52 protein-coding genes and 1 riboswitch (2 of these 53 only partly in view) are annotated in these 55322 nt (G+C 70.3%); of the genes, 27 read left to right on the forward strand and 25 right to left on the reverse strand.

Annotated elements, in window-relative coordinates:
• On the reverse strand, positions 1-513 hold the 5' end (the start) of the coding sequence (locus AB1046_RS16790; protein ID WP_369370436.1) for an NYN domain-containing protein. It extends 753 nt beyond the left edge of the window; the window shows 513 of its 1266 coding nt (coding positions 1-513); the start codon lies at positions 511-513; the stop codon falls past the left edge of the window.
• Between the two features lie 149 nt (positions 514-662).
• On the opposite strand from AB1046_RS16790, the gene AB1046_RS16795 reads away from it, so the two are divergent.
• Positions 663-1262: a TetR family transcriptional regulator gene (locus tag AB1046_RS16795; protein ID WP_369370437.1), complete on the forward strand. Its 600-nt coding sequence runs from the start codon at positions 663-665 to the stop codon at positions 1260-1262.
• Positions 1263-1292: 30 nt separating this feature from the next.
• Positions 1293-2165, forward strand: a complete 873-nt coding sequence (locus AB1046_RS16800) for an LLM class F420-dependent oxidoreductase (protein WP_369370438.1) — start codon at positions 1293-1295, stop codon at positions 2163-2165.
• Positions 2166-2168: 3 nt separating this feature from the next.
• On the opposite strand, the gene AB1046_RS16805 is transcribed toward AB1046_RS16800, so the two are convergent.
• Positions 2169-2774: a DNA-3-methyladenine glycosylase I gene (locus AB1046_RS16805; RefSeq protein ID WP_369375747.1), complete on the reverse strand. Its 606-nt coding sequence runs from the start codon at positions 2772-2774 to the stop codon at positions 2169-2171.
• Positions 2775-2927: 153 nt separating this feature from the next.
• On the reverse strand, positions 2928-3794 hold the full coding sequence (locus AB1046_RS16810; protein ID WP_369370439.1) for a TetR/AcrR family transcriptional regulator: 867 nt from the start codon (positions 3792-3794) through the stop codon (positions 2928-2930).
• Positions 3795-3916: 122 nt separating this feature from the next.
• Here AB1046_RS16810 and AB1046_RS16815 point away from each other — a divergent pair, with 122 nt between their 5' ends.
• The 6 genes from AB1046_RS16815 to rlmC all read left to right on the forward strand — a co-directional run bounded on the left by AB1046_RS16815 (position 3917) and on the right by rlmC (position 9747).
• Positions 3917-4894 (forward strand): ATP-binding cassette domain-containing protein, encoded by a 978-nt coding sequence (locus AB1046_RS16815; RefSeq protein WP_369370440.1) that lies wholly within the window; start codon positions 3917-3919, stop codon positions 4892-4894.
• Entirely contained in the window at positions 4891-5658 is a 768-nt protein-coding gene (locus tag AB1046_RS16820; RefSeq protein ID WP_369370441.1) for an ABC transporter permease, read from the forward strand. Before AB1046_RS16815 ends, AB1046_RS16820 begins: the two co-directional genes overlap by 4 nt.
• 46 nt (positions 5659-5704) lie before the next feature.
• Positions 5705-6451, forward strand: coding sequence for a DUF2306 domain-containing protein (locus AB1046_RS16825; protein ID WP_369370442.1), 747 nt, complete (start codon positions 5705-5707; stop codon positions 6449-6451).
• 41 nt (positions 6452-6492) lie between these two features.
• Positions 6493-7116 carry a DinB family protein gene (locus AB1046_RS16830; protein ID WP_369370443.1) on the forward strand — a complete coding sequence of 208 codons (624 nt, stop codon included), beginning with the start codon at positions 6493-6495 and terminating at the stop codon, positions 7114-7116.
• Between the two features lie 33 nt (positions 7117-7149).
• Positions 7150-8496 carry a M15 family metallopeptidase gene (locus AB1046_RS16835; RefSeq protein WP_369370444.1) on the forward strand — a complete coding sequence of 449 codons (1347 nt, stop codon included), beginning with the start codon at positions 7150-7152 and terminating at the stop codon, positions 8494-8496.
• A 69-nt stretch (positions 8497-8565) separates the two neighbouring features.
• On the forward strand, positions 8566-9747 hold the full coding sequence (rlmC, locus tag AB1046_RS16840; protein WP_369370445.1) for a 23S rRNA (uracil(747)-C(5))-methyltransferase RlmC: 1182 nt from the start codon (positions 8566-8568) through the stop codon (positions 9745-9747).
• 17 nt (positions 9748-9764) lie between these two features.
• On the opposite strand, the gene AB1046_RS16845 is transcribed toward rlmC, so the two are convergent.
• From AB1046_RS16845 to AB1046_RS16855, 3 genes are all read right to left on the reverse strand, one after another.
• Complete coding sequence (locus AB1046_RS16845; protein WP_369370446.1) at positions 9765-11165, reverse strand: hypothetical protein; 1401 nt, start codon at positions 11163-11165, stop codon at positions 9765-9767.
• 106 nt (positions 11166-11271) lie between these two features.
• A complete protein-coding gene (locus AB1046_RS16850) occupies positions 11272-12816 on the reverse strand; it encodes an RNA polymerase sigma factor (protein WP_369370447.1) in 1545 nt (514 codons plus the stop codon).
• Between the two features lie 6 nt (positions 12817-12822).
• The gene (locus AB1046_RS16855; RefSeq protein ID WP_274992041.1) at positions 12823-13044 is read right to left on the reverse strand and encodes a hypothetical protein; all 222 of its coding nucleotides are present in this window, start codon (positions 13042-13044) and stop codon (positions 12823-12825) included.
• 571 nt (positions 13045-13615) lie between these two features.
• Between AB1046_RS16855 and AB1046_RS16860 the strand changes: the two genes are divergently transcribed.
• A complete protein-coding gene (locus AB1046_RS16860; RefSeq protein WP_369370448.1) occupies positions 13616-15508 on the forward strand; it encodes a class I tRNA ligase family protein in 1893 nt (630 codons plus the stop codon).
• On the opposite strand, the gene AB1046_RS16865 is transcribed toward AB1046_RS16860, so the two are convergent.
• The gene (locus AB1046_RS16865; RefSeq protein WP_369370449.1) at positions 15505-16353 is read right to left on the reverse strand and encodes an ion transporter; all 849 of its coding nucleotides are present in this window, start codon (positions 16351-16353) and stop codon (positions 15505-15507) included. The genes AB1046_RS16860 and AB1046_RS16865 overlap by 4 nt on opposite strands.
• A gap of 227 nt (positions 16354-16580) precedes the next feature.
• Here AB1046_RS16865 and AB1046_RS16870 point away from each other — a divergent pair, with 227 nt between their 5' ends.
• Positions 16581-16847, forward strand: coding sequence for a GlsB/YeaQ/YmgE family stress response membrane protein (locus AB1046_RS16870; RefSeq protein ID WP_369370450.1), 267 nt, complete (start codon positions 16581-16583; stop codon positions 16845-16847).
• A complete protein-coding gene (locus AB1046_RS16875; protein WP_369370451.1) occupies positions 16844-17788 on the forward strand; it encodes a hypothetical protein in 945 nt (314 codons plus the stop codon). Before AB1046_RS16870 ends, AB1046_RS16875 begins: the two co-directional genes overlap by 4 nt.
• A gap of 102 nt (positions 17789-17890) precedes the next feature.
• Here the strand turns inward: AB1046_RS16875 and AB1046_RS16880 are convergent, their stop codons facing one another.
• Complete coding sequence (locus tag AB1046_RS16880) at positions 17891-18598, reverse strand: C40 family peptidase (RefSeq protein WP_369370452.1); 708 nt, start codon at positions 18596-18598, stop codon at positions 17891-17893.
• A 47-nt stretch (positions 18599-18645) separates the two neighbouring features.
• A riboswitch (cyclic di-AMP (ydaO/yuaA leader) is annotated at positions 18646-18842 on the reverse strand.
• A gap of 163 nt (positions 18843-19005) precedes the next feature.
• Here AB1046_RS16880 and AB1046_RS16885 point away from each other — a divergent pair.
• Both AB1046_RS16885 and AB1046_RS16890 read left to right on the forward strand, forming a co-directional pair.
• Positions 19006-19899 (forward strand): hypothetical protein, encoded by an 894-nt coding sequence (locus AB1046_RS16885; RefSeq protein ID WP_369370453.1) that lies wholly within the window; start codon positions 19006-19008, stop codon positions 19897-19899.
• Positions 19900-20047: 148 nt separating this feature from the next.
• Positions 20048-21109, forward strand: coding sequence for a S8 family serine peptidase (locus AB1046_RS16890; RefSeq protein WP_369370454.1), 1062 nt, complete (start codon positions 20048-20050; stop codon positions 21107-21109).
• 64 nt (positions 21110-21173) lie between these two features.
• Here AB1046_RS16890 and AB1046_RS16895 read toward each other — a convergent pair whose 3' ends face one another.
• Entirely contained in the window at positions 21174-21845 is a 672-nt protein-coding gene (locus AB1046_RS16895; RefSeq protein ID WP_369370455.1) for a C40 family peptidase, read from the reverse strand.
• A gap of 366 nt (positions 21846-22211) precedes the next feature.
• Here AB1046_RS16895 and AB1046_RS16900 point away from each other — a divergent pair, with 366 nt between their 5' ends.
• Positions 22212-23321, forward strand: coding sequence for a crosslink repair DNA glycosylase YcaQ family protein (locus tag AB1046_RS16900; RefSeq protein WP_369370456.1), 1110 nt, complete (start codon positions 22212-22214; stop codon positions 23319-23321).
• A gap of 12 nt (positions 23322-23333) precedes the next feature.
• On the opposite strand, the gene AB1046_RS16905 is transcribed toward AB1046_RS16900, so the two are convergent.
• Complete coding sequence (locus tag AB1046_RS16905; RefSeq protein ID WP_369370457.1) at positions 23334-24101, reverse strand: GH25 family lysozyme; 768 nt, start codon at positions 24099-24101, stop codon at positions 23334-23336.
• Positions 24102-24188: 87 nt separating this feature from the next.
• Here AB1046_RS16905 and AB1046_RS16910 point away from each other — a divergent pair, with 87 nt between their 5' ends.
• Positions 24189-24446, forward strand: a complete 258-nt coding sequence (locus tag AB1046_RS16910) for a hypothetical protein (RefSeq protein ID WP_369370458.1) — start codon at positions 24189-24191, stop codon at positions 24444-24446.
• A gap of 87 nt (positions 24447-24533) precedes the next feature.
• On the opposite strand, the gene AB1046_RS16915 is transcribed toward AB1046_RS16910, so the two are convergent.
• The 4 genes from AB1046_RS16915 to AB1046_RS16930 all read right to left on the reverse strand — a co-directional run bounded on the left by AB1046_RS16915 (position 24534) and on the right by AB1046_RS16930 (position 27201).
• The gene (locus tag AB1046_RS16915) at positions 24534-25040 is read right to left on the reverse strand and encodes an FBP domain-containing protein (protein WP_369370459.1); all 507 of its coding nucleotides are present in this window, start codon (positions 25038-25040) and stop codon (positions 24534-24536) included.
• Positions 25041-25470: 430 nt separating this feature from the next.
• Positions 25471-26289, reverse strand: coding sequence for a MerR family transcriptional regulator (locus AB1046_RS16920; protein WP_369370460.1), 819 nt, complete (start codon positions 26287-26289; stop codon positions 25471-25473).
• Between the two features lie 40 nt (positions 26290-26329).
• Complete coding sequence (locus tag AB1046_RS16925; protein WP_369370461.1) at positions 26330-26842, reverse strand: VOC family protein; 513 nt, start codon at positions 26840-26842, stop codon at positions 26330-26332.
• A gap of 56 nt (positions 26843-26898) precedes the next feature.
• The gene (locus AB1046_RS16930; RefSeq protein WP_369370462.1) at positions 26899-27201 is read right to left on the reverse strand and encodes a helix-turn-helix transcriptional regulator; all 303 of its coding nucleotides are present in this window, start codon (positions 27199-27201) and stop codon (positions 26899-26901) included.
• A gap of 66 nt (positions 27202-27267) precedes the next feature.
• On the opposite strand from AB1046_RS16930, the gene map reads away from it, so the two are divergent.
• The gene (gene map / locus AB1046_RS16935) at positions 27268-28050 is read left to right on the forward strand and encodes a type I methionyl aminopeptidase (protein WP_369370463.1); all 783 of its coding nucleotides are present in this window, start codon (positions 27268-27270) and stop codon (positions 28048-28050) included.
• A 22-nt stretch (positions 28051-28072) separates the two neighbouring features.
• On the opposite strand, the gene AB1046_RS16940 is transcribed toward map, so the two are convergent.
• Positions 28073-28999 (reverse strand): DMT family transporter, encoded by a 927-nt coding sequence (locus tag AB1046_RS16940; RefSeq protein ID WP_369370464.1) that lies wholly within the window; start codon positions 28997-28999, stop codon positions 28073-28075.
• Between AB1046_RS16940 and AB1046_RS16945 the strand changes: the two genes are divergently transcribed.
• On the forward strand, positions 28998-30410 hold the full coding sequence (locus AB1046_RS16945; RefSeq protein ID WP_369370465.1) for a PLP-dependent aminotransferase family protein: 1413 nt from the start codon (positions 28998-29000) through the stop codon (positions 30408-30410). The two genes, AB1046_RS16940 and AB1046_RS16945, sit on opposite strands and share 2 nt — an antisense overlap.
• A 25-nt stretch (positions 30411-30435) precedes the next feature.
• Here AB1046_RS16945 and AB1046_RS16950 read toward each other — a convergent pair whose 3' ends face one another.
• Positions 30436-30774: a TfoX/Sxy family protein gene (locus tag AB1046_RS16950; RefSeq protein WP_369370466.1), complete on the reverse strand. Its 339-nt coding sequence runs from the start codon at positions 30772-30774 to the stop codon at positions 30436-30438.
• 24 nt (positions 30775-30798) lie between these two features.
• Complete coding sequence (locus AB1046_RS16955; protein ID WP_369370467.1) at positions 30799-31317, reverse strand: nitroreductase family deazaflavin-dependent oxidoreductase; 519 nt, start codon at positions 31315-31317, stop codon at positions 30799-30801.
• Between the two features lie 107 nt (positions 31318-31424).
• Between AB1046_RS16955 and AB1046_RS16960 the strand changes: the two genes are divergently transcribed.
• The 4 genes from AB1046_RS16960 (at position 31425) to AB1046_RS16975 (ending at position 37344) form a co-directional block, all read left to right on the forward strand.
• Positions 31425-34403 carry a glycoside hydrolase family 2 TIM barrel-domain containing protein gene (locus AB1046_RS16960; protein WP_369370468.1) on the forward strand — a complete coding sequence of 993 codons (2979 nt, stop codon included), beginning with the start codon at positions 31425-31427 and terminating at the stop codon, positions 34401-34403.
• 45 nt (positions 34404-34448) lie between these two features.
• On the forward strand, positions 34449-35585 hold the full coding sequence (gene uxuA, locus AB1046_RS16965) for a mannonate dehydratase (RefSeq protein WP_369370469.1): 1137 nt from the start codon (positions 34449-34451) through the stop codon (positions 35583-35585).
• Positions 35586-35640: 55 nt separating this feature from the next.
• Positions 35641-36801: an RDD family protein gene (locus tag AB1046_RS16970; protein ID WP_369370470.1), complete on the forward strand. Its 1161-nt coding sequence runs from the start codon at positions 35641-35643 to the stop codon at positions 36799-36801.
• A gap of 138 nt (positions 36802-36939) precedes the next feature.
• Entirely contained in the window at positions 36940-37344 is a 405-nt protein-coding gene (locus AB1046_RS16975) for a VOC family protein (RefSeq protein ID WP_369370471.1), read from the forward strand.
• A gap of 67 nt (positions 37345-37411) precedes the next feature.
• Here AB1046_RS16975 and AB1046_RS16980 read toward each other — a convergent pair whose 3' ends face one another.
• Positions 37412-38185 carry an SDR family oxidoreductase gene (locus tag AB1046_RS16980; protein ID WP_369370472.1) on the reverse strand — a complete coding sequence of 258 codons (774 nt, stop codon included), beginning with the start codon at positions 38183-38185 and terminating at the stop codon, positions 37412-37414.
• Positions 38182-38781: a TetR/AcrR family transcriptional regulator gene (locus AB1046_RS16985; RefSeq protein ID WP_369370473.1), complete on the reverse strand. Its 600-nt coding sequence runs from the start codon at positions 38779-38781 to the stop codon at positions 38182-38184. Before AB1046_RS16985 ends, AB1046_RS16980 begins: the two co-directional genes overlap by 4 nt.
• A 178-nt stretch (positions 38782-38959) precedes the next feature.
• On the opposite strand from AB1046_RS16985, the gene AB1046_RS16990 reads away from it, so the two are divergent.
• Positions 38960-39775, forward strand: a complete 816-nt coding sequence (locus tag AB1046_RS16990) for a DUF1206 domain-containing protein (protein WP_369370474.1) — start codon at positions 38960-38962, stop codon at positions 39773-39775.
• A gap of 19 nt (positions 39776-39794) precedes the next feature.
• On the opposite strand, the gene AB1046_RS16995 is transcribed toward AB1046_RS16990, so the two are convergent.
• Both AB1046_RS16995 and AB1046_RS17000 read right to left on the reverse strand, forming a co-directional pair.
• Positions 39795-40397 (reverse strand): hypothetical protein, encoded by a 603-nt coding sequence (locus tag AB1046_RS16995; protein WP_369370475.1) that lies wholly within the window; start codon positions 40395-40397, stop codon positions 39795-39797.
• 31 nt (positions 40398-40428) lie between these two features.
• Positions 40429-41604, reverse strand: a complete 1176-nt coding sequence (locus tag AB1046_RS17000) for an AI-2E family transporter (RefSeq protein ID WP_369370476.1) — start codon at positions 41602-41604, stop codon at positions 40429-40431.
• A gap of 162 nt (positions 41605-41766) precedes the next feature.
• On the opposite strand from AB1046_RS17000, the gene AB1046_RS17005 reads away from it, so the two are divergent.
• A complete protein-coding gene (locus AB1046_RS17005) occupies positions 41767-42303 on the forward strand; it encodes a SigE family RNA polymerase sigma factor (protein ID WP_369370477.1) in 537 nt (178 codons plus the stop codon).
• A complete protein-coding gene (locus tag AB1046_RS17010) occupies positions 42300-43073 on the forward strand; it encodes a hypothetical protein (protein WP_369370478.1) in 774 nt (257 codons plus the stop codon). Before AB1046_RS17005 ends, AB1046_RS17010 begins: the two co-directional genes overlap by 4 nt.
• A 66-nt stretch (positions 43074-43139) precedes the next feature.
• Here AB1046_RS17010 and dnaB read toward each other — a convergent pair whose 3' ends face one another.
• On the reverse strand, positions 43140-45728 hold the full coding sequence (gene dnaB / locus AB1046_RS17015) for a replicative DNA helicase (RefSeq protein WP_369370479.1): 2589 nt from the start codon (positions 45726-45728) through the stop codon (positions 43140-43142).
• A gap of 372 nt (positions 45729-46100) precedes the next feature.
• Here dnaB and AB1046_RS17020 point away from each other — a divergent pair, with 372 nt between their 5' ends.
• Positions 46101-47444: an MATE family efflux transporter gene (locus tag AB1046_RS17020; protein ID WP_369370480.1), complete on the forward strand. Its 1344-nt coding sequence runs from the start codon at positions 46101-46103 to the stop codon at positions 47442-47444.
• Positions 47445-47460: 16 nt separating this feature from the next.
• Here AB1046_RS17020 and AB1046_RS17025 read toward each other — a convergent pair whose 3' ends face one another.
• Entirely contained in the window at positions 47461-48420 is a 960-nt protein-coding gene (locus AB1046_RS17025) for a winged helix-turn-helix domain-containing protein (protein WP_369370481.1), read from the reverse strand.
• A gap of 393 nt (positions 48421-48813) precedes the next feature.
• On the opposite strand from AB1046_RS17025, the gene AB1046_RS17030 reads away from it, so the two are divergent.
• Positions 48814-52935, forward strand: coding sequence for a carboxypeptidase regulatory-like domain-containing protein (locus AB1046_RS17030; protein ID WP_369370482.1), 4122 nt, complete (start codon positions 48814-48816; stop codon positions 52933-52935).
• 61 nt (positions 52936-52996) lie between these two features.
• On the opposite strand, the gene AB1046_RS17035 is transcribed toward AB1046_RS17030, so the two are convergent.
• A complete protein-coding gene (locus AB1046_RS17035) occupies positions 52997-54088 on the reverse strand; it encodes an inositol-3-phosphate synthase (RefSeq protein ID WP_369370483.1) in 1092 nt (363 codons plus the stop codon).
• Entirely contained in the window at positions 54085-54729 is a 645-nt protein-coding gene (locus AB1046_RS17040) for a PadR family transcriptional regulator (protein WP_369370484.1), read from the reverse strand. Before AB1046_RS17040 ends, AB1046_RS17035 begins: the two co-directional genes overlap by 4 nt.
• A 334-nt stretch (positions 54730-55063) precedes the next feature.
• Between AB1046_RS17040 and AB1046_RS17045 the strand changes: the two genes are divergently transcribed.
• A protein-coding gene (locus AB1046_RS17045; protein ID WP_369370485.1) for a transglycosylase domain-containing protein crosses the window boundary here: on the forward strand, positions 55064-55322 show its beginning. Its footprint extends 2306 nt past the window's final position; 259 of the gene's 2565 nt are visible here — the first part of the coding sequence; the start codon lies at positions 55064-55066; its stop codon lies beyond the right edge, outside the window.

Here is a 55322-nt window from a genome sequence, read left to right on the forward strand (position 1 = left end):
CTTCGGGGCGGGGGCACCCTGGTCCTCGTCGGGCACCTCGACGCCCTCGAGGCGGTCGTAGAAGAGGAACTCGTCGCAGGCGGCGGGCAGCAGGCGCGACGTCGACTTCTCGACGCCGACGCCGATCACGCGCTTGTTCAGCTCGCGCAGCTTGTGGACGAGCGGGGAGAAGTCGCTGTCGCCCGTGCACATGACGAACGTGGAGATGTAGTCGCGCTCGAAGGCCATCTCGATGGCGTCGACCACCATCTTGATGTCGGCGGCGTTCTTGCGGGAGGCGCCCATCCGCTGGGTCATCTCGATCAGCTCGACCTGGTGCCGGGTGAGCATGCGCCGGTCCTCGTCGAAGTACGACCAGTCCGCGTAGGCGCGGCGTGCGACGACGCGGCCGCGCACTGCGAGGGCATCGGCGATCGGGCCGAAGTCGAACTGCATCCCGCCCAGGTGTTCCCGGGCGCCGAGCGCCAGGTTCTCGTAGTCGATGAATACAGCAAGACGTTCTTCTTGGTCCATGCTCGCCACTCTATGGGGTTTCCAGGTGGTGGGGGTTCGAGGGCGCTCCGAGGCGACACTCCGCACAGGGGAATATCAAAAGGGTGAAATGTGTGATGCCGGGCCGTGCCGGACCCCGCAAAAGTTCACCCATTGCCTAGAATCGCTAGATGGCCGAGGCGACCTCCGGGTACGACGATCCGATCTCCAGCCGGAATCGGATCATCGCTGCTGCCGCGCGCCTGACCTGTGCCGATGGCTGGTCGAAGGTGACGATGGGTCGCCTGGCGACCGAGGCGGGCGTGAGCCGGCAGACCGTCTACAACGCGGTCGGCAGTCGCGAGGCGCTCGCCGAGGCGATGGTGCTCACGGAGTCGGCCAAGTTCATCTTCAAGATCGTCGAGGGCTTCGACAGCCACCCCGACGACCTGCTGTCCGGTGTGCACGCCGCCGTCGAGAACACGCTGGAGTTCGCCCAGGGCAACGCGCTGCTGCGCGCCATCATCTCCGCCACGCACGGTGCGGACACCGAGCTGCTTCCCCTGCTCACCACCCACTCGGAGTCCCTGCTGGGAACCGTCAAGGTGGTGGTGCAGGACCGCGCGGACCAGTACGAGATCGACCTGACGCCGGAGCAGATCACGGCGGTCATCGACATCGTGGTGCGCACCTCGATGAGCCACGTCATGCAGCCATCGGCGACCCCGTGCGAGACCGCTTGCTCGATCACCTGGCTCGTCTCCTGCGTCATCGGGCGCCCTCGCGGTTGACGCCGCGGCCCGGCGGAGGAGGATCGAGGCATGCGAATCGGCACCCACCTCATGCGTTTCGACTCGATGGAACCCGTCCGGATGCGGACCGAGCTGGCGGACGCCGCCCGGTACGCGGATGACGGCGGTGTCTCGTGGGTCTCCGTGATGGACCACTACTTCCAGATGGAGCACCAGGGTTTCCCGGCGTCCGACCCGATGCTGGAGGCCTACACGACCCTGGGCTACCTCGCCGGCGTGACCGAGAAGGTCCAGCTCGGTGCGCTGGTCACCGGTGTGACCTACCGCTACCCCGGGCTGCTGGCGAAGATCGTGGCTTCGCTCGACGTGCTCTCGGGCGGGCGTGCGACCTATGGCATCGGGGCTGCCTGGTACGACAAGGAGCATGCGGCGCTCGGGGTGCCGTTCCCAAGCGTCAAGGAGCGCTTCGAGATGCTGGAGGAGACGGTCCGGATCGCGCGCCAGATGTACGACCCGGACAACAACGGCCCGTTCGAGGGCACGCACTACCAGCTCGCCGAGACGCTGTGCTCGCCGCTCCCGCTGTCCCGGCCGGAGATCATGATCGGCGGGTCCGGGGAGAAGAAGACCCTCCGGCTCGTGGCGCAGTACGCGGACGCGTGCAACCTGTTCGCCGAGACCCCCGAGCGGCTCCGCCACCTCCTGGACGTGCTGCACCGGCACTGCGACGACGTCGGCCGCGACCCCGCCGAGATCCGCGTGACGATGCTGCACCGGGGGACACCGATCGGGCCGGGTGACACCGCGAGCTTCGTCCAGGAGATGCGCGGGTTCGCGCAGCACGGGGTGGACACGGTGATCCTGCGGCCGCCGGCCACATCGCTCGCCGAGTGGGTGCGCGACGCCGTCGTCCCGGCGGTGGAGCCCTGCGCCGAGCTGTGACGCTCAGGTGGTCGCACCCGGACCGCCCGCCCGCTCGCGCCGGAGCACCACCGGGCAGGTGGCGAGGTGGTCGTCCACCAGGCCGCACGCCTGCATGGCCGCGTAGGCCGTGGTGGGGCCGATGAACCGGAACCCCAGCTTTTTCATCGCCTTGCTCATGGCCTTCGACTCGGCGGTCCAGCCCGGCACGTCCGCGAAGGTAGCCGGCCGCTCGCGGGTGGTGGGGGCGGGGGCGAAGGACCAGAACAGCTCGTCGAGCGTGCGCCCGGAGTCATGCAGCGCCACCACTGCCCGCGCGTTGTCGATGGTGGCCTCGATCTTCATGCGGTTACGGATGATCCGGGAGTCGGTGAGCAGCCGCTCGACGTCGTCGGACCCGAAGGCCGCGACGCTCTCCGGGTCGAAGCCGGCGAAGACCTCGCGGAACGCCGGGCGCTTGCGCAGCACGGTGATCCAGGACAGCCCGGACTGGAAGCCCTCCAGGGCGATGCGTTCCAGCAGGGCCTGCTCACCGTGCACGGGCACGCCCCACTCGTCGTCGTGGTACGCCTCGTAGAGCGGGTCGCCGTCGCCGAAGCAGCGCGGGCCCGCGCCCGCTTCCGTCGTCATCGCCGTGCTGTCTGTCCTGGGATCACTGGTCACGGCACCACTCTGACGTACACCACTGACACACGGCGCGCTCCCGCCAGCCCCCTGTGTACAACGTCCGAAGACCGCTGCCTGTGGTTACGCCAGAACCGCTGCGCCGCGGTCCCGAGGGGCTCAAGACCCGGTGTCGGGGATCGCGCCGCGGCGCTTGAGGTAGGCCTCGATACCGTCGAGCACAACAGTGATCCCGAAGGCGATCTCGTCCTCGACAGGGGTGCTCTCCATCGGGCCCGACCACGTCGCGAACGCCCCGAACAGGTGCGGGTAGGACGTCGGGTCGGAGTACTGGGTGAGGACCGTCTCGAAGTCGGCCCAAGGGTTGGCCGCCTCGATCGCGGCGGGGTCAAGCTCCGACTCGGGCGTGCTGTCGGGCAGCCCGGCGGTGCGCCGCACCGTCTGTGCCGCCGCGCGCCGGGTCTCGGCCTGCACGCGGGCCTCGCCCAGGACGTGCTGCGCCAGCAGGCCGACGATGGCGAGCTTCTCGTCGGCAGGTAGATCGACCTGGCTCAGGACCCCGAACGCCTGGTCCATCCAGCGCACCCGGTTCGGCCCCGGCGCCACGGCGGACAGCGGCAGTTCCAGGATCCACGGCCGGGCAAGGACCCAGTCGATCTGGAGCCGCGTCCAGGCCTCGAGGCCGGCGCGCCAGCCGATGTCGGCGGGCAGGTCGGGCAGGAAGCGCGCCACGGCGTCCGACATCAGGACCAGGAGCTCCTCCTTGCCGGACACGTGCCGGTACAGGGCCATCGGGGTGTATCCGACGGCCTCCGCGATTCGGGCCATCGAGACGGCGGCGATGCCTTCGGCGTCGGCCAGGTCGGTCGCCGCCTGCACGATCTGCGCGGTGGAGAGGGCCGGTTTGGGCCCGCGTCGCCGCGGCGCCTCGGCCCCCCACATGCGCAGCACGGCGGCGGGCAGCTCACCCGCCGCGGGTGGGCTCTGCGGTGACTCGGCGTGGTCACGCGTGCTGTCGGTGCTCATCAGCTCCATCCTCCCCCGATTCGTGACAGGTTCCGATCCGAAACTCTCTTGACCCCATACTGTTTACGCCCCACACTAAAACGAGTACGACATACACAGTAAGCGATCAGGAGAGGGAGATCATGACTGCGATCGTCACGGCAGAAGGCCTGCACAAGTCCTTCGCAAGGCGCGGCTCGGCGAGCCCGCCGGTGCTGGACGGGCTCGACCTGGAGCTCGAAGAGGGAGCGGTGCTCGCACTGCTCGGTCCCAACGGTGCGGGCAAGACCACCACGGTCCGCATCCTGTCCACGCTGCTGCGGCCCGATGCGGGCCGCGCCACGGTGGCCGGCTTCGACGTCGTCCGTGAGGCGCGCCAGGTCCGCGAGGTCATCAGCCTCACCGGCCAGCAGGTCGCCGTCGACGACAAGCAGACGGGGGCCGAGAACCTCACCATGATGGGCCGCCTCGCCCACCTCCCGCGCCGCGTGGTGCGGGACCGTGTGGCGGAGCTGCTCGACGCGTTCGACCTGGCCGACGCCGCGAGCAAGCGCGTCGCGGCGTACTCGGGTGGCATGCGACGGCGGCTCGACCTCGCCGCCGGCCTGCTGACCCGGCCCCGGGTCATGTTCCTCGACGAGCCCACCACGGGCCTCGACCCCCGGTCGCGACAGGCGCTGTGGGACGTCGTCCGAGAGGTGGTCTCCGACGGCACCAGCGTCCTGCTGACCACCCAGTACCTGGAGGAGGCCGACCGGCTCGCGGACCGGGTCGCGCTCGTCGACGGCGGCCGTATCGTCGCCGACGACACACCCGCCCGGCTCAAGCGCGAGGTGGGTGAGGCAGGCGTCGAGCTCACCTTCTCCTCCGGGTCCGCCGCCGCCCGGGTCGCCCTGGCGCTCGTGTCCGCCACCACCGACGGCGCGCGGGTCCGGGTACCCACCGACGGCTCGGTCGCGCACGTGCGCACCGTCCTCGCGACGGTCGAGGCAGCGGGAGCGGAACCAGAGCACTGGGAGGTCAAGGCGCCCAGCCTCGACGACGTCTTCCTCACCCTGACCGGGCACGCCGGGCACGTCGGGCACGACCGTCCGGCTCGACCGACGGAGGTGGCGGCATGACCCACCTGCTGAGCGACGTGTCGACCATGACCACTCGCGGCCTGCGCCTCGTCTCGCGCGACGTGGACTCGATGATCACCGCGGTGGTCCTACCCGTAGTGATCCTGCTGATGTTTGTGCTCGTGTTCGGCGGGGCCGTCGACATCGGCACCGAGTACATCAACTACGTGACCCCGGGAGTGATCCTGCTGGCGGCCGGCTTCGGCGCCGCGAACACGGCGCTCGCGGTGGAGCACGACATGTCGAGCGGCATGGTCGAGCGGCTGCGGTCGATGCCGATGAACGCCCAGGCCGTGCTGTCCGGGCACGTGGTGGCGAGCCTGGTGAAGAACCTGGCCACCACGGCGATCGTGTTCGGAGTGTCGATCCTGCTCGGGTTCCGGCCCCAGGCCTCCCCTTTGGAGTGGCTCGCTGCCGTGGGGATGATCCTGCTCTTCGTCGGGTGGATCACGTGGCTCGCCGCCTTCGTTGGCGTGCTGGTCCGTTCGCCCGACGCCGCCGGCGGGTTCTCCTTCTTCGTGATGTTCCTGCCCTACATCTCGAGCGCCTTTGTACCCGTCGAGACGCTGCCGAGCTGGCTGCGCGGGTTCGCGGAGCACCAGCCGGTGACGCCGGTGATCGAGACCGTGCGCGGGCTCCTCGCGGGTGGCGGCTCGACGGTCGCGGACCCGGCCGGTGTCGCGATGCTCGCGATCACCTGGTGCCTGGGGCTCGGGCTGCTCTTCGCGGTGGCCGCCGGCCTGGCCTTCCGTGCCCGGCGCTGACCCGTCCCCAAACCCTCCCGTCCGGCCCGGCGAAAGCAGGTAAGACATGGCTACCGACACGACAACCACCACTGAGACGCCCGCGCGCTCGCCCAAGAAGGTCAGGTGGTGGCGCCGCCCCTGGATCGCGCCGCTCGCGATCATCACGGCGATCTTCCTGGCGACGGCTTTGCCCCACTACGTCGGGCTGGACCCGTCCCAGGCGCAGATCCCCGCGGGGGACATCAGTGGCCGCCCGCCCGCCTACTACCCCGCCCTGGTCACGCACATCTTCACCGGTTCGGTGATGCTGTGCGCGGCGGTGCTCCAGCTCTGGCCGTGGCTGCGGGCCAACCACCTGCGGGTCCACCGGTGGAGCGGCCGGGTGTTTGTTGCGGCGGCGATCCCGACCGGGCTCGCCGCCCTGGTCACCGCACAGTTCCCGAGCGAGGGGCCGAGCCAGCGAATCGCGAACTCGCTCCTCGCGGTGCTGCTGGTGGTCTTCACGGTGCTCGGGTATCGCGCCGTGCGGCAACGCCGCTTCGTGGACCACCGCCAGTGGATGCTCCGGAGCGTCGCCCTGGCCTTCTCGATCGTGGCCAACCGGTTCTGGGGGGTGCTGCTGGTACTGACCTTCGTGCCGTCGTTCGACGGGGACATGGCGTCGTCCCCCGATGCGATGTCGGCTGCCGCCGCGTCGGCCTGGGTGTCCTGGGTGGTGAACCTGCTGATCGCCGAGTGGTGGATCCACAAGTACCCGAGGCCGAGGGACGGGGCCGCCAGGACCAGGAAGGTCCGTGCCGCGACTGCGTGAACCCGGCGGTGTGTGTCAGTAGCGGGGGACAGACTGTCCCCATGGCACAGACGACCGACGGCGTGATCGGCAATCCGGCAGAGATCGAGCAGAAGCAGATCCTGAAGAAGTACCTGACCGAGACGCGTGAGGCCCTCGTGTGGAAGCTCGAGGGCCTCACGGAGAAGCAGGCGCGCTGGCCCCTGGTGCCCTCGGGCAACAACCTGCTGGGCATCGTCAAGCACTGTGCCAACGTCGAGATCGGCTACCTCGGGCGGTGCTTCGGTCGGGAGTGGCCCAACCCGGAGGAGCTCGTCTCCGACGAGCGCCTGGACGAGGACCCGCAGGCGGACTGGTACGCGACTGCCGACGAGTCCGTCGCCTCCGTCGTGGACCTCTACCGGCGGGCCTGGGCGTTCTGCGACGAGACCATCGACTCGCTGCCTCTGGACACGGTGGGGCAGGTCCCGTGGTGGGAGTCCCGCGACGTCACACTGTTCCGGCTCCTCGTGCACGTGACCGACGAGGTCGCCCGGCACGCAGGCCACGCCGACATCCTGCGCGAGCTCACCGACCAGTCCGTCGGCCTCAGCGGGGACAACACCAACATCCCCGACTGGCAGGCGGGCGAAGCGGCTGCGTACCTCGACAAGCTCAAGAATCTCGCCGAAGGAGCGGACGACTAGCGTCGACGTCCGAGATTCGCCAAACTGCGGGCCATGCCCCTCAACGTGGAGCCGTCCACATCCTCCGGGTCGCCGCACGAGCCGCCCTCGGCGGACGCGCCGGCTCCGGCGCAGCCCGAAGCGTCCCTGGCGGAAGGCCGGTCAGACCCCGGGTTGACGCGGGACCGCGGTTCCATGCGCCCGCTGGTCGTGTTCCTGATCGCGGCGGCGGTGGCGCTGGTCGGCACCATCGTGTTCGCGCTTGTCATCGTCGGCAACGAGCGCGAGCAAGAGCAACTGACGGACGCCCGGGCCGACGTCGTGCGGGCAGTTGATGAGGGACGCGCGGACCAGGAGGGCCTGGCCGAGCAGATCGCTGCAGCGGAGCAGGCCCTTGCGGACTCGGAGGGCAAGGTGGCCGATGACGCCGTCCGCGCCGAGCTGGCCGGACACGTCGCCGCGGCGCAGGAGCTCGGTGACCTGCAACCGCCGCCGGTCCCTGAGGCCGGTGCCGACGGGCTGGAGGCTCCCGAGGACTTCGATGGCCTGGAGGCCGAGGCGACCGAGTGGGCGAGCACCATGCGCACTACCTCGACGACGCTCGCGACGGCGACCGAGGACGTCCTGACCTCGTACCGGCAGTGGACCGAGGAACGCGAGGCCGCGCAGGCCAGGGCGGCCGCCGAGGCCGAGGAGGCGAGGAGGGCGGCCGCCCAGCTGCAGACGGCACGGGCGACCCTGATCGCGGTCACGGCGCAGCTCGAGATCTCCGTGCGCGACTCGCAGTACACCCTCGACTGGTCCGCCGACGCCGGTGCTCCTGCCGCCGTCCGCGAGACCCTCTCGACGCATCGCGCCACGGGCCAGGCCGAGCTCGCGGTCGGTGTGAACAGGAGCAACCTGAACTCCGTGAAGGCGCTCGGCCAGCGGCGCGAGGCGGCCCGCGCAGCGATCGAGGCGGCTGCCTGGGAAGTCCGCGCGACCGTCGCGGACGGCTCCAACGGCCGGCTCGTACAGGACGACCTGTGCGACGTCGGCGTCGGGCCGGAAGGGCAGGACCAGTACCTGCGGTGCGATGCGGCCGAGGCCTGGGGCGAGCTCGGCACGCGGTTCGAGGCGGAGTTCGGCAAGCCGTTGCGCATCGATTACGGCTACCGGCCCTACGACTGGCAGCTCCAGGCGCTCGACGAGTTCGGCAGCGGCCAGGCCGCCGCGCCCGGTACCTCGAACCACGGCCTGGCGGTGGCGGTGGACGTGCCGGTGGACGACGGCTTCCGCTTCGGTCAGCCCGAGTTCGAGTGGCTGGCGGCCAACGGGCCGGAGTTCGGCTGGGAGCATCCGGAATGGGCGCGGCAAGGCGGCGGCCGAGAGGAGTCGTGGCACTTCGAGTACACGAGGTGATCCGGCGGTCCCCGCTGCTGCGCACCGCTCCTGGACCGGGCGGTTGCGCGCGGGCCGGATAATGGGAGCGTGCAGTGCCCCCACTACGACGCCGGCCGCTGCCGCTCCTGCACCCTCCTGGAGATCGACTACCCCACCCAGGTGCTCGACAAGGAGCGGCATGTCGCCGCGCTCCTCGCCTCGAGCTCGACCACCGGCGCCGGCCTGAGCTGGCTTCCCGCGGTCAGCAGCGTCGAGTCCGGCTTCCGGAACAAGGCGAAGATGGTGGTCAGCGGCACGGTCGCCGAGCCCGTGCTGGGCATCCTGGACCGGGTCGGTCAGGGGGTAGACCTCACGGACTGCGGCCTGTACCCGGACGTCCTGCAGGCATCGTTCGAGCCCCTGGCCGCGTTCGTCACCCGGGCGAACCTGGAGCCCTACGAGGTCTCCGGCCGGGGCAAGCGCGCGCAGCAGCGCGGCGAGCTCAAGTACCTCTTGGTCACCCTGTCGCCCGACGGCGAGCTGATGGTCCGGTTCGTGCTGCGCTCCCAGGAGGCGATAGCGCGGATCCGCAAGCACCTTCCCGCGCTGCAGGCCGAGCTCCCGGCCCTCGCGGTCGCGTCGGCGAACATCCAGCCCGCGCACGCCGCGGTGCTCGAGGGGGATTTGGAGATCCCGCTCACCGAGCGCACCACGCTCCCGATGCGGATCGCCGACATCACGCTGGACCTACGCCCCCAGAGCTTCTTCCAGACCAACACGGCCGTCGCGACCGAGCTGTACCGCCAGGCCCGCACCTGGGTCGACGAGGTGGGCCCGGGCAGCCTCTGGGACCTGTACTGCGGCGTGGGCGGTTTCGCGCTGCACTGTGCCGCACCGGGCCGCGCCGTCACGGGCATCGAGATCAGCGCGGAGGCAGTCACGGCGGCGTCGGGCACGGTGGCCAGGCTGCGCGACGGCGGCCAGGCCGAGCGTTTTCGTGACGTCACGTTCGCCGCGGGCGACGCCACAGCGTTCGCGATCGGGCCGGACGCACCCGAGCTGCCCGAGATGGTCATAGTGAATCCGCCTCGGCGGGGCATCGGCGCGGACCTTGCGCAGTGGCTGGAGACCTCGGGGATCGACCACGTCCTGTACTCGAGCTGCAACGCGACGACCCTCGCTACGGATCTCGCCGCCATGCCGTCGCTGCGCCCGGTGCGGGCACGCCTGCTCGACATGTTCCCGCAGACCTCGCACTACGAGGTGTTGGTGCTCCTCGAGCGGGTCTGACCCGACGAGCCCGGCGCCTACTTGCCGCCGGTGTCTTTCTTTGCTTGGCCTGGCGGCGCAGCGTCCTTCTTTGCCTGGCCGGGTGGGACGTCGTCCTTCTTCGCTTGGCCGGGCGGGACGGCGTCCTTCTTTGCCTGGCCGGGCGGGACGGTGTCCTTCTTTGCTTGGCCGGGTGGGACGGCGTCCTTCTTCGCTTGGCCCGGCGGGACGGCGTCCTTCTTTGCCTGGCCTGGCGGCGCAGCATCCTTCTTCGCCTGGCCGGGCGGGACGGTGTCCTTCTTTGCCTGGCCCGGCGGGACGGCGTCCTTCTTCGCTTGGCCCGGCGGGACGGCGTCCTTCTTTGCCTGGCCTGGCGGCGCAGCATCCTTCTTCGCCTGGCCGGGCGGGACGAGTCCCGCGGGGTCGGGAATGTTCGCCGGGACCTCAGTCGGAGACTTCGGCGCGGCCCTTCGAGCAGCGGTCTCTGCGCCGTCCGAGGTGGAGATGGTGGAGACGGAGACGGTGCCCGTCTCGACGAACGGCGACGCGGCACGCGCGTCGCCGGCAACGCCGGTGGTGACGGCGGTCGTCATGAACAGCCCTCCGGCGACCGTCGCCACCAGGCCGGATGGGTCCGTCAGTGCGCTGCGAGCGGCCAGGACCGCGCGGGCCCCCAGGGCTGCGAGTCCGCTCCCGACCCCCGTGCCCGTGGCGGCGACGGCTACGCCGGCGGCGCTGCCCGCCACGCCCACTTTTGCCGCGGCAAGGGCCGGCAGGAGGACCGGCATACCGGCCCGCAGCATCCAGTACGACTCGCGGACGTCGACGAACGCCCGCGTGCAAGCGGCGCACTGAACCAGATGGTCCTCGACCTCCTGCCGCCGGTGCGGCAGGAGACGGTTGCGTACGAAGTCGTGCATCGAGGCCTGGGAGAACCTGCACTCGGGCTTGTCTGCCGAGTCGGTGGGTGTTTCGACAAAACTGCTCGCGAGCCGGTTCTCGGCCCGCCGCAGCCGCCGCTTAGCGGCATAGGGCAGCACACCGATCTCGTCGGCGATCGCGGCAAGCGGACGCGACGCGATGTGGTGATCCCAGAGCAGTTGCTGCTCACCGGTAGGCAGCCGATCCAGTGCGCTGTTCAGCACCTCGTGGTCGCGGGAACCTCGGACCGGGGCCCCGTCGGCGTCGGGGCGTGCGGCCTCGTCGGCGGTCAGCGGCTCCGCACGCGCCATCTCCAACGCCGCCTCCACCGATGCGGCGCACCAGAACGCGGCGGGGTCGGCGACGTCCTTCAGATCGAGGAGCTCGGCGCGGAGCACCTCGAGGCCGCGGCTCACCGCGAGCTCGGGGTTGATGCCGGGAACCCGCCTGGAGACCGTGAAAACGATGGCGCGGCGGTGTACCGCCCACTGGCTGGGGTCGGCGCCGGTGACTGTCACGCGGCCCTCCCGTGATCGATCGGCGATCTTGGGCTCTTGCCCAGAAGGGCTGTGCGTCCGCACAGCAACGCGGAGGTGCGGGTCCGGTGCGGAGCCCGCACCACCATCAGTCCGCGTCGTCGACGGTGCCCGAGAACGTGCCGAAGAGCAGGTTCCAGAGCTGGTCGAGGGTCATGGTCGCGAGATCGACACCGGGCAGGTCGGAGAGGCCCAGGCTGGCGAGCAGCTGCTCCAACGACGTGCCGAGGCCCGGCGTGGTGGGCGGCTCGGTCGGTGGGTCGACCGGATCCACCGGGTCGACCGGATCAACCGGATCGACGGGGTCCACCGGATCCACGGGCTCGGTCGGCGGGTCAGGCCGGTCCGGTCCACCACCGGGGTTGGGTCCGGAGTCCACTGGGGGCGGCTCCGGCGATTCGGGCAGGGGTGCCGGTTCGGCCACGACCGGCGGTCCCTCGGCGGGCGCGGCGTCCTCCCGAGGTGTCGTCGCGGGGCGCGGCTGTGGATCGGTGGGCGGGATCGACGGCGGCGGGTCCTGAGGCGGCGTCTGAGTGCTGGGCGGAGCCTCCGCACCAGAACCCGCGCCTCCACCGCCTCCGCCTCCGCCTCCGCCGCCTCCGCCACCGGAACCGCCGGCGGCCTCCTCGACGGCCTGGATGGGCGGCTGATCCGGCTGATTGGCGATCAGTGCGGCAGCGCCGCCCCCGATGGCGAGCGCAGCGAGCACGCCCGCCGCGACGGCGGTCTCCTTCTTGCCGAAGGACCGCGGCTTCGCGCCACTGGCAAGACCCGCGGCACCGGCTGCGGTGCCGATCGCGCCGGTGGCCATCGCACCGCCGAGGATGTGCTGTCCCAGGTCACGCAGCATCCAGGAGACTTCACGGACGTCGACGAACGCGCGGGTGCACTCGCCGCACCCATCCATGTGGACTTCCAGGCGACGCTGGCGGCGGGGGAGGAGTCGGCCTTTGAGGTAGTCGTGCATGGCGGCGCGGGTGGTGCGGCATTCGGGTTCGTTGACTTCGCGGGCGTGGGCGGCGGCGAAGGCGCCGGCGAGGCGTTCTTCGGCGCGGCGTAGGCGCATGGTGACGGCGTGGGGGCGTACGCCGAGGTGGGTGGCGATGTCGGTGACGGCGCGGTCGTGGACGTGGCGGTCCAGGAGGATTTCGCGGTCTTCGGGGCCGAGGTCGGACAGGGCGGTGCGGAGCATGGCGACGTCGGCTTGGCGTTCGGCGTCGAGTTCTGCTCCGGCGACGGGGGGTGTGAGTCCGGCGAGGGTGTCGTCTTCGACGGGGTGGGCTCGGCCGGCTTCGCGGGTCATGCTGATGGCTTCGTTGACCGCTGCGCGTCGCCAGTAGGGTGCGGGGTCGTCGATGGTGGTGCCGGTGGCGACCAGGCGGACCATTTTTTCTAGGGCGCGGCTGGTGGCTTCTTCGGCGTCGATGCCGGGTACGCGGGCTGCGACGGAGCGCACGACGTTGGCGCGGTGCACGACCCAGTCGTCTATCCGCAGGTCACCAGTGGTGGTCACGCGGCCTTGCCCCTCTCTGCGCATAGTGTCCGGTTTTGACTCGCTGGCCAATGATCGCACCAGAACTCTCTTTCTGCGCAAGTCTCCGGGATCTTCAGATTCGGGCCGGGCTGTGCTCATCGGTGCTCACCTCCGGTTCGTAGCGAACGTGGTCGATACTGCGTCGAGGCCCTGCGGTCCAGACGTCGCGTGGATGACCGCCAGTGCGACCTCGCAGGTGGCGGCGATCAGATCGCTCGCCCCCCACGCGTCGGCGAGGCGGTAGAGGTTGACGGCGTCACCCTCCGCGTACGCGCGCAAGTACTGGGCGCCCAGACGAACAAGTTCGGGGTGCTCGGTGTGTTCCATGCAGCCCAGACGCGCGAAGCGCCCGGATGTCACAGCACTTACGGAAATTTCTTCGGATTCTCCTGCGGAATCCGTTTTGGGCTCTTTCTAGTGCGCGTCGGCGCCTGGGACGGTCGCTCGCTGCGCGTCGCGCCGTCGTCCGACAGGAGTGTGACCCAGGCCACATGTGAGCGCAGCCAAGTGCTGTGACCTTCGGGACTTGCCGGCGTCTTAGGTGTGACGCGGACGAAGTTCGGACCACGCTGGGGGCGGGCCGAGCTCCGACGCGTCGGACAGGGACCCGTGGTCCGGTACGCGCCGGATCACGGGCTCCCGCCCTACGGCGCGAGCGCCGGTTCGGACCTCGCTGGCGGCGGACCGAGCCGGCGCTCGCCCCTGGTGTGGGGCCGGAACGCTTCCTTTACCAGGCTCGACCGACCCGGTTATCGTGGGATACATGCACATCGCACGCTCGCTGCTTAGCTAGCCGCACCGGTTCCGCCCCCGATCGGGCACACCCGGTGCGGCCGCCCCTCCTTGCGAGGGGCTTTTTTGTGCCCGGAACCGATCGAAGTACCGGAGAGCGAGAACGATGAGCGACCAGCACCCCACGCCAGACCCCCCAGGCGAAGACACGATCGAGGACGCAACCGAGGACCGCCTGTTCGAGGCGTCCGACGACGACGCCCGCCCCCGCCGCTATCTGCTGACGATGTTCCCGTACCCCTCGGGGGACCTGCACATGGGTCACGCCGAGGTGTTCGCGATCACCGATGTCGTGGCGCGGCACTGGCGAGCCAAGGGCTTTGACATGCTCAACCCGGTCGGCTGGGACTCGTTCGGGCTGCCGGCCGAGAACGCGGCGATCCGCCGGGGCGAGCATCCCGCCGCGTACACGTCAGTGAACATCGCAACCCAGGCGGCGTCGATCCGGCGTTACGGCGTCTCGTTCGACTGGTCGCGGCGGCTGCACACGCACGAGCCGGGGTACTACCGCTGGACGCAGTGGCTGTTCGCCCGCCTGCACGAGCGGGGTCTGGCCTACCGGGCGGCGGCGGAGGTGAACTGGTGCCCGAAGGACCGCACGGTGCTGGCGAACGAGCAGGTGGTCGAGGGCACGTGCGAGCGCTGCGGCACCGCCGTCGTGGCCCGCAGCCTGACGCAGTGGTTCTTCCGGATCACCGACTACGCAGACCGCCTGCTGGACGACATGGCGCTGCTGGAGCCGGGCTGGCCCGCGCACGTGCTGACGATGCAGCGCAACTGGATCGGCCGGCAGGCGGGGCCCGAGGGCACCACCTACCGCCTGCACGACTGGCTGATCTCCCGGCAGCGTTACTGGGGCGCGCCGATCCCCGTGGTGCACTGCCCGGCGTGCGGGGAGGTGGTGGTGCCGGACGAGCAGCTGCCCGTCGAGCTGCCCTACCTGGCGGGCGACCAGCTGGTCCCCGGCGACGTCTCGCCCCTGGCCGGGGCTCGGGACTGGGTGGCCACTACGTGCCCGCGGTGCGGCGGCCCGGCCGAGCGCGACACGGACACGATGGACACGTTCGTGGACTCGTCCTGGTACTTCCTGCGCTACCTGTCGCCCGGGTACGACGCCGGGCCGTTCCGCCCCGAGGACGCCGCCCGGTGGATGCCCGCCGCTCTGTACGTCGGCGGAGTGGAACACGCGACCATGCACCTGCTGTACGCGCGGTTCATCACCAAGGTGCTCTACGACATGGGCCTGGTGCCCTCACCCGAGCCGTACGCCCGACTGCTGAACCAGGGCCAGGTGATCAACCACGGCAAGTCGATGAGCAAGTCCCTGGGCAACGGCGTGGACCTGGCGGCCGAGCTGGACCGCTACGGGGTCGACGCCGTCCGGCTGGCGATCCTGTTCTCGGGTCCGCCGGAGGACGACGTCGACTGGGCGGACGTCTCGCCCGAGGCGATGCAGAAGTTCCTGGGCCGTGTGCTGCGGCTGGCGCCGCCCGCCGGGCGGAGCGTGCCGAGCCCGGAATCCCTGCGCCGGGCGGTACACCGCACCGTGCACGACGTCGACGCTCTGGTCGACGCCGGCCGGTTCAACGTCGCGATCGCGCGGCTGATGGAGCTGGTAGGCGAGGTGCGGCGGGCGTCGTCGGGCAGCGGGAACGGCGAAACGTATCGCGAGGCCATCGAGGCCGTAGCGGTGCTGCTGAGCCTGTTCGCCCCGCACACCGCCCAGGACCTGTGGGAGCGGCTGGGGCGGACGACACCGGTCGCGGCGCAGCCGTGGCCCGAGGTGGACCCGGCGCTCCTGGTGACGACCGAGGTCGAGGCGGTGGTGCAGGTGGACGGCAAGGTGCGGGACCGGCTGCCGGTGCCCGCCGACGTCACTGCGGCGGACCTGGAGCGGGCCGCCCTGGCCCGCCCCGCCGTGACGCGCGCCGTGGGCGACCGGGAGGTGCGGCGGGTGGTGGTGCGGCCGCCGCACCTGGTCAACGTGGTGCTGGGTTAGGCGGCAGCGCCGTCGTCCCCGTCGAGCTTCGCGCGCAGGGCGCGGAGCTCGACGAGGATCTCGCCGTTCTGCGCGGCCAGGTGGTCGAGCCGCTCGTCCTTCTGCTCGTCGTCCTTGCGCTCCTCCTCGGAGATCTCCTCCATGCCGTTGACGATGACGGCAATGAACAGGTTCAGCACCGCGAAGCCGACCACCAGGATGTAGAGCACAAAGAAGATCCACGCGTACGGCTGAGTCCTCATGACCGCGCGGGCGATGTCGGGCCAGGCCTCGCCCGTCATGGCCTGGAAGAGCGTGAACAGGGAGGTCCCGAGGTGCCCGAAGTACTCGGGCGCGGCCTCACCGAACAGGCCGGTCGCGATGACCGCCGCCACGTAGATGACCAGGGCCAGCAGGGCGCCCACGGCGCCCATTCCCGGCACGGCGCGCAGCAGGCCGTCGACGACGCGGCGCAGCGACGGCACCACGGTGATCACCCGCAGCACCCGGAGCACACGCAGGGCACGCAGCGCGGACAGCGACCCGCTGGAGGGGATCAGTGCGACGCCCACGACGAGAAGGTCGAACACGCTCCACGGGTCGGTGAAGAACCGCCGGCCGTGGGCGAAGAACCGCAGGAGCAGCTCGAACACAAAGAAGCCGAGCATGATGTGGTCGATTACGTGGAGGACCTCCAGCGCTGGGCCGGTCACTATGGTCTCCGCACCCAGGATCAGGGCGTTCGCCAGGATCACGCCCAGCACGAGGTTGGTGAACCACTTGCGGTCGAGGAACGCGCGGACGCGCGCTCGCCCGGTCTGCAACCCGGTCTGCGGCTCGGCCAGCATGCCGGTCTCCTGGTCCATCGGATCTCCTTCACTCGCACGTGCCCGGAGCCCTGCTCCGGCCTTGCCCCGGTTACTGCCTCAGGCCTCTTGCCCGGGCGAACTGTAGCGCGGCGGTGCGGGAAGCCTGGGCTGGGTGCAATGTCCCGATTTGGGACCGATTCGGCGGGTCCGGTGGCAAGTGAGACGGATCAGTGCTGAGGTTAGAGCGCAAGGAAGTACGCCATACCACTCTGGAGGAAAATCACATGGGCTTCTGGGCCTTTCTCATCCTCGGACTGATCGCCGGCGTGATCGCACGCATCGTCATCCCGGGCAAGCAGCCGGGCGGATTCTGGGTCACGCTGCTCCTCGGTGTGCTCGGCGCCATGCTGGGCGGCTGGCTGGGTGGACTCATCTTCAACATCAGCTTCGACGAGTTCTGGTCCTGGTCGAGCTGGCTGTTCGCGGTGATCGGCGCGATCATCGTGATCCTGATCGTCCAGGCGATCTTCGGCCGGCGTAAGACCGCTTGATCGCGGCATCCCGCGGCCGCGCCGCCGCCGTCGTCGCTCTGACGATGGTGGTCGGCGCGGCCGCTGTCGCATGTACGGACGGTGGTGCGACGCCGCAGTCCACCCTCGGTCCGGTGCCCGACGACGTCGCCGCCCACCTCAGCGTCGAGGTGGGGCAGGGGCGTACGCAGTATGCCGACCGGGAGATCGTTCTCGAGGTGACCAACAGCTCCGACGAGACGATGACGCTCGTCTCCGGGGCCCTGGACGCCGACGGCTTCGGGCCGTCGCACCCCACCAGGGAAGGGCGGACAGCCGTCCTGCGTCCTGGCACTACCCGCGACGTCTACCTGGGGCTGGGCGAGGCGGAGTGTGCCGGCTTCCCGGCGGGACCGGACGAGCCGGTGCCGGACGCCGCGCCGTCCGCCACGATCACGCTGGCCCTGGGCGAGCACGACGAGCTGGGCCCGGTGAGCGACGTCGTCGTCGACGCCGGTGATTCCGGCGGGCACCTCGCTCGCAACCATGCGGTGGACTGCGCCCAGGCCGCCGTGGCGGCGGGCGCACGCCTCGAGGTTGATGCCGACGTCCCCGTCGAGGCGCGCGACGGCGAGCTGACCGCGCTGGTCAGCCTGCGGGTCGAGCCGGTGGCGGGTGGCCCGGAGGTCACGATCGACCGGCTGGGCGGGACCACGCTCATGGAGAACCCCGACCCGAGCGGCGGCGCCTCCGGCTGGGTCGGCGAAGACCTGGCCGGGCAGGACTCCGGCCGGATCATCCTTCCCGTCGTGCCCGCCCGTTGCGACGCTCACGCCGTGGGCGAGGACAAGCGCGGCACGTTCGTGCCCGTCTACGCGAGCGTCGACGGCGAGCCGCAGCACGTGATCTACGTGCCGATGCCCGACGCCGCGCGCGCCGACCTGTTCGCCTTCATCGCGGACACCTGCGACTGGCCTCAGTAGCCGCCATCGAGGCGGGTACGCGAGAGGCGCCGCCTCCGGCGTCGGGCACAAACCCGATGCGGAGGCGGCGCCTCGCGATGCGGAACTACTGCTGCGCGCGACTCAGGTGACGCGGACGAACGTCGGGCTGTTCTGCCACATCTCGGTGTAGCGCACCGGCATGCCGGCGGCCCACGCTTCGATGATCATGCCGTCGCCCGCGTAGATGGCCACGTGGCCGGGGGTCCAGACGATGTCGCCGGGCTCCGGGTAGGTGACCTGGTAGCCGACGCCGAGCAGCGCACCGGACGAGTGCGGGAGCGAGTAGCCCAGCTGCGAGTACACGTACTGGACCAGGCCCGAGCAGTCGAAGCCTGCGGACGGCGACGCGCCGCCCCACACGTACGTGATGCCGAGGTAGTTCAAGGCGATGTTGACAGCCTGCTGGCCGACGGGGACCGGGTCCGGTGCGTCGACCGAGACGACGGCGGGAGCGGTGCTCTCCTCGCCCTCACCCTCGCCCGCGGCACCCGAGCCCGAGGAGGTACCCAGAACTTCCATCTCGATCGGCATCTTCGCGTTGATCGGGACTGTCACGGTGCGGGAGTTGACGACGGCCTGCTTGGCCACCGCGGTGAGCGATTGGAGGTCAGCCGTGTTGAGCTTGGCCGTCTTGACGTCGGTCTTGAGGTCCATCGCAGGGGCCGCGTGGGCCGTCGTCGCGATGGTCGAGATCAGGACGCCGCCTGCGGCTGCAGCGAGGGCGCCGCGGCGGGCAACGTTGCCGGCGTTCTCGGTGGCGGTACGAGCGAGGATAGTCAGCGGTGTCATGGCCGGACGGCTGTCACGATGCCGTCCGCGGAGGGAGTTCGTCACCTAAATGTCTCCTGTACCGCCTGCGAGGTCAGCTGTCGGGTTCGGGTAGGAGTACAACACCCGGCCGCACGGCTACTGGGGGGTACCGTCCGGCTTCACCCCGAGGACGACGATCCTGCTGTCGCCCGGAAGTGGGTCCCCCGCTCCTGTCTCGAACGTCTGGTCGTGAACCGGTGACAGGATTCGGCGTCCGGCTCGCGGCTCCACCGATGTGGTGGGGCAGAAGTCAAAGTACACACGTTCCCGGAAAAAGTCACGATCAGATTACGCATTACGGTCTGACCCAACGAAGGTGGAGATTTGCGTCCTTCCGGGCTTCAGGGGTTATGACCGACATCACACTTCCGCTATCGTCCGGCGGCATGGCCGATAGTGAGTACCGCATCTCCGCCTGGTGGGTGCTTCCCATAAGCGCTGTCGCGTGGTGGATCTGCGGATTTCTGCCCTGGCTGATGCAGCTGTCGTACGAGTTCACGGGCTTTGCGGAGGGCGCGATTGCGGGGGTCGCCGGCTTCCTACCGGTCCCGCTCACCGCCGACGGCGCCATGGTCGGCCTGGTCACGATGGCCCTGTTCGGCGGCGTCCTCGCCGGCGCCACCTCGCGCCTGCCCGCCTCGGCCGGCGCCGGGGCGGCTGCGGCGATCGCGGGGACCCTGCTCGGCTTGACTGCCGCGGTCGGTGGCTCCTGGTGGCTTGTTGTCCGCGGGGGCGTGCCCGACGATTCGGTACCGCTCGGGATGCTCGTCGCCACCGGTGCGGCGGGGATCGTCGGGCTGGGCGCCGGCCTGCTGACGGGCCTCGGGCCTGCCGCCCTGCGCGGCCCCGCGCTCGCCCTCCCGGTGGTGCTCCTCGACAGCTGGTTGTGGGGCCTCGTCCCCGGCCATGCGGTGGCTCCGGTCGGCACGTGGTGGATCCTCGCGGTCGCGCTCGGCATCGCGTTCGGCCTCGCCGTGGACAGCAAGCCCATCGAGCTGCTGGGCTGGCTGCCCACGGCGGGCATCGTCTGGGTGCTGCAGGCGGCCGGTCCGGCGCTCGTAGCCGTGCAGGAGGGCATCCGGCCGGGTTCGCCATTCGTTGACGACGCGCTGACCGCGGCCCGTATCGCCTGGGACGAGATCGCCCCGGCGGCCGTCGTGTCCGAGGGGCACCAGCTCGGCGCCTGGGTGGTCGCCCTGTTGCTCGGGGCGGCGATTGCGGCGCTCCGGCTCTCCCGCGAGGCGGAGGCCGAGGGCGAGCTCGCCGAGGCCTGGGCCTGACCTGGCCCGACACTCCGTGCCGCCAGCGATTGCGATTGTGTAAATTTCACCCACATCCTGGCGTTCGCCCTGTTCGCCCCTGTCCGATACCCATAGGTTTGGGCCACTTCGGGGGTAATCAGCCCCTGTGTGAGCAATGGGGGCTTACATGAACAGGAAGTCACTCGTCAGCGCCGCCACCTCCGCGGTGCTCGCCGTGGCGGTGCTCGTCGCCATGGCGCCGGGTGCGCAGGCCGCGACCAACGATCCTCTCCGGAACAGGCAATGGGGCCTGAACCAGATCAACGCCGAGGCTGCCTGGTCGGCGAGCACTGGCAAGGGCGCAGTGGTGGCCGTGGTCGACACGGGCGTCGACTTCAAGCAGCCCGACCTGGCAGGGCAGCTCTTGCAGGGTGCCACCTTCACCGGCTGCGCGGCGGTCCGTCCGTGCGGCAACGGGGATCTCAGAGGCCCCGACGGCCAGAACAACGGCGACGGGCACGGCACGCACGTGGCGGGGATCGTCGCCGCCAAGGCGAACAACGGCATCGGAGTCGCGGGCGTGGCACCGGGTGCCAAGATCCTCCCCGTCAAGGTCCTGGAGGCGGGCTCGGGCTCGACGCAGGACATCGCGGACGGCATCCGCTGGGCCGCCAATCACGGCGCCGACGTCATCAACCTGTCCCTGGGCTCGGGCGTTGGAGCGCAGCTGCTGACGATCCTCGGCGTCGACACCCTGATGCGGGACGCCATCGCGTACGCGCGTGAGCGGGGCGTGCTCACGGTGGCGGCGGCGGGCAACTCGTCGACCCCGCTGTGCACCGACCCGGCGTTCACCAGCGTCGCGATCTGCGTGGGCGCCACGGACTCGGCCCGTATCCACTCCTACTACTCGGAGCTGCCGATCAAGCTCGACCTGAAGAGCGTCTCGGCGCCCGGAGGTTCGGGCGGGCTGACCGGCTGCGCCGGTGACGTCTGGTCCACGGTTCCCGTGGGAACCGGGTCGGCGACCTGTGGTCAGGGCAACTACGACTCCTACGCGGGCACGTCGATGGCGACCCCGCACGTGGCCGGGGTCGCGGCGCTGCTCTTCAGCCAGGGCCGGAGCCTGACCGAGGTGGAGCGGGCGATCCTCTACACCTCGCGTGACCCGCTGCTGGGCCTCGTCGGGCTGTGGACCCCGCTGTACGGGTACGGCATCGTCGATGCGGCGGCCGCCGTCGCCTACTGACCTGGATGGTTGTGGGTGGGATCGTTGCAACGATCCCACCCACAACCGGTGGGGTGGGGTCAGGTCAGTACGGGCGGATGTAGACGGCGTAGTCCTGCCACTGCGTCGTGTAGCGCACCGGGGTGCCGTAGTTGGCGGCCTCGACCACCATGCCGTCGCCCGCGTAGAGGGAGACGTGGCCCTGGGTCCACACGATGTCGCCCGGCATGGGCGTGGCGACCTGGTAGCCCGTGGCCGCCATGGACGACGACGAGTGCGGCAGGTCGATGCCCAGCTGGGCGTATACGTACTTGATCAGGCCCGAGCAGTCGAAGCCCGTGCTCGGTGAGTCGCCGCCGTACGTGTAGGCGATGCCGATGTACTGCATGGCGATCGAGATGGCCTCGGCTCCGATGGAGCCGTCGGACGCGTAGTCCGGGCTGGCCGGCTCGGCCTCCTCGACCGCGACCTCCGGTTCCGGGTTGGCGACGGCCTCCACCACTGGCTCGGGATCCGGAGCGGGGGTGACCTTGACGGCCTTGCTCTCGATGCTCAGCTTCGCGTCGGTCGCAACCTGTACCGCGGGCGCTGCGGGGAGCTCCGTACGAGCGTTCTGCGTCAGTGCTGCCTTGTCGACGCCCGCGAGCTGGTGCGAGCCGTCTTCGGCGACGGCGTGTGCGCTGGGTGCGAACGCCGTGGCGAGAAGTCCGGACGACGCCGCGATCAGCGCGCCCGAGCGGGCGGCGGTGCGGGTCATGGTGATGAGGGGAGTGCTAGGAGCATGATCGGCGCGGTGTCGACCGCGTCGGACGGTGGTACTCACCGATGTTCTCCAGTCGCCGGGTGCGTGGGCCCGTACCGTGCTGGGGAATGGGGCCCGCGGTTGTGCCTCCGGTGGCCCAACGAGTCCGACGCTACATACGGGTTAACGACCTGTCTCGATCAGATAACAACGGGTTGTGAAGTACCGGAGTGCCCGAACCGTGCGTAAGTTTTCGACCGAATGCCTTTCCCCAGCCCAAGCGGCATTCTTGGCGTTGGAATGCGGCAGAGAAGGCCGTTAAAAGTCCTGAGAAATCATGTGCGTCAGAACCGTGTCGGTGTCGGTCCGTATTCTCGCGGCATGGCCAACCACCGGCTCACCGTGCTGCAGGCACGCCGCATCGCGCTTCGCGCTCAGCTGCTCGACGCTCGCCGGCCTGTCGACCTGGTGCAGCTCGTCGAGGACCTGACGTTCCTCGCGGTGGATCCGACGGCGGCGGTCGCGCCCGCGGTCGACCTCGTGGCGTGGTCGCGGCTCGGCAACGAGTACTGGCAGGGCGCGGTCGACGACGCGATCACCGACCGCATGCTGTTCCAGCTGCGTGGCACCGTGCGGTCGATGGGTGACCTGCCCCTGTACCTGGAGCAGATGAGCCGGTGGCCGCAGAACAAGACCATGCGGCAGTGGCTCGCCGACAACGCCGACTTCGAGCGGGAGGTGCTGGCGCAGGTAGCGGCGGAGGGGCCCGTGCTGGCGAAAGACGTGCCCGACGGGGCCCGCGTGCCGTACACCTGGGGCGCCGAGGGGTGGAGCAGCCGCCGCAGCGTGGCCGAGATGCTGGAAGCGCTGAACATGCAGGGCAAGCTCGCGATGGTGGGGCGCAAGGGCCGCCAGCGGCTGTGGGACCTCGCCGAGCGGGTGTATCCGCAGGTCGAGGCGGTTCCCCTGGAGCAGGCGCTCCAGGAGCGGGTGGACCGGCGGCTGGCCGCCGAGGGCATCGCCCGCAAGCGGGTGCAGGGTCGGTCGGGCGACGAGGTCTGGTGGGTGGACCTACCCGGCGAGGCGGTCGAGATCGAGGGGGTCGACGGCGAGTGGCGCGTCGACCCGGAGCAGCTCGAGCGAGTGGACGACGAGTTCGAGCCCCGCACCGCCCTGCTGTCCCCGTTCGACGCGATGGCGGCCGACCGGCCCCGCCTCCTCGACCTGTTCGACTTCGAGTACACGCTGGAGATGTACAAGCCGAAGGGCAAGCGGCGGTGGGGGTACTTCGCGCTGCCGATCCTGCACGGGGAGCGGTTCGTGGGAAAGCTCGACGCCAAGGCGGACCACAAGGCGGGTGTGCTGAACGTCTTCGCGGTGCACGAGGACCTGCCGTTCGCCGGGCCCACGATGGACGCCGTGCACGCCGAGATCGAGCAGCTCGCGGCGTGGCTGGGGCTGAGCCGCGTCGACTATGCCAGGGACGCCTAGCGGTCAGGCCCTTCAGTCGAGCGTGAGGGCTTCGAGCTCCTCGCGCGTGCCCGCGAAAACGTTCATGTCGATGTAGGGCTCCACGCCGTCGTAACCGGGTAGCCGGTCGCGGTTCGAGTACTGCCAGAGCGTCCAGGGGCGGCCGTCCGGCAGCCGGGGCGCCCAGGCGACCGACCGGATCCAGATGGGCAGGTCGGGGTAGCGGTCGGCGAGATACAGGTCGTACGCGTCCCCAGTCGCGTAGATGATCGGGGCCACCCCGTAGTACTCCTCGATACCTGCGACGAGCGGGTCGAGGATCGTGTGCACCTCGTCCGGCGTCGGGCGGTCCTCGAAGTACGGGCCGTAGAACTCGAGGTCGATGACCGGTGGGAGGGTGCCGGGGGTCGCCGGCACCTCGGCCACGAGATTTGCCGCCTGATCGGCGCCGGAGCTCTCGAAGCTCATGAAGTGGTAGGCCCCAACGAGCAGGTCGGTCGTCGTGGCGGCTGCCCAGCTCTCGGCAAAGCGCGGGTCGGTGTGGGCCGCGCCCTCGGTGGCCTTGATCCACGCGAAGTCGAGGTCCTGCGCCGCGAGCACGTCCCAGTCGATCTCGCCCTGGTAGTGCGACACATCGACGCCCCGCACGTCGTGCTCGGCGGCAAGGATCCGGTTGGGCCAGACGACCCCGTACGCCACCAGCACGCCGAGGATCGCGACGACGGTGACCCCGGCCGCCGTCGTCCACAGGCCTGTGCGTAGCGCTGACCTGCGTGATCGAGAGCCGTCCGGGAAGCGCATGCATGGAGGCTAGCCGAGGCGGTTCTGGACAAAGCGGGCATCTAGGAAAGTGCTGTGACATCCGCCGGGTCCACGCGTCTGTAAGGCATGACGCAGACACAGAGCAATCGCTATGGGCTCGTCTCGAACCCGTCCGAGTGGGCAGCGCACCGTCGCGCCGTCGTGTTCTCCGTGCACCGGATGTTCCCGGGGGTCGATGCTGAGCGTGCGGCAACCGAGGGTCTGGGCGAGCTGTGCCGCCAGATCGTGGAGCACGGCGCCGTCGACCGGCCTGCCGTCGTGTGGTGCGAGGCAGCGATAGCTGCCGCCGCGCACCTGCGGACCGACACCGGTGCGGCGGCGTGAACCGGCGTAGGTGCATGCCACGGCCGTCGGCTCGGCCGCACGTGCGGCTGTCGGACGCACAGGTGTTCTGTGCGTCCGACAGCTACGTCAGCGCGTGCTGTCGACCTCTGCGACGAACCGTGCGGCCCGCTCGCGCAGACCCCGGATGCGCCGGTCGATGATCAGCTCGCGCGCGTCGGGGTCGTTGCCGGCCTCAGTGAAGGTCGGCTTGCGCCGCACGTTCCGCGAGCAGCCGAACTCGGTGCAGATCAGCGTGCCGATCGTGTTTCCGTTGCGTCCTGAAGCGCCGCCCCGGCGGGCGACGTACAGCGAGACGTCGTCGGTGACGACGACGTCCTCGCACCAGGCGCAGACGCCCTTGGTGCGGGCGCGACCCGTCTTGGCGTCGGCGGACCGCAGCAGCACGCCGGTCGGTTCGCCGTCGAGCTCGAGCACCACGTACGAGGACAGCGGCGCCTTGCGATCGTGCCATCCCAGGTAGTCGAGGCTTGCCCAGTCGAGGGCGTCGAGGTCGGGCAGGGTGGCCTGTGCGGCCTCCCGCTTGCTTGCGTTCCGCAGCGACGCGCGGATCTGCTTCTCGGTCAGAGGATTCATGAGGGTTCTCGGGCTTCCGGATCGTTCGGATGCCACCGGCCGGCTTCTACGTCGCGAAAGAGTGCACGACGGCGCCTCGGTCACCAACACGTTCGGGTGACCGGGCCGGCGGGCGGCAGGGCAGGGGACGATGCCGCGCCCGCCCTCCGACGTCCGACTGCGGCGCTCGACCGCCGAAGCGATCGGTGCACCTGGTGCCGGGCCTGATCAGAGAGTCGTGACGCGGGTCCGGGGGCTGCCCGAGCAGGCCGCGACGGCCACCCCGCATCCCGCGGTGAGTTCCCGCATCTCTCGCTCCTCGTGTCTGTTCGCTGAGTCGGCCGCACGGCGTCGCCAGGCGACCGACTCATCGATGCTACGCCAGGGGCTTCGGGGCGGGACAAGTGTTTTCCGGCACAGGGGCGGGTGCGTGGCCTGTGCTGCGCCGTCCTCAGGCCCAGGTCGCGGTCTCGGGGTCGACGCCGTGGGACCTCGCATTGGCGTCGATGATGTCGCGGAGCCAGTCGGCCAGGCCGGGCTCGATGTCCTCGTAGGAGGCGCGGAAGCCCGGGTCCGAGGCGTACGTGCGCCCCAGGCAGACCTGCATGGAGTGCGTGCAGTCGAAGTAGGTGCCGATCGACGCCCGGTGCCGCTCCGCCAGCGCGTTCGCCTCCGGTGACCCGGGCCGCACCCCGGACCGCACGGCCGCGGCCAGCTCCGCGTGCAGCGCCTCGACGTCCGCGGTGATCCGGCGCCAGTCCTCCGGGCTGCGCTCCGCCGCGCGCTCGGCGGCCTGCGCCCACTGGCGGCTGTCGCCCCAGCGCTCGCGGGCCTGGAGCGACCACGACGGCTGCCAGTTCTCGCCGAAGATCGCCACCTGCTCCTCGGGGGAGAGCAGGATCCCGGCGTTGCGGGCCTCGATCAGCCGGTCGAGTGCTTCCGCCGACCGCTCCAGGCGCTGGATCTGCTCGCGGACCTGATCTCGCTGCCGGCGCAGGGACTGCTCCGCGTCGTCGGCCGGCGCGTCCAGCAGCTCCCCGATGTCGGCGAGCGCCACGCCCAGCTCGCGGTAGACGCGCACCCGGTGGAGCCGGGCGACGTCCGACGCGTCGTAGAGGCGGTGTCCGCCCGACGAACGCTGGGATGCCCGCACCAGGCCGATCTCGTCCCAGTGGTGCAGGGTGCGGATGGTAACGCCCACGGCGGACGCGGCGCCACCGACGGTCAGGCCGTCCGGTGGCACCGCGTCGGTAGCACTCGGGTGTGTCATCCCGTCCAGTCTCGCAGCCGGGACCGGCGGGCTCGGGGTGTCACTGGGTGGGGCCATCGATTCCGATCCCGACGTCCCGAAGGTGCTTGGCCGAGACGCTGTCGGGGTCGTAGGGGCGGGCGGCGGTCATGATCACCCGCGCGTTCTCCGGTGTGATCACCTCCAGCTCCACCGAGTTCCACGGCATCTCCCGGGGACCGGTCGTGCTGCCGGGCAGCAGCTCCTCGCAGGCCGCCGCGATCTGGTCGATCTGCTTGAGCACGCAGGAGAAGCCCATGGTGATCGCCGGCGCGGTGGCCGGCCGGTCACCCGGGACCAGCAGGACGTCCTGGAACGTCCAGCGCCGCAGGTGCGTGACGGCGCCAGGCGAGGTGTAGAAGTCGAAGAAGCCGAGCCCGCGGGTCCAGAAGTCTGCGGACGCGGCCAGGTCGGCGGTGGGCACGCTGATGTAGGTCGGCATGCCGTAGATGCCACGGAACAGCTCGGGGGCCTCGGTGTCCGGTCCGGGGATCGGGACGGGGCTGATGTCGAAGGCAGGGTATGTGTCGGTCATGACGCCAGCGTGAACCCTCACGTTACGTGAGGTTCAAGTCCTGGGACCGATCGGGTTTACGAGGCCAGCCGCTGACGCGCGTCGCGGCCGGAACCGGCGGGTTCCGCACCGCGTTCGCTTCGGCTGATCTCGGCCCACACCGTGTCGAGGGAGAGCCCGAGGACGTCGGCGATCGCAGCGATGGTCGGGAAGGCGGGGGTTGCTACGCGTCCCGTCTCGATCTTCCGGAGGGTCTCCGGCGAGACCCGTGCGTCGAGCGCGACCTCGAGCATCGAGCGTTCTCCCCTGGCGCGACGCAGGAGGGCGCCGAGGCGCTGTCCGCGCTCGACCTCGGCTGGTGTGAGCGGCAACCTGACCATGGCCCCAATACTAGTACCGGGATAATATGGCCGGGATAGTTATTGGAAGCGTGAGAGAGGCCCCGCATGATCGAGATCCTGAACCCCACCGAGCTGGCCCGAGCGAAGGAGACGGGCGCCCTGGTCGCTGACATCCTGCAGACCCTCAAGAGCCGCAGCGCGGTCGGCACGAACCTCCTGGACATCGACGGATGGGCCGAGTCCATGATCATCGAGGCCGGCGCGCAGTCCTGCTACGTCGACTACGCGCCGTCCTTCGGGCGCGGGCCGTTCGGCCACTACATCTGCACAGCCGTCAACGACGCCGTGCTGCACGGGATGCCGCACGACTACACGCTCGCTGACGGCGACCTGCTGACCCTCGACCTCGCCGTCGTGTTGGGCGGAGTGGCGGCGGACGCCGCCATCAGCTTCGTCGTCGGCGAGACAAGACCGCCGGAGAGCGTCGCGATGATCGCCGCCACCGAGCGCGCGCTGAGCGCAGGGATAGCCGCTGCCGGACCTGGGGCGCGCATCGGCGACATCTCCCATGCCATCGGATCGGTCCTCGGCGCGGCGGGGTACCCGATCAACACCCAGTTCGGGGGGCACGGCATCGGATCGACGATGCATCAGGACCCGCACGTCTCGAACACCGGGCGGCCTGGCCGTGGATACCGGCTGCGTCCCGGGCTGCTGCTCGCGCTGGAGCCCTGGGTCATGGCGGACACCGATGAACTCGTCACCGACGCCGACGGGTGGACGCTGCGCAGCGTGACCGGCTGTCGGACGGCGCACAGCGAACACACGATCGCCATCACCGACAGCGGAGCCGAGATCCTCACGACGCCGACCCGGGCGTGGGTGTGAGGTCTCGGACCGACTGCCGGTGCTACGGCTGGCGCAGCCGCGTGCGCACCGCGATGCCCGCACAGACGATCACTGCCGCCCCGCCGAGCATGGTAGGCCAGGTGAGCTGCTCGCCCAGGAGCAGCGCGGCCCAGCCGATCGTCAGCACCGGCTGGACCAGCTGCACCTGGCTGACCTGCGCCATCGGGCCGATCGCTAGCCCGCGGTACCAGGCGAAGAAGCCGAGGAACATGCTCACGACTCCGAGGTAGCCGAACAGCGCCCAGTCGAGCGGGTCGCCTGCCGGCGGGTGCTGCACCACCGAGACGCCGGTGAGGAGCGTCATCGGCACTCCGGCGAGCACGAGCGCCCAGGAGATCGTCTGCCACGCGCCGAGCTCGCGAGCGAGCAGCCCGCCCTCCGCGTAGCCGATCCCGCAGGCGAGCACGGCGGCGAGCAGGAGCAGGTCCGACCCGTGCAGCCCGGCGCCCCCACCGCCCTGGATCGAGGCGAAGGTGATGGCCGCTACCGCGCCCAGTGCGGCCATCACCCAGAACGAAGTCCGCGGCCGCTCGCGCCCGCGGAGCGCGGCCAGCACGGCGGTAGCCGCGGGCAGCAGCGCGATGACGACGGCGCTGTGGCTGGCCGACGTCGTCGTGAGCGCGAACGAGGTCAGCACCGGAAAGCCGACGACCACGCCGGCTGCGACGACCGCGAGCCGGGCCCACTGAGAGCCCCGGGGCAGGCGCTGCCGGGTGGCCACGAGGGCGACGGCCGCGAGCGCGGCGGCGACCACCGCACGCCCGCAGGACACGAACAGCGGTGACATACCGCCGCCGTCGACCACCACGCGGGTGAAGGGGAGGGTGAGCGAGAACGCCGCGACCCCGAGGAGGCCCCACCAGAGGCCGGCTCGCGAGACGGATAGCGGCGGTGTTGCTGCGAGAGTAGCGCTACTGTTGCTTGTCATGTATGACGATAGCAGCGCGCGAATCGTCGCGGGCCTCCACGAATGGCTGAGGACGGCCGCGCCAGGCGCCCGGCTCCCTTCCAGCCGGGCACTCGTGGCGCAGTACGGGGCGAGTCCCGTCACCGTCCAGAAGGCGCTGCACACCCTGGCGGCGCAGGGCGCGGTGGAGACCCGGCCCGGCGTCGGCACATTCGCCCGGGCGGCACGCGTCGCTCGCCCCCACGACTACGGCTGGCAGACGGCGGCGCTCGGTCCCCGGCCCAAGCCCGTCCAGCAGCTCGCCACCGCCCTGCACACCTACCCCAACGACGTGATAGCGCTGCACTCGGGCTACCCGGATCGTGAGCTGCTGCCCGAACGGCTGGTCCGGGCCGCGTTCACTCGCGCGGCACGCACCGACGCCGCCGTCACCCGGTCGCCCGCCGCGGGGCTCCCCGAGCTCCAGGCCTGGTTCGCGGCCGAGCTGGGCGCCGTCTCGCCCGCCGACGTCGCCCCGCCGACGGCGAGCGACGTCGTCGTCTTTCCCGGCAGCCAGGCCAGCCTCAGCGCCACCTTCCGCGCCCTCGTCGGCACGGGGCGGCCGCTCTTGGTCGAGTCGCCCACCTACTGGGGTGCGATCCTCGCGGCGGAGCAGGTCGGCGTGCAGATCGTGCCCGTGCCCAGTGGCGCGCGCGGACCCGACCCGGAGGCACTGTCGCGCGCCTTCGCACAGACCGGCGCACGCGCCTTCTACGCGCAGCCGAGCTTCGCCAACCCGACCGGCGCCCACTGGTCACCCGACCTGGCCGACGAGGTGATCCGCCTTGTGCGGGAGCACGGCGCCTACCTCATCGAGGACGACTGGGCGCACGACTTCGGCATCACCCACGAGGTGGTCCCGCTCGCCGCCCGGGACGACGGCGGGCACGTGGTCTACCTGCGCTCGCTGACCAAGAGCGTCTCCCCAGCGGTGCGGGTGGCGGGGCTTGTCGCCCGGGGCCCGGCCCGGGAGCGGATCCTGGCCGGTGCGCAGGCCGAGTCCATGTACGTGAGCGGGATGCTGCAGGCCGTTGCGCTCGACGTCGTGACGCAGCCCGCGTGGCGCACCCACCTGCGTGGCCAGCGGCACCAGCTAGCGGCCCGGCGCGACCTGCTGCTCGGCGCGCTCCGGGAGCACGTGCCCTCCGGAGTTGTGGAGGCCGTGCCACAAGGAGGCCTGAACCTCTGGCTGCGGCTCCCCGACACGACCGACGTCGCGCGCCTGGTCCGGGACTGCGAGGCCGCCGGCGTCGTCGTGGCAGCGGGCGACGAGTGGTTCCCGGCCGAGCCGACGGGTGCATACCTGCGGCTCAACTACGCCGGCCCGAACCCGGGGGCTTTTCCGGACGGCGCCCGCGTGATCGGGGAGATGCTGGAGCGGCAGGCGGGGTGATCGGCGGTGTAGACGGCGCTGAGGCTTACTTCGGTGGCAGCGAGCGGGCGTAGTCCACCCCGCGTCGCACCCAGACCGAGAGTTCCGACTCGACACCGAGGTGCTCGGCGCCGACCTCCAGCCAGCCCTTCATGACGCGTGCGCCCATCACGGCACGTGTGGCAGCGGTAGTGCCCGCCAGCTCCTCGGCGGCGTCGGCTCCGACTCGTACCAGGATGCCGTCCGAGCCGTGCACCGCCACCGCGAGGTTGCCGTTGATCAGGAACGACAGCCCGCCGAACATCCTGCGCTCGGTCAGTGTCAGCTCGGGGTCGTCACCCAGGACGCTCCGGATCTCGTCCGCGAGGACCGGGTCGTAAACCATGGGTTCGAGGCTACGCCCGCCGCTTCACCGGCTCGATGCCGATCGTGTGCCGGCGTCGTCGGGCAGCAACTGCAGGCGGAACAGCCGCACCACCCGGCCAGATGTCCGTTCGTAACCGCGGTAGCCCGGCCACTGCCTCTCGATGAGCGCCCAGACCTCGTCCCGCTCGTCGTCGCCGATGAGCGTGGCCCGGACCGGCAGGCGACGACCGCGCACGCTGATCGCCGCTTCCGGGTGCGCCAGCAGGTTGTACGTCCACGCGGGGTGCTTCCCCTGGGCGAACGCGGAGCCCGCCACGATCGCCCGGCCGTTCCCTTCAGGTGTGTACATGAGGTAGGTGTCGCGCGGCTCCCCAGACCTCGCCCCGGTCGAGTGCAGGACGAGCGAGGGCACGAGCAGCGCGCTGACCTGCAACCGGCCGCCGGAGATCCAAGCAAGGGCCCGTTCCACAGGCGGCAGCACCACTGGTCCGACGGCGCGGAACACCCGCGTGCGCGTCAGCGGCGCGACTGCGGAACGGACGGCGTGCAGCAGGTTGGCCATCTGTCCATCATCTGACGCGCGGATGCCACTGGCACGGCAGGGCGATGTAGCGTCGCGTCCGGCGCTTTGTCCACCCGCTTCCCCACCCGACGTCGCCTGGAGGAGTCTTGACCATCACCCACGAGTCCGTCGCCACGCCGGACGGCGTCGTCGCCCCGCGGTTCCGCCCGCCTGGCGCCTCCAGCGCTGCCGCCGTGTCGCTCGACGGCGAGTGGCGGTTCCGGCTGTTCCCGCACCCCGATACCGGTGTGGACCGAACGGAGCCCGGCGACGACTGGGACCGGGTGTCCGTGCCCGGGCACTGGCAGCTCGCTGAAGCCCCGAACTCGTGGCCGTACGGCACTCCCGCGTACACCAACGTGCTCTACCCATTCCCTGTCGAGCCGCCGCACGTGCCCGACGACAACCCGACGGGCGAGTACCGCACGACGCTCCGGCTGCCCGCGGACTGGCCGGACGGCGGCCGCACCCTGCTGCGCTTCGAGGGTGTGGACTCCTGGTTCCAGGTGGCGCTCGACGGCGAGCTGCTCGCGACGTCGCACGGTTCGCGCCTTCCCACCGAGGTAGACCTCACCGGCCGTCTGCGGCCGGGGGGCGAGCACCTGCTCGCGATCCGGGTCACCCAGTGGTCGGCCATGTCGTACATCGAGGACCAGGACCAGTGGTGGCTGTCGGGCATCTTCCGCAGCGTCTCGCTGGAGCACCGGCCCGACGGCGCCCTCGACGACGTCCGCGTGCACGCGGGCTACGACCACACGACCAGCGTCGGCACGCTGCGGGTGGACGCCGCGACGGTGGTGGCCGGGCCTGGAGCCGTTGCCGCGCGCGTGGCTGTCCCGGAGCTCGGCATCGAGGCCGTATCGGGCGAGGAGGTGAGTGTCGCCGTCGAACCCTGGAGTGCCGAGCTGCCGCGGCTGTACGACGTCGTCGTCTCGACCGACACCGAGACCGTGACGCTTGCGGTCGGCTTCCGCACCGTCTCGATCGAGGACGGGGTATTCCTCGTCAACGGGCGGCCGGTCAAGCTGCGCGGCGTCAACCGGCACGAGTTCGACCCGCTGCGCGGCCGCTCCGTGACGCCCGAGCGGATGCTCGAGGACGTGCTGCTCATGAAGCGGCACCACATCAACGCCGTCCGCACGAGCCACTACCCGCCGCACCCGCACTTCCTCGACCTGTGCGACGGCTACGGGCTGTACGTCATCGACGAGAACGACCTGGAGACACACGGCTTCGAGGTCGACGGCTGGGTGGGTAACCCGGTCGACGACCCGGACTGGACCGAGGTGCTCGTCGACCGCGTCACCCGGATGGTGCGCCGCGACAGCCATCACGCGAGCATCATCATGTGGTCGCTCGGCAACGAGGCGGGCGTCGGCCGCAACATCTCCGCGATGGCTGACGCCGTCCGGGCGCTCGACCCGAGCCGGCCGATCCACTACGAGGGCGACTGGTCGAGCGACCACGTCGACGTGTACTCGCGGATGTACGCCTCGACGGAAGAGGTGGAGCTCATCGGCCAGGGCATCGAGCCGCCGTTCGAGCGCGCCGACGCCGACGCCCGCCGTCGGGCAATGCCGTTCCTTCAGTGCGAGTACGCCCACGCGATGGGCAACGGACCGGGAGGCCTAGCCGACTACGACACGCTCTTCGACCGCTACCCCCGCCTGCTCGGGGGCTTCGTCTGGGAGTGGATCGACCACGGCCTGACCCGCACCGACGGCGACGGGGTCGAGTTCGCGGCGTACGGCGGCGACTTCGGCGAGCGCCTCCACGACGGCACGTTCATCGCCGACGGCCTGCTCCTGCCGGACCGCACACCCTCGCCCGGGCTCGGCGAGCTGGCCGCGGTGTACTCGCCTATCCGCATCGATGCGGAGCCGGACGGCTCGCTGCTGGTCCGCAACCGCTATGCCTTCCGGGACACGAGCCACGCCGAGCTCCGCTGGACCCTGCATCGCGGGGCGGACGAGCTCGCGGCGGGCGTCCTCGACCTGGTGCTCGACGCCGGCGCGGAGGCGGTGGTGCGACCGCCGTCGGGCCTGCAGCTGCCCGAACCGGGCGACGCGCCCGTCTGGTGGACCCTGCGTGCCGTCCAGCAGAAGGCGGACCCGCTGGAGGACACGTGGCTCGAACCCGGCTTCGAGCTGGGTGCGGGCCAGCTGCTCCTCGTGGAGCGGGGGTCGCTCCCGGCCCCTGCGGGCCGGGTGACCACCGAGGCCGACGGCGGGTTCGTCGCCGGTCCGGCTCGATTCGACGGCCGCGGCCACCTGCGCGAGCTCGCCGGTCGCGCGGTCCACGACTTCCGGGTGGACGCTTGGCGGGCACCGACCGACAACGACGTCCGGCCCGGCGAGGGACAGGAGAAGTCCGACGCGCAGGTCTGGTACCGGGCGGGCCTGACCCTGCTCGGCGAGCGCATCGCCGGCGTCGACGTCGGCGAGGACGGGGCGCTGGAGGTCGCCGCGCGCGTCGCGGGCCCGGCCATCCGCACGGGCTTCGCCACGCGCTACCGCTGGCAGCCGGTCACGGACGCGCCCGACGCCGTGGACCTGCTCCTCGACATCCGCCCAGAGGGGCCGACGCCGCAGAGCGTCGCGCGCCTGGGCCTGGTGCTCGCCCTGGACGAGCCCCGCGCCGCGGACGCAGGCGTGCGCTGGACCGGTCTGGGCCCGGACGAGTCGTACGCGGACTCGAAGCAGGCGGCCCTCGGCGGTGCGTGGCAGCACACCGTCGCCGACTGGCAGACCCGGTACACCCACCCGCAGGAGAACGGCGCACGGCGCGGGGTGACGAGCGCCGCGCTGTCCTTCGCCGACGGCTCTGGCCTGCGGATCGACGCCGGGGAGGTGTTGATCGGCGGCCGCCAGCAGGCCGGGTTCGAGCTGTCACTGCGCCCGTGGTCCGACGAGGCGCTGGACCGCGCGGCCCATCCGCACGAGCTGGTGCCGGACGGCCGGCTGTGGCTGCACCTCGACGCCGCCCAGCACGGCGTCGGCAGCGCCGCCTGTGGTCCGGGCGTCCTGCCGAACGCACAGCTGCACGCCGCACCCGTCCGGATGCGGCTGCGCTTCACCGCACTCTGAGTGCTGGACCGGCCTGAGGTATAGAAGCACGATCGAACAAGGACGATGGAGGAGAACGCCGTGAAGATGGGCTTCCGCTGGTACGGCGAGGGCAACGACACCGTGACGCTGGATCACGTGCGCCAGATCCCTGGTGTGGAGACCATCGTGTGGAGCCTGCATCACAAGCAGGCCGGCGAGGTGTGGGAGCAGGCGGAGATCGACGCCGAGATCGCGCTGATCACCAGCCTGTCCGACGAGGCGCGGGCTCGTGGCATCACGCGGACGTTCGACGCCGAGGTGGTCGAGTCGGTCAACGTGCACGAGTCGATCAAGCTCGGCCGGACCGTGCTCGGGCTCAGCCGGGACGAGGCGATCGAGAACTACATCACGACGATCCGCCGCCTCGGCCACGCCGGCGTGAAGGTGGTCTGCTACAACTTCATGCCCGTCTTCGACTGGCTGCGCACCGACCTGTGGCACCCGCTGCCCGACGGCTCGACAGCGCTGTACTACGAGAAGGCAGTGGTCGACCAGATGTCGCCCGAGAGCCTCATCGCCGACATGGAGAAGAACACGCACGGGCTCACCCTCCCGGGCTGGGAGCCCGAACGGCTGGCGAGCTTCCAGGAGCTCAACGCCGCGTACGAGGGCGTCACCCACGACGACATGTACACGAACTACAAGTACTTCCTCGACGCGGTGATCCCCACGTGCGAGGAGGTCGACGTGAAGCTCGGTGTGCACCCGGACGACCCGCCGTTCGACGTCTTCGGGTGGCCGCGCGTGGTCTCGTCCAAGGAGGGCCTGGCCCGGGTGCTCGACCTCAATCCGAGTCCGTACAACGGCCTGACGCTGTGCCTGGGCAGCTTCTCCGCCAACCCGGAGCACGACGCCGTCGACGCCGTCCGCACGTTCATGGACCGCATCCACTTCACGCACGTGCGGAACATCAAGCACTTCGACAACGGCGACTTCACCGAGGTCGGGCACCGGGCGTCCGAGGGCAGCGTCGACACGACGGGGATCATGCGGGCCTACGCCGAGGCGGACTACCAGGGCTACGTGCGCCCCGACCACGGCAGGCATCTCTGGGACGAGAACACCACCAACAAGCCGCGCCCCGGATACGGCCTCTACGACCGGGCCCTCGGCATCCAGTACCTGCTTGGCGCATGGGACGCGTTCCGCTACCAGGGGTGACGCGCCACGGGGGCGATTGCTGGCCCGGCGTCGTCGGCGCTGACATGATGCGGCAATGCTCAGCAGCGAGAATGCGCGGCCCGACGGCGCCACCGGGTCCCCGGCCGGTGTGATCCCGGAGCCGGCCCTCACGCAGCTCGCTGCCGATGCCGGGCCGGAGTACGCCACCTGGGGGCAGCGCGTCGTCGCGGCGGTCCTGGACAACGCGATCCTGGCCGGCGTCACCTGGCTGGTGCTCGGCAGCGGGACGATCTTGCCCACGCTGACGCTCGGGCTCGGTGGGACAGGTGGGACCGGTGTGTTCGTCAGGGCTGGCGACGGGAGCCCGGCGCTGGAGCCGCTCGACCTGGTGCCGATCGGTGTTCTCGTGATCTTCCTGCTGCTCCAGGCGCTGACCGGCTGGACGCCGGGCAAGCTGGTGACCGGCATCCGGGTGGTGCGCGACGGGTCGGACGGGCAGACCGGCCCGGCCGGGCCGTGGAGGACGCTGGCGCGCTGGGTCCTGCACCTGCTCGACGCCATCCTGCTGATCGGATACCTGCGGCCGGCCTGGCACGCGAAACGGCAGACGTTCGCTGACTCGATCGTCCAAACGGTCGTGGTGCAAGAGGCTCCTGAACTTCCGCGGCGGCCGAGGATCGTCCTGTACTCGGCGGCGCTGGTGGTCTGCGTGCTCGGGCTCGGGTACGGGTGCGTACCGATCAGCGGCGGCAGCTCGATGTCGGCGTCCGGCGATGCCCTCTGTGAGCTGAATGGTCTGGGGCCGCTCCTGACCACCGGGCAGATCGCGCCGGGTGGATCGCTGTCGGTCGAGCAGGACCGCCGGATGTGGACGGTCCGGGAGACCCGCACCGTGCAGCCGGGCGCGACAATCTCCTGGACGAGCGACCCGTCCGTGCGCGACGTCGACTACCGGGTCGAGCTCGACGCCCGGCCGGGATCGGAGGACGGGACGCCGTTGGTCTCCCGCTCCTGGGACATCGGAAGCGGCAGCCTCGAATCCTGGTCGGACAACGAGGGGTTCACACACGCCAGGACCATCGCGGCCGACGGGGACACCCACGAGGTGGAGGTCAACGTCACCGGCCCGGACGACGCCCTGGCCACCCTCGGCAACGACCTGTGGATCGACGTGCGACTGATCGCCGACGGGGATGTCGTGGCGGCATGCGGCGGCACGATGACCTACGGCGACGTGGAGCCCGTGAACTCCTGACCGCGGGCGGGTGATCTCTGGCTCAAACCGGTCGGCTGCCTTGCGCCCGCGCGCCACGGTGGGACTCTGATAGGGACTGACGCCCCGCGGCGCGCCCCGTGGTGCGGTCGCCGCCGGTCACAAAGGAGTGAGACCGCGATGGTCACTGTGCGAAGTGTGTATCCGAGCTTCTCGGCGAACGACATCGACGCGGCCCGCACGTTCTACGCGGACACGCTGGGACTGCGGGTGACGCCTCTCCCCGAGGGCGGGGGCCTCGTGCTCCACCTCGACGGCGGCACCTCAGTGTTCGTCTACCCGAAGGACAACCACCAACCAGCGACGTTCACCGTCCTGCACCTCGCGGTCGACGACGTCGATCAGGTGGTCGACGAGCTCACCGCCAAGGGTGTGACGTTCGAGCGGTACGAAGGGTTCGACCAGGACGAGAAGGGCATCGCGCGCGGCTTCATGGAGGGCGGCGACGGCGCCTGGTTCACCGACCCGGCAGGCAACGTCGTCGGGCTCACGGACGGTGAGGGGATGCAGAAGCTCCTCGGCTAACGATGCAGGACCGGGCGATCCGCGAGGGTGACGCGCTGAGCTGCGGAGCTGCTGGCCGGGCTGGCGGTCAGAACCGGGTGACCATGCCGCCGTCGACGTCGATCGTCTGGCCGGTGATGTAGGACGCCTGGTCGGAGGCGAGGAACACGACGACGCCCGCCAGCTCCTCCGGGCGCCCCCAGCGCCCGAGGAGGGTGCGCGAGCCGAGCCAGTCCGCCCAGCCGGGGTCCTCGACCAGGGGGCCGTTCGTCTCGGTCGCAATGCAGCCGGGCGCTACCGCGTTCACGGTGATGCCGTGCGGGCCGAGGTCGGCGGCCATCGCGCGGGTCAGGCCCTCGAGGCCGGACTTCGCCGCCGAGTAGGCCACGTCGCCGCGCTTGCCCAGCCGGGCGATGACCGAGCTGACGTTGACGACGCGCCCTGGCACGCCACGGTCGACCATGCCCTGCGTGATGCCCCGGCTGAGGGCGTAGGCGCCGGTCAGGTCGGTCTCCAGCAGGTTGCGGAAGGCGGACGTGTCCATGTCCAGCAGCCCGCGCCGATCCCGGGCTCCGACGTTGTTGACCAGGATGTCCACCCGGCCCCCGACGTCCGCCACGATCCGGGCCACCGCCTCCTCGTCGGCGGCGTCGCCCACACAGGCCTCGACAACCAGGCCTGCGCTGCGCAGGGCGGCGGCCGCGGCGTCCACCGCTCCGGCGCCCCGACCGTTGAGGATCACCGCCGCACCGGCCCGGCCCAGGCCACGGGCCATCTCCAGCCCGATGCCCCGCGCCGAGCCGGTGACCAGCGCCGTCCGGCCGGTCAGCGAGAACGCGCCTGCCGGGTCCGTCGCGTTCATCGCGGTCGGTCCGTCCCGCGCAGGAGAGTGAGCTGATGCCCGACGGCGGCGGTGACCCGCGCCTCGTCCTGGGTCGCGAGCAGGTCGAGCAGACCACCGCGGAGTACGGCCAGGGCCAGTGTGCGACGCGCCAGGCCCTCGGCGCTGTCGCGCTCGGTCGCGGGCTGATAGTCGGCCAGGACGACCAGCCAGTCGTCCACCGTGGCCCGCGCGAATCCGCCCCACGGCCCGTCGGGCTCGACCAGGGATCGTGCGTAGGCCTCGGCCCACAACCGCAGCAGTGGCCGATGCTCGACGGCGGCCAGCCACGACCAGACCTGCTCGACGGCTCGGGCGAGGCCCGCCGGGGCGCCGTCCGCGCTCCCTTCGAGACCGTCCAGGACCGTGACCTCGTCGGCACGGGCCCTGCCCAGCAGCGCCTTGATCAGCCCGTCCTTGCTCCCCCACAGGAACAGCAGCACCCGTGGGCTCGAGCCGATGGCCGCCGCTAACGGCCGCAGGGACATGTCGGCCAGGCCGTGGGTCAGCGCGTACTCGTACGCTGCCTCCAGCAGCTCGACCTGACGCGCGGATCGGCTTGTTTCCAACGCTGACATGTGGTCAGCGTAGCGGAACTGAAACAGTCGTGTCAGTAGAGTCGGTCGGCGGGGTGGGCCGAGGGTCGGTGCGTGTCCGCGCCCATGTCCTGCGGCAGCCGGCGAATAGTGCGAATGACCTGGTAGTGCGCGAATGTGTACTAGGTCGCGATCCGCGCGGCCCGACGGAGGTGCGCGCATGTCCCAGAATTCCTCTCCCCCTGGCGCCGACGCCGCGCGGCGTGCCCACGGGAGTCGCGCCGTGCACGTCCTGGCCCGAGGCGGCTACGTCGCCTCCGGCGTGCTGCACCTGCTGGTCGCCTGGGTGGCGGTCCAGCTTGCGTTAGGCCGACCCACGGGCGAGGCGGACCAGTCGGGCGCCTTCCGCACGCTCGGCCAGCTGCCCGGCGGCGAGCTGGCCCTCTGGGCGGTCGCCGTGGGCTTCGCAGCTCTCGCGCTGTGGCAGGTCGGCACGGCGATCCTCGGCGTGCCGAACGCCGAGCACCAGGCAGGAGCGCGGGCCAAGAGCGTGGCCAAGGCGGTGCTCTACGGCGTGCTGGCGGGTTCCAGCGTCCGGTACGCACAGGGTGCGGGCGGGGGAGGCGAGAGCGAGGAGAGCCTGACGGCTGGTGTCCTGAGCATGCCGGGCGGCGCCTGGCTGGTAGGTGCCGTGGGGCTCGTGATCGTCGGAGTCGGTGTCTACCACGTCGTCAAGGGCGTCCGAAAGAAGTTCCTGCGCGACCTCACGGGGACTGGCGGGAGCTCCGTCCGGCCGGTGGTGGTACGGCTCGGGCAGGCCGGTTACGTCGCCAAGGGGATCGCGCTGGGCGTCGTCGGCGGGCTGGTCCTGACTGCCGCCGTGACAACGGACCCGTCGCAGGCCGGCGGGCTCGACGAGGCGCTGCACACGATGCGCGACCAGCCGTACGGTCCGGCGCTGCTCCTCGTGGTCGGGCTGGGGATCGCCGCGTTCGGCGGCTACTCCTTCGCGCGCGCCCGGTTCGCGCGGCTCTGAGCCGGCATTCGTCAGCGCCCTACGTGTCGTATCCGAGCCCGTCCCACGGTTCGTAGTAGGCGATGAAGTCGCCCGGCTCGATATTGATGTAGTAGGTGCCATCCTCGTACCGGTCGACGTTCCAGCCGAAGGTGACGCCATCGACGTCCTGAGTGAACGGCTCGACCTCGATGGGTTCGAGGACGTAGTCGCCCAGCTCGGCCAGCCGTGCGGCGACAAGATCCTCCGCCCCCGCCCCGCCGGGCTGGCCCGGGGGAAGCCCGTCGGACCGGTCGACGGTGTCTACCCGGACCTCGTCGAAAGTGCCGTCGGCGTTCCATAGGAAGACCCCGACGTACGCGAAGCCGGAGTCCAGGCTGAACAGCTCCTCGCTGAGGAAGAACTTGCGGCCGTCCTCGGCGGTGCCTGCGTAGGGCACGTGGTAGTCGTCGGGAACGATGGTGAAGCGCTCGGGTGCCTCTCCTGCGACGGCTTCTTCGTCCGGGCGATGCTCCGGCGGCGAGGAACAGCTGGCGGTCACGGCAACCGCTGCCAGACCCGCCAGCACGCGCCGGGCCGCCGTCAGCAGACCGCCGCCGGGGCGCGTCGCGTATGGGTCGCTGCGACGTGGAGATCGACTCATGACACATGACCTTATGGCCGAGCAGGAAGGTTCAGGCGGTCTCTGAGCGCTTCTGGCGGGCGAACTTTGCCGGGAGGTCTGGCCCGTCCCACACCTGGATCGCGCGCCAGATCGACGCGGCGATCGGCACGGCAAGCACGGCGCCGGTGATGCCGACGAGCACCGTCCCGGCCGTCAGGGCGAACAGGATGACGAGCGGGTGCAGGCGCAGGGTCCGGCCCATGACGATCGGCTGGAGGAAGTCGCCCTCGAGCTGGTTCACCACGATGACTATCGCGACGACGATGAGCGCCTCGACCGGTCCGACTGCGACGAGTGTGACCAGGGCCGCGAGGATGCCGGCCACGGTGGCACCGACCAGGGGGATGAAGGCGAGCAGGAAGACGAGCACGGACAGCGGGATGACGAGCGGTACACCCACGATCGCAAGGCCGATGCCGATGCCGACCGCGTCGACGAACGCCACGATCGCCGTTCCGCGCACGTAGCCGCCGAGCGTGCGGATGGTCGCGGCGCCGACGCGCTGCCCCCGCTCGTACCGGTGCCCCTCGAACGGCCGCAGCACGAACTCCCACATCGCCGGGCCGTCCTTCAGGAAGAAGAACAGGACGACGATCATGATGAAGAAGCCCGCGACGAAGTCGGCGGTCTGGGACACGCCCGCGATGGCACCGGAGCCCACGGCGTCGGACTGCAGCAGGCTCACGGCGGAGTCGCGCACCGACGCGATCTGCTCGTCGGTGATGTCGAAGGGCAGGTCCTGGAGGTAGGTCTGCAGGGAGTCGAAACCCTGGATCGCCTGGTCCTGCAGCTCGCCCCACTGGTCGACGACGGCCCGCACGACGAGCCAGACGATCGCCGACAGCAGCGCGACCAGCGCCACGAGCGAGATCCACGTCGCGAGCAGCGACGGCAGACCACGGCGACGCAGGAGCGAGACCAGCGGGTAGATCGCCGCTGCCAGCACGAGCGCGATGAGCACGGGGATCACGACGAGGGTCAGTTGGGTGCCCACGAACCCGAAGACGGCGATGACCGCGACAACCGCGAGGATCTGCAGCGACCGCGTGCCGACACGGCCGAAGCCGTCAGACCACAGCCGGGACGCCTCACTATCGGCGGGCGCCTGGTGCTCGGCCGGCTCGGCAGGGGTCACCTCGACGCTCGGGCGGGCGGGGGGCGGTGTGCGGCGGCCGAAGAGGCGCATCGCCTGTCCTCCTTGTGCTGTGGTCCGGCGGGCGCCGGACGTGTCGACGCTATTGCGGTCGGGCTTTGGTCGCACGGTGGCGTGTCCGCGTGTCGGCGCGCGGTGCTGTGGAACCTTTTGGCCATGGTGCTGCGTGGTGGGGGACATGACGAGGGAGAGCACATGGACATGTCGACTCAGGTGAGCGATGCCCCGCTGGTCCGGGTCGAGGTGGTGCGCACGCGCGACCAGGAGTTCACGGCGTTCGTCCAGAACTCCGGCCCGTACCTCCACAAGACGGCTCTGCTACTGGCCGGCGATTCGCACCGCGCCGAGGAGCTGGTTCAGGAGACGTTCGAGCGCACCTACCGTGCGTGGCGCAAGGCCCGTGACGGTGAGCCACGCGCTTACGCGCGGCGCATCCTGCTCAACCTGCGCGTGGACAAGTGGCGGCGCACGCGCCGCGAGGTTGTGTCCGACGCCGTCCCAGCCGGGTCAGAGCCTGGGCACGCGGACCGGGTGGTGGTCCGCGACGAGGTTGTGCGCGCGTTGGCCCAGCTCCCCCTGTCGCAGCGTCGGGTCGTGGTGCTGCGGCACCTGCTCGACCTGACAGAGGTGGAGACGGCTCGCGAGCTCGGCCTGGCCCTGGGCACCGTCAAGTCTGCCAACGCACGTGGGATCGCCCGCCTGCGCGAGATCTTCCAGGAAGGTGTGCGATGAGCATCGACGACACAGACGTGACCGCCCGCCTGCGTGCGGGGGCCGATTCCATGACCGGCCGGAACTTCGACACGCACGAGGTGCTGGAGGGGAGCAAGCACGCGCTGCGGCGGCGACGCTCCTGGCAGGCGATAGCGGCCGGCACCACGGTGGTGGCCACCCTCGCGCTTGCCCTCGCGGGCCCGGTGCCGGTGCCCGGTATCGGGGAGCTGGCCCTGCCGGGCAGCAAGCAGATCCGCAGCCTGTTCGGTCTGGAGACCGAGCCCGCCGCCTGTGTGGTCGAGGACCTGACCGTCGAGTGGGGCGAGGTGTCGTCCCGAACGGAGGCCGTGTTGTTCGTGGCGTCCGTGAGCACCGATGACGGAATACAGGAGGGCACCATCGAGGACGGATCCCTGCCCGAGGCCAGGGTTGCCGCTCCGCTTCTGCTGCCCGAGGTCGCTCGGGCCCTGCCGACCCTTGCTGAGCACGACCGGGCGTTCACGTTCGTCGCGCAGATCGACGACGGGTACGACCGCTACACGGCGGCCCAGGGGAACCTCCCGCCCAGTGGGTACGCGTGGTGGACCACCAGCGAGCTGCGGAGCCTGCCCGGTGTCGTGCGGTGCGGGGGCCTTCCCGTCACCTTCGACGGCGATCGGTCCGCCGAGTTCACCATCACCTCGTGGAACGGGGAGGACGCCAGCGGCTACGTGCCCTGCATCAACCCGCCGAGCGGCCTCAGCCAGGTAGAGCGCGAGGCCGTCGGCTACTGCGAGTACTTCGACTGACTGTGAATCAAGGTCGGGTTCGGTCGGACGTCCACGCGCCGTTCTGCGCGTGGACACCCGACCGGCTCACACCTGCATGTCGACGAACCGTTGGTAGTGCCCCTGGAATGCCACGGTGATCACGTCGGTGGGGCCGTTACGGTGCTTGGCCACGATGAAGTCCGCCTCGCCGGCGCGCGGTGACTCCTTCTCGTACGCGTCCTCGCGGTGCAAAAGTAGGACAACGTCGGCATCCTGCTCAATTGACCCAGATTCACGCAGATCGGACATCTGCGGTTTCTTGTCGCTGCGCTGCTCGGCGCCACGGTTCAGCTGCGAGATGGCGATGACGGGGACCTCAAGCTCCTTCGCGAGCAGCTTGAGCGAACGCGAGAACTCCGAGACCTCCTGCTGCCGCGACTCGACGCGCTTGCCCGACGACATCAGCTGGAGATAGTCGATGACGACCAGCTTGAGGTCGTGCCGCTGCTTGAGCCGTCGGCACTTGGCACGGATCTCCATCAGCGACATGTTTGGCGAGTCGTCGATGAACAGCGGGGCGTCGGAGACCTTGCCCATGGTGGCGGCGAGCTTCTGCCAGTCGCCGTCATCCATGTTGCCGCTGCGCATCTTGGTTAGCGGAACGCGGGCTTCGGCGGCGAGCATTCGCATGACGATCTCGTTGCGGCTCATCTCCAGGGAGAAGATGACGGCGGCCATGTCGTGGTGAATCGCCGCGTGAGCAGCGACGTTGATGCCGAGCACGGAGTTGTGGGTGGGGACCATCGACCTGCTCGCGAGGTACAGGTGCGCCGGATTCTCCACCTCGACACAACGCACGGGCACCGACTCGATCGCCCGAATATTCACTACGAACCGTGACGTCAGTTTCGCCGTCGCCGGACGGCGGCGGGCCTTGTGGGTCAGCCGCTTGCGCTCCAGGGCGAAGACGTCGTCCTCAGTGGTGAACGTGATCGTGAAGGCTGTGGAAGATGTCTCGCTCCGGCCGTTGACTCGCTTCTCCGACCAACCGGTGCGGTACCCGAGCGACAGGATCAGTTCGCGGGCGTCCTGGGCGAGTCGCTTGTTGGTCACGGCGATCTGGACACTGCCCTGCGGGTTGACGGTCCCGTCGGAGTCGAGGAGCCCTGCGAGCAAGGCTCGTCGCTGATCCTCACTCGCACGGAGGTACTCGGTCGGGATGTGCTTGTTCTGGAGGAGATTGAGACTGCGAAGGCGACCGCCCATCGTGCCATGGGTGTTGTGGCACTCCTGGCACCGGCGGAAGCCCCAGCCGGGCTTGCCGCAGTCGGGGCACGTGGGCTGCCCGGGGCGCTTCATACCGCGGGAACGGGCAGCGCAGGACTTGCTGCACGCGAGCAGCGAAGCCATCTTCGGCATGAACTCCGTGCCACAGACAATGCACGCCTGAGGCTGCACCTCGGGCTCAGGGAGCAGCATCGAGTACGTTCGAGCAGAGCCCTTGACCGTGCCTCGAGGCCGGGCTACGTAGCCCAAGCCCTCGACCATCATCGCGATCTCAGGGTCAGCCGATGTGAACTCTGCACGCCGCGACGTGCCATCGCCCAGCCAGATGCCGAGCGCGTAGGGATGGATCGGCAATACCGTGTCAGGCAGGTTCAGGGGCTTGGCGGTAACCACTGAGTGGTTTGCACGCTTGTCGGCCGTGGCTGTCCGCAGGGAAGCCAGGATTTCCTCGGTGGTGTGGACAGCCGTCTCGGGCTCGGTACCCGCTCGCACCTTGCGGCGTTGTGTACGCGTGCTCGTCACCCACTGGTGCTGAGCGTCAGCAACGATCACCGTGCCGTCGTCGAACTCCACCTCATAGCAAGGGCGACCCTGCATGACCTCGGTTGCCGCAACCACTCGTGTGGGAGTGCCGTCCGCCCCCAGGAGATAGTCCCCCACGGCGACCTCGCCCATGGTGGTCCACCCGGTCGGCGTCGGCAGCGGAGTGTCGAGCGCGAGGGCCTTTCCGACTGCAGGTCGGGCGGCCACGACGATCATCTGGCCCGGGTGCAGGCCGTTCGTCAGGCGGTCGAAGTCCGAGTAGCCCGTCGGCACACCGGTGAGCCCCTCGCCGCGGCCCTGCGCGGCGTCGATCTCGTCGAACGTCGGTCCGATGATGTCGGCCAGCGCCAGGTAGTCCTCCGACGCTCGCCGCTCCGTCACCGCGTAGACCTCGGCCTGCGCGTTGTTGACGACGTCGTCGACCTCGCCGCCGTCGGTGGCGTAGCCCATCTGGACGATGCGGGTGCCCGCCTCCACGAGGCGGCGCATGATGGCGCGCTCGCGCACGATCCGGGCGTAGTACCCGGCGTTCGCCGCCGTGGGGACGCCCGCCATGAGGTCGTGCAGGTACGGAGCGCCGCCAACACGAGTGTGCTCACCACGGCGCTGCAGCTCGGCGAGCACCGTGATGGCGTCGGCCGGCTCGCCGCGACCGTAGAGGTCGATGATCGCGTCGTAGATCGCCTCGTGCGCCGGCCGGTAGAAGTCGTTGCCGCGGATCTGCTCGATCACGTCGGCGATGGCGTCCTTGGACAGCAGCATGCCGCCCAGCACGCTCATCTCGGCGGCGACGTCCTGCGGCGGGGTGCGGTCGAGGCCCGGGCTGCGCTCGGAATAGCTCGACTCGAGCTCTTCGATCGACATCGCACCCCTGCCTTTCTCATCTCATGACGTCGCGGCGCACGCTGCACGTGCGCTCCGTCGACGTCCTACACCTGTTCTACTCCCCGCCACTGACACTCTCGGGACTTCGGCCCCGACACGCCTTTGTGTCCTGTGCGACAGTCCCTGCGAGAGCCGGGCAGGTTAGCAAGTTCCGCTGACGCTAAGCCCCCGCGGACCGGAGCGCAACGAGACCTGTGGACAGGGCTGTGCACATCCATGTGGAAAGGTGGCCCAGGGCTGTGCATAGCGGGTGGACAACCCTGTCCCCAGTTGTGGATAACCCCTGTGTAAAACATCACCATCCCCTCTGACCTGCATCGACGTCACCCCCAGCCTGTGGAGGAAAGAAAGTTGGGCGAGTCTCGCCACACCCCGGACTCCCGGCGATCCATCGACCGGGAAGTCCTCGCCCTGGCAGTCCCGGCGCTCGGTGCACTAGTCGCCGAACCCGTCTTTGTGCTCGTGGACAGCGCAGTGGTGGGCCACCTCGGCACGGCCCAGCTCGCCGGTCTCTCCCTCGCGAGCAACGTGCTGCTGACACTCGTCGGGCTGTGCATCTTCCTCGCGTACACGACGACGGCGTCAGTGGCGCGCCTGACCGGGGCCGGCAAGGAGCGGGAGGCGCTGCAGTCCGGCATCGACGGGATCTGGCTCGCACTCGGGATCGGGGCCGTCCTCGTCGTCGTCCTGCTGCTCGCCGCGCCAGTGACGGTGACTGCTCTGGGCGCGGACGGCGACGTCGCGCAGTATGCCGTGACCTATCTGCGGTGGTCCGCACCTGGGCTCGCCGCGATGCTTGTGGTCCAGGCCGCGACCGGCGTGCTGCGGGGTCTGCGGGACACGCGCACGCCGCTGGTCGTCGCGGCCGCCGGGGCCCTCGTCAACACCGGGCTGAACATCGCGCTCGTGTACGGGGCCGGGATGGGGATAGCCGGCTCGGGCCTGGGCACGGCCATCACCCAGTTCCTCATGGCGGCGGTGCTCGGCGTGATCGTGGTGCGCGGGGCGCGCTCCCGTGGCGCGAGCCTGCGCCCGCACCGGGCGGGCATCCTGTCCGGCGCCCGGGCAGGTGTGCCCCTGGTCGTCCGCACCCTCAGCCTGCGCGCCGCGATCCTGGTCACCGTGGTGGTCGCGACCGACCTCGGTGCCGTCGCACTGGCGGGGCACCAGGTCGTGAGCTCGCTGTGGGGGCTCGCCGCCTTCGCGCTCGACGCGCTGGCGATCGCGGCGCAGGCGCTGGTGGGACACGGGCTCGGGGCCGGCAACGTCGGGAACGTGCGGCTCGTGCTGCGCCGCTGCCTGCAGTGGGGCGTCGGGGCGGGCGCGATGATCGGCGTGATCCTCGCCGCGGCCGGCTGGTGGATCGCACCACTGTTCTCCGCTGACCCCGACGTGCGCGTCGCCATCACCCTGGGCATCGCCGTGTGCGGCGTCCTCATGCCGATGGCCGGCTGGGTCTTTGTGCTCGACGGCGTCCTCATCGGCGCCGGAGACGGCCGCTACCTCGCCTGGGCGGGCATGGCGACCCTGGTGGTCTACCTGCCGTTCGCGCTCGCGGTCTCCGCCTGGGCCCCTGACGGCGCACCCGGGCTCGCCTGGCTCTGGCTCGCGTTCGCGGGTGTGTTCATGGCCGCCCGCGCCGTGACGACGGGGTGGCGTGCGCGGAGCGACCGCTGGCTGGTCACCGGGGCGTGACGCCGCCTCAGTCCGGTCAGGCCCGCACGTCGGTCAGGCCCCACACGTTGAGCCGGTAGCCCACGCCGCGCACCGAGGCGACCTCTACGTCGTGGACCGGCGCCAGCCGCTTGCGCAGCCGCTTCACCGCGGAGGTCACCGGGTCGGAGTCGCCGAGATAGGGCAGCTGCCACACCCGTGCCGTGAGCTCGGCGAACGACCACACCCGTCCGGTCTCCAGGGCGAGGGTGGCGAGCAGGTCGAACTCCCGCGCCGACAGGTAGACGCGCCGCCCCAGCGCCGTGACCTCGCGGCCGGCGAGGTCGACGAGCAGCGGCCCGGCCACCAGCGGATCCAGCGTGGGCGGGGCGACCATCGGTATCGAACCCGTGACGGCGGGAACCGGGCCGGTGACCGGGCGCGCGGCAGCCGGGACGGCGGTGAGCGTCCCGGTCACGGGCCCGGTCGGCGGGGGGCTTGTCTCGTGCAGCACCGGTCGGGCCGGCACCCCGTGCAGCATGGACCCGGGTCGCCCGCGGTAACCGGCGGCTCCGGCGTCGGACAGGCTGGGCAACGGACGGACCAACGCCGACCCAGGGCCCAACGCCGACCCCGGGCCCAACGTTGAACCCGATGCCGAGCGCGACGACAGCGACGTCGGCCGGATCTCCGCCTCGGCCCGCACGGACGCGTCCGTGAGGTTGTCGCTCTCGACATGGCGGCCGGGATCGGGGAGGTGCCGGCCGTAGTGCTCCTCCGGCGGTACAGGGTTGTCGAACCGCTCGGCCTGCAGAGCGAGGCTGCGCCGGGCCGCCCCGGCGGGGCGCCGGGGCGCTGCCTGGTTGGCGAGGACGGCGCGGGCGCTCTCCGGGTCGGGGGTGGCGAGCACCGTCGCCCGACCGCGGAGCAGGTGGGCGATCTCGATGATCTGGTCGGAAGGGAGGCCCACGCAGACGACGAGGCCGGGGGCGGAACCTGGTGCGAGGTCGAACGTCACGTGCGTCACCCTCCTTGGTTTGCCGTTCGGATCAGCCCCGCGAGCTCGGGCAGCGCGCGTCAGTCTGCCGCCGGGGCGTACCACCAAGGTCAATTTCACGTTACCTACCCGTTGCGTGCCGGAAATGACACATTCCCGCCCACTTGGCGTTTTTACGCCACAGTTCACCCCAGAGAGGGTGAATTATCTACGAACCAGGGTGAAATGAATGCGGGCCTATTGACAGGAGCAACTATTGAACCCTGACCGCATTTTGACCGGGAAGTGACCGGTACCTGACCGTGAACCGGCCTTGTTGCGTCGACGCCCGCAGACGACGGTAGGGGACGGTCCACGACTGTGGTCCGTCCAAGCGCACCCCAGTTCGCGGCTGCGCCGGGTAATGGAGGGTTCATGCACCGTCGAACTGCTCTCGCACAACGCTCGACGACCGCCACAGCGGTTCTCGCGCTTGTTGCGACGTCAGCTCTGAGCGTCGCTCCAGCGGCGTTCGCTGGAACTGCACCGACCACCGCACCGACGACCACCAAGACCGTCGCTGCCGACCCCGACGAGAAGTTCACCGACTTCGCACGGGAGATGCTGACCGAGCGCAAGACCGCCGACTTCTGGGTGGTCCTCGCCGAGGAGGCAGACCTTTCGGCCGCCAAGAACATCGCGGACTGGGACGAGCGGGGCCAGTACGTCTACGACACGCTCACCTCGACGGCCAAGACCTCGCAGGCGAGCCTGGTCAAGGAGCTCGACGCCGCGGACGCCGACTACGAGAGCTTCTGGATCAGCAACCGGATCCTCGTCGAGGACGGCACGCTGGAGCTGGCGGACGAGCTCGCGGCGAGCGCCAAGGTCGAGCAGATCAGCGAGACGGTGCAGCTCGGCCTGGTCGAGCCGATCAAGCGGGTGCCGACCGGCGACGTCGGGACGCAGGCCGTGGAGTGGGGCCTGGACGCCATCAACGCCCCCGAGGTGTGGGCGCAGGGCTACACGGGTGCGGGCATCACGGTGTCGAACATCGACACCGGTGCGCAGTACGACCACCCGGCCCTGGCTGACAAGTACCGCGGCCTGCAGGCCGACGGGACTGTCGTGAACGACTACAACTGGCAGGACACGTCCGGTTCCGCCGAGCTGCCGTTCGACGACAACGGTCACGGCACGCACACCATGGGGACCATGGTGGGTGACGACGGCGCCGGCAACCAGATCGGTGTCGCTCCTGACGCCGAGTGGATCGCGACGAACGGCTGTGACAGCTGCTCGGACGTGGCCCTGCTCGAGTCGGGGCAGTGGATCGTCGCCCCGACGCGGACCGACGGCTCGGACCCCGACCCGTCGCAGCGCCCCAACGTCGTCAACAACTCCTGGGGCTACACGGCCGCGGGCACGATCGACGACTGGTACAGCGACACCACCGCCGCCTGGGAGGCGTCCGGCGTGTTCGGTACCTGGTCTGCCGGTAACTCGGGCCCGTCCTGCACGACGACGTCGTCGCCGGGCGCCAACACCGCCTCGTACTCGGTCGGCGCGTTCGACTCGTCCGGTGCCATCGCGGGCTTCTCGTCGCGCGGTGCTGGCGAGGACGGCCTGGTCAAGCCCAACATCTCCGCCCCGGGCGTCAACGTGCGCTCCTCAGTTCCCGGTGACGGCTACGCGGCCTTCAACGGCACGTCCATGGCCGCCCCGCACCTCGCGGGTGCGATCGCGCTGCTGTGGAGCGCGGCCCCCACGCTCGTCGGCGACATCGAGGGCACGCAGGCGCTGCTCAACGAGACCGCCGTCGACACGAACAACACCACCTGCGGCGGTACCGCCGAGAACAACAACGTGTGGGGCGAGGGCAAGCTCGATGTCGCCGCCCTCATCGCCGCCGCCCCGATCGGTGCCACCGGTACCGTCACCGGCACGGTGACGGACGCCGACGGCGCTCCGATCGCGTCGGCCGACGTCGTCCTCGACGGCGACCGGGACCGCACCGTCAGCACCGGCTCGGACGGCACGTTCAGCGCGCGCGTCGCGACCGGCGACTACACGGTGTCGGCGTCCGCCTTTGGTTACCTGCCCTCTGCACCGGCGTCCGCCGAGGTCACCGAGGACGGGACCGTCGACGTGCCGATCACGCTCGCGGCCGCTCCGTCGCACGCCGTGACGGGCACGGTCACCTACGCCGGTTCGGGCGGCCCGGTAGCGAACGCTCCGGTCAGCCTCGGCAGCCACTTCGAGGACGTCACCACCGGCGCGGACGGCACCTTCGCCTTCGCCGACGTCCCCGAGGGCACCTACCCGATCAACGTGACCGTTGGCGGCTGCGCGTCGTCGTACGAGGGTGAGGTGGTCGTCGACGGCGCGGAGGACGTGTCGGTCGAGATCACCGCGCTGACCGACGACTTCGGCTACTCGTGCGCCACGTCCACCGGTGACTACCTGCAGGGCAGCACCAGGCTCACGCTCACCGGCGACGACGTGCAGACGTCGCTCGCCCTGCCCTTCGAGTTCCCCTACTACGGCGTCGGCTACGACTCGGCATTCGTCACGTCGAACGGCCACCTGAACTTCCTGGCGGGCAGCACGTCGTACGCGAACGGCGCGATCCCGGGCACTGCGGTGCCCAACGCCGCACTGTTCCCGTTCTGGGACGACCTCTTCATCGACGCCTCGGCGGGCCTGTACACGGGCACGACGACGGTCGACGGCGAGGACGCGTTCGTCGTCGAGTGGCGCAACGTGCGCAAGTACGCCCCGACGACTGACCGGCTGAACTTCTCGGTCACCCTCGTCGCCGACGGCACTGTGCTCTTCGGCTACGGCGCGGTCACCGACACGGTCACGGCCAAGGGCAACTCGGCGTCGATCGGCATCGAGAACGAGACCGGCACGATCGGCCTGCCGTACTCGATCAACACGGCGGCCGTCTCCGAGGGCCTCACGGTCACCTACACGCCGCCGGTGCTCGCCTTCCTCGAGGGCACGGTCACCGACCGGAACACCGGTGAGCCCGTCGAGGGGGCGGAGGTCACGGCCACGTCGGGCGAGGAGACCCGGACCGCGACCACCGGGGCGGACGGCACCTACTCGGCCATCGCCGTCCCGGGCGACTACACGATCGACATCACGGCGCCGGACTACGAGCCGGCGGCGGGCACGCTGAGCCTCGAGCCCGAGGCCACCGGTACCTACGACGCTGCGCTCGCCGCGGGCCTGATCACGGTCAGCACCGAGGCGATCAACGCCACGATCCCGCTGGGCAGCACCACTACCAAGCGGTTCACGGTGAAGAACGAGGGCACCGCACCCGCCGACGTCGAGGTTGTCGGCGCGGGCGGCGGCTTCGACATCCTGGGCACCGACAGCCAGGCGGTCGTCCAGCACCCGCAGCGCGAGGCGACGGTGGTCCAGTCCACCAAGCCGTCGGCCAAGGTCGGCTCCTCGTTCGGCGGCTCGGGCTCCGGCTCGCAGCTCCGGGCGGCAGGCACGGGCACGGCGGGCGAGAGCGTTCTCCCGGAGTCCATCCCGGTCTCCCCGAACGCCACGACCATCACCCACTCGGCGTCGCAGGAGGTCGCGGCACTCAACTCGGCATCCTGCGGCAGCATCGCGGGGACCACGGAGAACCACTTCTTCCGGACGTTCACGCTGAGCGACTTCGACATCGACGACGACTTCGAGGTCTCGGAGGTGTCCTTCGGTGTCGAGGAGGCCACGGCCCAGACCCTGACCGTCAACCTCTACACGCTTCAGGGTGCGCTCACCTTCGCCAACCTGACCTCGATCGGGACGGCCCAGGCGAACATCCCGGCGTCGACCCTGACGATGATCTCGGTGCCCGTCACCGGTGAGGTGCCCGCGGGCGCCACGCTCGTGGTCGAGGTCGTCTCGCCCAACCAGCAGGCAACCGGCGGCGTGTTCTACGTCGGGTCCAACGACGCGGGTCAGACCGCGCCGTCGTACCTCTCGGCCCCCGACTGCGCGCTCACGGAGCCGGCGACCACCGACTCCATCGGCTGGCCCGGCATGCACATCGTCATGAACGTCTCGGGTGACGTCGCCGGCGGCGGCAGCGACCTCTCGTGGGTGACCTTCACCCCGACGGAGTTCACGCTGGCGCCGGGGCAGAGCAAGACGATCACGGCGACCCTCAGCGGCGTCGTGGCGCAGCCTGGCACCTTCACCGGCTCGCTCCTGGCGACCGCGGCCACGCCGTACGACGCCCCGTCGGTCGGTCTGTCCCTGAAGGTCAACCCGCCGAAGAGCTGGGGCAAGCTCTCCGGCACCGTGGGGGGCTTCACGCCGGACGGCGTGGTCTCGCTCGGTGACTCCGTGGTGCAGATCAACGGCAAGTTCTCGGGGGTCACCCTGGTCACCGGGAGCGACGGCGTCTACGAGTACTGGTTCGACAAGTCGGAGCGGACGGCGCAGATCATCGCCACGTCCAGCGGGTACGTCCCGCAGGTCGGCTCCGCGAAGGTGACGGCGGGCACCACCGTCGTGACCGACTTCGAGCTGGACCCGATCAAGTAGGTCCAGCCGAATGACGGGTCAGGCCCTCAGGTCACCACAAGTGACCTGAGGGCCTGACCTGTCAGCGCTCGATGTCGCCGCGGATGAAGGCCTCCAGCTGCGCGCGCCCCGCGGTGTCCTCCATCTGCACGGGCGGGGACTTCATGAAGTACGTCGCCGCCGAGAGGATCGGCCCGCCGATGCCCCGGTCCTTCGCGATCTTCGCGGCCCGCACCGCGTCGATGATGATGCCCGCGGAGTTCGGGGAGTCCCACACCTCGAGCTTGTACTCCAGGCTCAGCGGCACCTCGCCGAACGCCCGGCCCTCGAGGCGTACGTACGCCCACTTGCGGTCGTCGAGCCACGCCACGTAGTCCGACGGGCCGATGTGCACGTTGCGGTCGTCCTTCTTGCCGGCCAGCGGACCGGTGAGGTTGGACGTGACGGCCTGCGTCTTGGAGAGCTTCTTCGACTCCAGCCGGTCGCGCTGCAGCATGTTCTTGAAGTCCATGTTGCCGCCGACGTTGAGCTGATACGTACGGTCCAGGATGACGCCGCGGTCCTCGAACAGCTTGGCCAGCACCCGGTGTGTGATGGTGGCGCCCACCTGCGACTTGATGTCGTCGCCGATGATCGGGAGACCCGCCTCCTCGAACTTCGCGGCCCACTGGGGGTCGGACGCGATGAATACCGGCAGCGCGTTGACAAACGCCACGCCCGCGTCGATCGCGCACTGCGCGTAGAACTTGGCGGCCTTCTCGGAACCCACCGGCAGGTAGCACACGAGCACGTCGACCTCGGCCGCGCGCAGGGTGGCTACGACGTCTACTGCGTCCTTCGTCGACTCGTCGATCGTCTGGCGGTAGTAGTCGCCGAGCCCGTCGAGCGTGGGCCCGCGCTGGACCGTCACGCCGAGGGGCGGCACGTCCGCGATCTTTATCGTGTTGTTCTCGGACGCCGTGATGGCCTCCGCCAGGTCGAAGCCGACCTTCTTCGCGTCGACGTCGAACGCCGCGACGAACTCGAGGTCCGACACGTGGTAGTCGCCGAACCGCACGTGCATGAGGCCCGGGACGGTGCTCGCCGGGTCGGCGTCACGGTAGTAGTGCACGCCCTGGACCAGGGACGAGGCGCAGTTTCCTACGCCGACGATGCCCACGCGGATAGATGTCATCCTGGCTCCTTCTTCGTTTGTTCCTGCTCTGGTGGACCGTTCTGCGGCGCGACGCGCCCCCGCTCGGTGGAGATGAGGCTGTCGAGCCAGTGCACTTCGCGCTCGACCCGTTCGAGCCCGAACCGCCGGAGCTCGAGCGTGTACTCGTCGAGCCGGGAACGCGGGTGCGTCGTCGACTCCCGGAGGGTCTCCAGGCGCTCGGTCAGCCGGATACGCCGGCCTTCGAGAACCTTCAGGCGGGTCTCGGCGTCGGTCTGCGCGAAGAGCGCGAACCGCACGTCGAAGTTGTCGTCCTCCCAGGCCGAAGGGCCGGCGGTGGCCAGGACGGACCGGAGGTGTTCCGTGCCCTCGACGGTCAGCTCGTAGACCACGCGTCGTCGTCCGAGAGGCATGGGCTTGGTGGTCCGGCCGGGAATCCCGGCCCTGCCCTTGCGGGGTGACGGCGGCGGCTCGCTCTCCGCGGTCCTGATCAGGCCGCGGGTGACCAAGCCCTTCAGGGCGGGGTAGAGCGTGCCGTAGGAGAAGGCCCGGAACGAGCCGAGCACCAGGTTGAGGCGCTTCCGGAGCTCGTACCCGTGCAGCGGGGACTCGTTGAGCAGGCCGAGGACGGCGGTCTCCAGCACGTCGGACCGACTACGCACGGCGACCTCCCTCCCGGTCCGCCACGGTTGCCCCGGCGAATCAGTGCAGCACGATGTATCGACTCGATACATTGCGAGCATAGGCACGCCGCTAGGGGTGTGCAATCGTTTGGTTCCACGGCGCCGTCGTCGGGCTGGAAGTGGATGAAGTGTGAAGCAGAGACAGACGGACTGGGCTGACCCTGGGTGAGATGCCTGAGACCGTACGGTGGAGTCCGCTCGGACTTCTGGGGGTAGCTGCTGATCCCCTATGGTTTCGGGTGGTCCTCCGTGGCAGTTCATCGACTACCGACTTCATCGGCAGGGCCGAGTCCGAACCGAGGAAGAGGTTGACGTGTCGCGCTGGAGCCCCCCTGCGATATGGCCGCAAACCCCCCGACGGCGGCAGGGCATCTGGAACTATCCCCGCCCCTACCGCACCGGGATCCGCGCCTGGGTGCCGTCGTGGCGGGTCGTCGTGGGCACGCTGCTGACGGGTACGTCGCTCGTGAGTGGGCTGGTCGTGGCCGCCTGGGTGGGCTGGCCGGTGCCCGACGAGCTGCCCGACATCACCGCCGAGTCCACCACGGTGTACTACTCGGACGGCTCCGAGC

The organism is Promicromonospora sp. Populi (assembly GCF_041081105.1).
Taxonomy (GTDB): Bacteria; Actinomycetota; Actinomycetes; order Actinomycetales; family Cellulomonadaceae; genus Promicromonospora.

What these genes read in the sequence shown, in the direction of transcription:
- AB1046_RS16795 (WP_369370437.1), top strand. Translation starts at nt 663, where the DNA reads ATGGCCGAGGCGACCTCCGGGTACGACGATCCGATCTCCAGCCGGAAT.
- AB1046_RS16800 (WP_369370438.1), top strand. Translation starts at nt 1,293, where the DNA reads ATGCGAATCGGCACCCACCTCATGCGTTTCGACTCGATGGAACCCGTC.
- AB1046_RS16805 (WP_369375747.1), bottom strand. Translation starts at nt 2,774, where the DNA reads ATGACGACGGAAGCGGGCGCGGGCCCGCGCTGCTTCGGCGACGGCGAC.
- AB1046_RS16810 (WP_369370439.1), bottom strand. Translation starts at nt 3,794, where the DNA reads ATGAGCACCGACAGCACGCGTGACCACGCCGAGTCACCGCAGAGCCCA.
- AB1046_RS16815 (WP_369370440.1), top strand. Translation starts at nt 3,917, where the DNA reads ATGACTGCGATCGTCACGGCAGAAGGCCTGCACAAGTCCTTCGCAAGG.
- AB1046_RS16820 (WP_369370441.1), top strand. Translation starts at nt 4,891, where the DNA reads ATGACCCACCTGCTGAGCGACGTGTCGACCATGACCACTCGCGGCCTG.
- AB1046_RS16825 (WP_369370442.1), top strand. Translation starts at nt 5,705, where the DNA reads ATGGCTACCGACACGACAACCACCACTGAGACGCCCGCGCGCTCGCCC.
- AB1046_RS16830 (WP_369370443.1), top strand. Translation starts at nt 6,493, where the DNA reads ATGGCACAGACGACCGACGGCGTGATCGGCAATCCGGCAGAGATCGAG.
- AB1046_RS16835 (WP_369370444.1), top strand. Translation starts at nt 7,150, where the DNA reads ATGCCCCTCAACGTGGAGCCGTCCACATCCTCCGGGTCGCCGCACGAG.
- AB1046_RS16850 (WP_369370447.1), bottom strand. Translation starts at nt 12,816, where the DNA reads ATGAGCACAGCCCGGCCCGAATCTGAAGATCCCGGAGACTTGCGCAGA.
- AB1046_RS16855 (WP_274992041.1), bottom strand. Translation starts at nt 13,044, where the DNA reads ATGGAACACACCGAGCACCCCGAACTTGTTCGTCTGGGCGCCCAGTAC.
- AB1046_RS16860 (WP_369370448.1), top strand. Translation starts at nt 13,616, where the DNA reads ATGAGCGACCAGCACCCCACGCCAGACCCCCCAGGCGAAGACACGATC.
- AB1046_RS16865 (WP_369370449.1), bottom strand. Translation starts at nt 16,353, where the DNA reads ATGGACCAGGAGACCGGCATGCTGGCCGAGCCGCAGACCGGGTTGCAG.
- AB1046_RS16870 (WP_369370450.1), top strand. Translation starts at nt 16,581, where the DNA reads ATGGGCTTCTGGGCCTTTCTCATCCTCGGACTGATCGCCGGCGTGATC.
- AB1046_RS16880 (WP_369370452.1), bottom strand. Translation starts at nt 18,598, where the DNA reads ATGACACCGCTGACTATCCTCGCTCGTACCGCCACCGAGAACGCCGGC.
- AB1046_RS16885 (WP_369370453.1), top strand. Translation starts at nt 19,006, where the DNA reads ATGGCCGATAGTGAGTACCGCATCTCCGCCTGGTGGGTGCTTCCCATA.
- AB1046_RS16890 (WP_369370454.1), top strand. Translation starts at nt 20,048, where the DNA reads ATGAACAGGAAGTCACTCGTCAGCGCCGCCACCTCCGCGGTGCTCGCC.
- AB1046_RS16895 (WP_369370455.1), bottom strand. Translation starts at nt 21,845, where the DNA reads ATGACCCGCACCGCCGCCCGCTCGGGCGCGCTGATCGCGGCGTCGTCC.
- AB1046_RS16900 (WP_369370456.1), top strand. Translation starts at nt 22,212, where the DNA reads ATGGCCAACCACCGGCTCACCGTGCTGCAGGCACGCCGCATCGCGCTT.
- AB1046_RS16905 (WP_369370457.1), bottom strand. Translation starts at nt 24,101, where the DNA reads ATGCGCTTCCCGGACGGCTCTCGATCACGCAGGTCAGCGCTACGCACA.
- AB1046_RS16910 (WP_369370458.1), top strand. Translation starts at nt 24,189, where the DNA reads ATGACGCAGACACAGAGCAATCGCTATGGGCTCGTCTCGAACCCGTCC.
- AB1046_RS16915 (WP_369370459.1), bottom strand. Translation starts at nt 25,040, where the DNA reads ATGAATCCTCTGACCGAGAAGCAGATCCGCGCGTCGCTGCGGAACGCA.
- AB1046_RS16920 (WP_369370460.1), bottom strand. Translation starts at nt 26,289, where the DNA reads ATGACACACCCGAGTGCTACCGACGCGGTGCCACCGGACGGCCTGACC.
- AB1046_RS16925 (WP_369370461.1), bottom strand. Translation starts at nt 26,842, where the DNA reads ATGACCGACACATACCCTGCCTTCGACATCAGCCCCGTCCCGATCCCC.
- AB1046_RS16930 (WP_369370462.1), bottom strand. Translation starts at nt 27,201, where the DNA reads ATGGTCAGGTTGCCGCTCACACCAGCCGAGGTCGAGCGCGGACAGCGC.
- map (WP_369370463.1), top strand. Translation starts at nt 27,268, where the DNA reads ATGATCGAGATCCTGAACCCCACCGAGCTGGCCCGAGCGAAGGAGACG.
- AB1046_RS16945 (WP_369370465.1), top strand. Translation starts at nt 28,998, where the DNA reads ATGTATGACGATAGCAGCGCGCGAATCGTCGCGGGCCTCCACGAATGG.
- AB1046_RS16940 (WP_369370464.1), bottom strand. Translation starts at nt 28,999, where the DNA reads ATGACAAGCAACAGTAGCGCTACTCTCGCAGCAACACCGCCGCTATCC.
- AB1046_RS16950 (WP_369370466.1), bottom strand. Translation starts at nt 30,774, where the DNA reads ATGGTTTACGACCCGGTCCTCGCGGACGAGATCCGGAGCGTCCTGGGT.
- AB1046_RS16955 (WP_369370467.1), bottom strand. Translation starts at nt 31,317, where the DNA reads ATGGCCAACCTGCTGCACGCCGTCCGTTCCGCAGTCGCGCCGCTGACG.
- uxuA (WP_369370469.1), top strand. Translation starts at nt 34,449, where the DNA reads ATGGAGGAGAACGCCGTGAAGATGGGCTTCCGCTGGTACGGCGAGGGC.
- AB1046_RS16970 (WP_369370470.1), top strand. Translation starts at nt 35,641, where the DNA reads ATGCTCAGCAGCGAGAATGCGCGGCCCGACGGCGCCACCGGGTCCCCG.
- AB1046_RS16975 (WP_369370471.1), top strand. Translation starts at nt 36,940, where the DNA reads ATGGTCACTGTGCGAAGTGTGTATCCGAGCTTCTCGGCGAACGACATC.
- AB1046_RS16980 (WP_369370472.1), bottom strand. Translation starts at nt 38,185, where the DNA reads ATGAACGCGACGGACCCGGCAGGCGCGTTCTCGCTGACCGGCCGGACG.
- AB1046_RS16985 (WP_369370473.1), bottom strand. Translation starts at nt 38,781, where the DNA reads ATGTCAGCGTTGGAAACAAGCCGATCCGCGCGTCAGGTCGAGCTGCTG.
- AB1046_RS16990 (WP_369370474.1), top strand. Translation starts at nt 38,960, where the DNA reads ATGTCCCAGAATTCCTCTCCCCCTGGCGCCGACGCCGCGCGGCGTGCC.
- AB1046_RS16995 (WP_369370475.1), bottom strand. Translation starts at nt 40,397, where the DNA reads ATGAGTCGATCTCCACGTCGCAGCGACCCATACGCGACGCGCCCCGGC.
- AB1046_RS17000 (WP_369370476.1), bottom strand. Translation starts at nt 41,604, where the DNA reads ATGCGCCTCTTCGGCCGCCGCACACCGCCCCCCGCCCGCCCGAGCGTC.
- AB1046_RS17005 (WP_369370477.1), top strand. Translation starts at nt 41,767, where the DNA reads ATGGACATGTCGACTCAGGTGAGCGATGCCCCGCTGGTCCGGGTCGAG.
- AB1046_RS17010 (WP_369370478.1), top strand. Translation starts at nt 42,300, where the DNA reads ATGAGCATCGACGACACAGACGTGACCGCCCGCCTGCGTGCGGGGGCC.
- dnaB (WP_369370479.1), bottom strand. Translation starts at nt 45,728, where the DNA reads ATGTCGATCGAAGAGCTCGAGTCGAGCTATTCCGAGCGCAGCCCGGGC.
- AB1046_RS17030 (WP_369370482.1), top strand. Translation starts at nt 48,814, where the DNA reads ATGCACCGTCGAACTGCTCTCGCACAACGCTCGACGACCGCCACAGCG.
- AB1046_RS17035 (WP_369370483.1), bottom strand. Translation starts at nt 54,088, where the DNA reads ATGACATCTATCCGCGTGGGCATCGTCGGCGTAGGAAACTGCGCCTCG.